This window comes from Pedobacter riviphilus (assembly GCF_014692875.1).
Classification (GTDB): domain Bacteria; phylum Bacteroidota; class Bacteroidia; order Sphingobacteriales; family Sphingobacteriaceae; genus Pedobacter; species Pedobacter riviphilus.
In genome coordinates, this window is record NZ_CP061171.1 from 57672 (window position 1) to 115342 (window position 57671).

Below are 57671 nucleotides of genomic sequence, written 5' to 3' on the forward strand. Positions count from 1 at the left end.
TATTCTTGTAAATGCTGCTGCACAAATAATGGGGTTGTACTGCTTACCACCACGTTAGGCTGAAATGTTTTCAGTGTAGTGATGAGCTGCTGAGCGTATTCAATTTCCTGTTTCCGTCTTTTTAAAAGAGAATATTTTTCGAATTTACCTTTAATGGTAATGGGCAGTATGCTTAGGCCAGATCCTGAATGGTGAAGGTCTTCAAAGTTTCCTTTGGGCGATTGGAAGGAAACCGAATAAGCATACAATACCTGATGCCCGCTTTGTGCGAACTGCTTACTAAGCTGAAGGGTGAAGGCGTGGCCTGAGTGATCGTTAACTACAATTTTCATATGTTTTTCCTTTTATATAAAAGATCCATTTGTAGGATTTGTAATTTCTCAGATTGAAGGAAGCCTACAGGGGCAATGAATTCAAAACCCAGTTCTTTTACAAAATCATGCATTTCATCAAACAGAGGTTCACCATCATACATCTGAACAAAAGAGGTTTCAAATAACAGGTAATCAATTTGTGGCAGGCTGTTTATTGCACCTTTTAATACTTCCTTCTCAAATCCCTGTACATCCATTTTAAGTAATACCGGCGAGGTAAAGAGTATTTTGTGGTGCAGGTCATCCAATCGTTGTACAGGTGTTTCTATCTGGTGGGAAATGGCTGTTTTAGGGAGCATGTTTTTTTGCAGTGCAGATACATGCAGAGCCGAACTGGCATGAGAGTAAGCATTACTATAAAATTCAAGTGTTCCGCTTGAGTTGCCCAAAGCCATGTTATAAGTGCTAATGCTATTTAACCTGCTTGTATTACGTTGTAAAATCGAAAATACTTCAGGTAGCGGCTCGAAAGAATGTATATGTGCGCCAGGGTAGAAGTGATTTGCAGCTATTGCAAACTGGCCCTGATTAGCGCCTGCATCTATAATAGTACCTAGTACCGGTATGTAATGCCTACAGTTGTGCAGTATCAGCGTAGAAGCAACCGAGGCACCTTTTTCTGATAGCGCCCCGAGGCTCCTGCCTGAGGCCAGGAATACTTTTACAGCATCTGTTATTTTAAAAAGCATATTCATGTCGAAAATTTGAGGTTCCAGCAGTCTTTATAAAAATTAATTGTTTCTTGTACACTTTTGTTCCATGTAAATTGCTGCACCTGTTGCAGTCCCTGGGCAATCAGCCGTTGTTTAAATGTTTCATTCTCTAGTGCGCTGATCTTTTCAGCAAACAATAAGGGGTCTGGCCTGTCGGCCATTAGTCCGGCCTTGCCTACTACTTCGGGCATCGATGTCATATTGGTAGTTACTACAGGACAACCAGCTTTCATGGCTTCTCCCAGAGGAAATCCGAAGCCTTCATAAGCGGAAGTATAAAGAAGGCAGAAAGCATGATTATATAATATATTGAGATCGGACTGGCTTATTGTTTGGAAAATACGATAGCGCCCTGGTATTTTTTTGTTCATCATACCTATTTCTTTTTTATCCCATAGCTCACCACCTACCACTACCAGGTTGAAGGATGGGGGCAGCAGCTCTATTGTTTTTATTGCCGTAAAAAAATTCTTATAATTCCTGCGAGCACCTACATATAGGACAAATTTTTCACGGAGATCGATGTCAAGCGAACAGTTAGCCGGTTGCTGTTTGTTAATCGGGTAGAAGTTACCGATGCCATGATGGATCACTTTTATTTTCGCTGGGTTAATGCCAGGAAAAAAGTGAAGTAGTTCTTGTCGGGTACTATTTGAGATACATATGATACCATCGGCGCGTCTGATGCCATATGCCTTTTGCATTGTATTTGCCAGTCCTCGTGGGAACTTTGAGGCCAACTTCCGCTCATGGGCAAAATCATGCACGGTAAGGATATTTAGTATGTCCTTTTGAGGGGATATCCGTAGATATCCTCCATGAAAAATGGCAGCAGTAGGAAGGGTATAACGTAGCGGCAGATACCGAAGGTACTTTAAGGGTATCCTGCTCTCCTGGATACAATGGAAGCGGTTATAGTCTATTTTCTTTTCAAAAATATTGTCTGATTTTGGCCGTGCATTTAAAAAGCCTATTGAAAGCTCGCTGTTGCACATGCCAGACAGCAGTTCATACCAATAGGCAGATACACCGCCGGCTTTCTGAATGGAAAATACACTGTTGTCGAAAAATACCTGCATCTAAAATTGTCTTTATATCCACATGTGTAACATTACTGGGTTGCCAGATAAATAATGAATCCCCTTTACGAGATAATTGTATTCCGGTACCACGCTTTTAATCAAAGCGATCAGTTTTTCATAATCCTGTCCTTTATGATAGGTGGTGATCGCTATTTTCGGTTTGCCTGTGCGGATGGTTTCAATCGCACCCCTGATCATATCTTCCTCAAATCCTTCAATGTCCGCTTTCAGATAATCTATCATAATCCCTTTATCAGCGAAAAGACTATCGATGGTCACTACATCTACTTCAATCGCTTCACTGTTTTCACTGTGCTGACCAATGGTACCATTTAGGACAGTGTCATCGGAGGTCATGTTGATATATGCCTTTTGGCAGGTATCACCTGCCGCTACAGGCAGGATCACCACGTTATCTTTTTGTCCGAAAAGTTGCTGCAGGGAATCTATAAACAAGGGCAAAGGTTCCAGTATATAAATGCGACCGGCAGTGTACTGATGTCTAAAGGCAAAAAAACCTTCTGCACTGCCACAATCAACAACCACGTCTCCTGGCGCAATTGCTGTTTGCGGAATTTCGTAGTAATGCCAGTGTTGCGGCCTTGCTTCGGTTATGATCATGGCAAAACTGTAAAACGGTGCGGTTGCAGGGTAAATGAATAAGTCCTCATAACCTGTTATCTGGTAATAGCAGTATTTTTCGTCTTTATTTACCAAGGTGGCTTTTTCATTGGCCACCTTATACATCCGTGGTGAAAACAGGTGGTACAGCATTTCATGCCATGTCGTTCTCCTTCTAACCTTTTTATTGAAAAGGTAGTGATACAATAAAGACAGCCGGAATCGAATCCCCCAGAGCATACTATGTACTTTGTTCATGTCCATTTTCATTTATTGATTCGTTATATGCACAGAGTAATGCCACTATGACTAAAAAAAGATCGATCTGACTAAAAAAGAAACAAACAGCCAGATATGCCAGATAACTACGTTGAAAAGGTGGAGTCTCCTGCGCCGTTCTGGTTAGTATCAGGAAGAAGAAAAACAGGGAAACAGCACCGAATTCTGCCAGAATAAAGAACCAGCGCATATTTAGGTTCTGGCCGCCAATGCCTTCCACGCGGTTTTGATAACTCATCTGCCCGAAAAAATAACGCGGAGGAATGAAGGTGCTGTTTCCAGCTCCGTAACCGGATATAAAGAGATAAGGTTCATCCTTCAAAAAATCTACTACCGGTAGTTCCATATCCCGCTGCAGCGGAATCCCTAGGAAAATGTTATTTTTGCGCCATATCTCATTATTATAGCGGTAAGTGGATCTCTCAAGTAGCAGCCGATATACGGGATGGTTGCGGTTAGCCAGGTATTGTTTCATGAAATATTCCTTGGAGGCCGCAATGGCGAGGAAAATGCCAACGATCATGCCCATGGTGCCAATTATTTTCCATCTCACCGACATCAATTTTGGCAGACAGAAAAAAAGAAGACCACCAGCCATGATATTAACCCAAAAGGTTTGCGAAGAGGTGAGTATACCTACAACAAACATTACCGCGGCCGCCCTGTAGTTCCGATCTCTCAAGAAAAAGGGAATGGCTAAAGAAAGAAAGGCGCTGAATATTTTAGGTTCGGAGAACAGGGCCTGTACGCGAACCCCGAGCGGGCCATTGATTTCCATGATTAGGTAACGGCTTTGAAGCCCTAAAAGCTCGCTAAGTTCTACATTCTGGAAAACGAGCTGTACTACAATCTGGATTGCGGCTATGATACAGGATATAACCGCAATTTTTTTTATGCTATTGGCAAATTTTTCAAATGAAAGCTGTCCTCTTTCCTGCACGATCTTGGCGCCAATGGCAAATAAAGGCAGATAGGTTTTGAGGTAAAAATAAATGGGCTTGGTATAAAAAGCGTACAACCTGCCACCAGGATAATTAAAAGGATCTTTGTAAAATTGTGTGATCAGGAATACCACAATACTAGATAGCAGGGGCAATATCAATAAAAAGAGATATTCTTTCCGGATGTATTGCTTGCCGGTAAATAACTGATGCGCCTGTTCTACAAAGATATAAATGCCAACAAAAAAAGTAGCTGTAAAAGTAGGCCCGATTACAAGCATGGTATAGGCTTCTGTTGCAAAGGCGTAGAGTAGCGTATCGATAATAGAGATCCGCTTGTTATAGTACAGGTATAGCAGTGTTACGGCAATAACCAGGGGCATGCTTTCTCTGAAACATTCCACGAATAAATTACTGCTCTGAAGACTGCTGTATCCGGTTTCCATATTAATTTATCAATCTGTAAATACGTTTGCACTGGTTGAATAGCCACATATTGTTTTGCACCATTTTTTTGATCCTTATATAAAATTTGCCTGGGTTATATAACGTTTTGAGGCTATGCCTGTCTGCTTCTTCATCGATGTTATAGCTGTTGGGGTGCTTTATTTCTGTTATTTCGCCATATTGTATCTTGCTAAACCACACGGGAACGGAGTGGGTGTGGGTAGCGTTTTTGCCATAACCGATATTTTTGACAAGACTGATATTGGGCGTGATTACCAATCCCTTATTGAACCACACGCTCATAAACCATTGGATATCCCAGGTATCTGTTTGGGCATTGTTTACGGATTGCAGTTCTGACTGCAGGAAGCTGTTGAGACCCTGTCTGGAAGCATTCTCGTAGCGCTGAAGGCTGAAGTCGTAATGCCGCCAGGCACGCCGCCAGCTTGCCCATCCCCACACGTGTGCATAGCGCGAAAAATAGTAGGAGCCATTTCCCCTCAGCATGCCCGCCTGGTAGTTGCTTCCGTTAACATGCATAATATTCTTGTTCAATCGGTATTTTTCTAACATCGCCTTACAGAAAGAGAAGAAGGTTGGATTCGGCAAACAATCATCTTCCAGGATAATGCCTTCTTCTACATTGTTAAAAAACCAGTCGATGGCGGTGCTTACCGCTTTCCCACAGCCCAGGTTATCGGGGCGGAATAGGGTTTCTACCTTACAAGGCCAGTCGATGCCATTTAAGATCGTTGTTCTGGTGGTTTCGCACAGCGCAGCTTCTCCAGGCTGATCGGCCCGGGGACCATCGGCAGCAATAAACAATCGTTCAGGCTGCTGCAGCCTGATCTGCCCGAATATCAGCAATGCTTGTTCGGGACGGTTAAATACCAGAAGTAAGATCGGCGTGTGTAACATTATTTTGTTGCCTCCAATGCAACGGCATTATTAAATCTAATTTCTTCTTCTACCAGTTTAAACATGGGATCTGGGCTGTCGTTAAACGCACAATTTCTGATGTTTTTAAACCCTGCGGCAGCAAGCTGATGCGTTAAGGAAAGGTGGTCCCACATGTACAGGTGTTCGCGGTTACCTAGGGCCAGCTGTATCAGCTGTTTCAGCCCCCTGATCCTTTTTTCTTTTCCCAACAGTGTTTCTCCCATAAAAGCGGTATTGGCTTTAGGGTCATTGTTTGAGAGTTGCTCGAGATATCTCTTTGCAGCACCAGCAAGATCTGGCAGTACGCACCTGAAGTAACCGCCGGGCTTCAGCATCCGAAAACTATTCCTGATCGCCAGAAGGCAGTCGTTATAGGCCAGATGCTCCAGTACATGCGAACAGTAAATGCCATCGCAAGCGTTATCCTCTATGCCTGGAAGGCCTTTCAGTATATCGCCCAGTAAAACGCCAGGGTGGAAAGATACATGCATGGCCGGCGCGAGCAATTTCCCAATCAGGGGAATCCGCTGGATCCTGAGTGTGGGCGATGCATCGTAGTTTTTCCAGCCATCTGGTGCTGAAAAAGGGCCACTGCCATATTGTACGTATAACTTGCTTCCAGACATATTATGTGTGTTATGTGTGCATATTTTTAAAAATGTATGTGTAATAGGTTTTGGCAAACAAGCTATAGCCTATCTGTTGCATAAATTGGTATAATTCGCTGCTCTCTGGCTGGAATACCTCGAAGGGAGGCGATTCGGCCAGTACATACTCCGGTTTGTATTTGTTCCAATTGTTAGATCGAAGTACTTCTAAATCGAGCCCTTCGGCATCGATGGTGAGAAAGTCGATGGTCGTATCTTTTGCCAGGTATTCATCCAGGATATCAGCCAGTGGCCAGGTTTCGATCTTCTTTTCTGCAATTACATGGTATCTCGCTGCCTGCGAGTATTCTTTTACTTTTTCAGGAGAAAAAGTGTTTAAAGCAGGTTCGTTAAATATGAAATAGGTGAGTTGCTGTTTTACTGCAGATACGCCCATTTCAAGGTTAATATCTTTAGGCCGATGCCTGTTAAATACGGCCATTGAACCTGGCATAGGATCGATGTTGATACCAGTCCAGTTCTGCTTGTAAAGCAGGTAGGTATTGGATACCCTAAAGGGATGATGTGCGCCCACATCTACATAAACACCATGTTGCTTTTTATCAAAGATCCTTTTTAAGATCATATCTTCTCCTTCTGAGCTGTAAGCACGCACACCGTAACTGAGCCGGGGAAATAGCGTGGTGACTATTTTTGATGCTATATTTTTAATGCTGCTCATTTGGCATAACGTTTTTGGTGAATAATTTGCTGGTAAAAATCCTGAGACTGTTATTTAACTGTTTGATATCTGAAAGCACCAGTATGGGGTTGAACATTTTTTTTGTGATCAGAAAACCCTGTCCACTTTTGTCTAGCAATAGCAATACACCAAATACAGTAAAGTAAGCCGCTACCGTGGCAATTGCCGCACCAATACCGCCATAGCCGGGTATTAAAAAGATGTTAATGGCTACATTAACAATCAAACCATACAGGTTGGCGTACAGATAGATCTTATATTCCCTTCTACGAAAAGATATTGCACTAAAACGATGCACAAGAAAACGGGAATACCTGCCCATACATGTATCATCAGCATCCAGGAAGCAGCCCTATAGCTGTCACCGTACAGGAACGGAATAATCAGGTGTGCAGTTAGTGTAACCAGTGTAGCAATAGCTGCGCTGAGCCAGAATGATAATCGGAGCCATTTTTCCAACGTCAACAGGTAAGCGTTTTGGCTGATCTTTTTCTTTTGTATGAGACCCGGCAGTATGGCTACAGATATCACCGTAGGAATGGCATACCATAATTCAGAGATCCGCGCAGCACCTACATACTTACCCAGTTCGGCAGGGTTAGAAAGCACGTCCAACAATACCAGGTCTATCTTCATAAACAATACTACCACCAGGTTTGATAGGATCAATGGCCAGCTTTGTAACAGCAGCGCTTTGGCCAGCGACCGATCGATCTTAAGGGTAAAATCTGGGGCATTATGGTAACTAAATACCATTATAATGATGAGATAGGTGAGGAATAATTCGATAACTGATGCCCACAGAAATGCCATCAGGGTACCGCCAAGAAATATAATGACGAGCTTTACTATACAGAAAGTAATGAATACGGCCACTTTTGGGATGATTACTCTTTTTACCTGGTTTTTTGCCTGGTAGAAATAATCAAGTACATCAAAGGATTGCAGGATGATAATCAGTGCAGAAAAAATGGTACAGTATAAATAAAGCTGCTGATGTTTTCGGGCAAATAGTACAATGCCTATGCTGATGACCATACAGATTGTACTGACACTGATCCTCATTAAAATAACAGTGGCCACAATAGTTCCCTGTCTTTGCTCATTATTAATAATTTCTTTTACAGCGAGCCTGTCCATTCCAAGAATGGCCACACTTCCTATAATTGTGGTAAGTGCGAGCGTATAGTTCCATATCCCGAATTCTTCAGGGCCCAGGTGCCGGCCAATAAGTGCCATAATGATAATGCCCGGAAAAGTTTACTGAGCTTATCAATCAGGAGCCAACCGCTATTTTCAAATAGTTTATACAATGCGCTGTTTTATTTTTTTAACCAATGATGACCATGTACCTTTATGTTGTTTATTTTCTGCGTATGAATACTGATCGTAATAGGAATGGAAAGTATCCTGTTCTATGCCGTTAAAGATGATCCCTATTTTTTTGAAGAAGCCTTTCACCAGGTTTTCCGATACTGCTGACAGTTTAGATTTCAGTGTGAAATTGTACCGCACCACAAACAGGGCACAATCTATGAGGTTTGAAATGCTTTTAGCATCGGATACAATGCCGATAGGTGACATATCAATAATTACATAGTCGAAGCGGCCCTTCAGCTGGTTCAGCAGGTCTGTCATACGCTCTCCTTCAATCAGCTCAATTGGATTGGGCGGAATAGCGCCCGAAGAAACGAGGTAAAGCTCTTCTGTACCTGGTATTTTTTTAATAATCTCTTCCAGGGTTTTATTGCCGATGATATAATTGGTTACACCAACATTATGATCCAGCCCGAAGAACTGTGAAAGCTTAGGGTTCCTGAGATCGAGTTCAACCAGTACCACTTTTTTATCACCCACCGTTAATGAATTTCCAAGATGGGCCGACAGGAATGTTTTCCCCTCACCCGAAACGCTTGAAGTGAGCAGGATAGTAGGCGTACCGATAACTCCTGTAAGCAGAAATTTTAGGTTTGTACGCATGTTAAATGCCTGTTCTACCAGTATTGACCTGTTATGGAGTGACATGTCGTGTGGCTTGTCATCTTGCTGATAAATTTCGGCGATCATAGGGAGATCGAACACCTGTTCAATTTCTTTTTTATTGAGTACCCTAGGGTTTAAGAAATATTTAAAATAAATATAGGCACTGGCAAGCACCAGCCCAGCGGCAATAAAGCCAATAAATACAATGGCTTTTTTTGGAGAAATGGGCTTTTCGGGCACAAAAGCTGGAGCAATCACTTTATTGTCTACCACATTGCTGGCATAGGCAACTGATGCTTCTTCTTTCTTTTTTAACAAGTAAAGATACAGGCTTTCCTTTACGCCCTGTTGCCTTTTGATGTTGATGTATTCTTTTGTGTAGGTCGGTATATTGGCTATTTTCCCCTGTATCTGGTTTACTTTACGCTGTGTTTCTTTTTGTACCACGCCCGCGTTCCGTCTGTACCCGGAGATATAATCGCTGATGGTTTTCCGGGTATCGGCAATCTGCGATTCCACGTTTTTCAGGATTTCGCTGGTAGGTTTGAGGGAGAGCGACAAGCGTTTCTTTTCTTTCAGCGCTTCCTCATAACGGTTGATCATAGAAGTTAATGTTTGATCAATATTGCCTAGCACGGGTGCAAAGGGGTAATTGCTAGAAGGATTGTTTACATATCTTTCCACTTGATCAAGAACTGAAAGTTGCATATTGGCTTCACTGAGCCGGATATCTGCTTCTTTTACCTGTTCAAGTGCCAGTTTAGAGCTCGCATCAATATCTGTGATGCCCCTCTGGATCTTGAAATTTTCTTCCTGTTTTTCAAGCAGTCCCAGTTCTTCTTTTAACGAATCGATCCGCACCCCCAGAAAATGAATGGTTTTAAAGGCAGTCCTGTTCTTGTCATCAAGGGTATATTCATTATAGGCATCGAGCAGAGCATTGAGGAAATTGGCGGCCCTTTCGGGCACAGGATCGCTGTAGCTAACCATTATTACGGTAGCATCACGGTTCACAAGCGCCGCGCCTATTTCTTCTATTTTGTCATAAGCACATTCTGCAACCGAGTCTATCTTGATCTGGAATGTATTTGCCAGATCAGCGGTAGCCTTTGGAGCGTAGTTGATCACGAATTTATCTTTCGCCACGGTGAATGCTTCGCCGGGTTTGACGGTTAACTGCCTGCTGGTATCGGCAGTAGTGTTTACCTGTTTTATTTTTAGCAGGTTGTTTTCACGCGTGACATCAAAAACATAAGAGCCTACTTTTGAACTGTCGCTCAGTACGCGGATAGTAAGTGGTGGACGGCCATATATTTCTTCATTTTTTACCGTTCCTTTTATATAATACCGGATGTTAAAGCCATTAGCTGCAATCACTTTTTCTACCAGGATAGGAGATTTCAGCACCTCCATTTCATTTTCAATATTTTTACCGCTGTTGAAAAGAGATAGTGATTTGAGCGCATCCATTTCTTCCCCACCGCCTTTTTTTTCATCCTTTAGGTATAGTTTAGCGCTCGACATGTACATTGGTTTCTTGTATTTCATGTAAAGCATGCCGCCTGCCACCATAGCCAACAGTACCAAAAGGTATAGGGGCCAGTGAAATAGCATCTTCTGAAAGAGATCGTTCAGATCTATTACCGAGTTTTTATTATTTGTTGTTTTTTGCTGATTCATAAGGCGATCACTTATTTAAAATGACAATCGTGGTAATCAATGATATCACGCCTATGATGGCAGGCAGGAGCTGAACTGTTTTAGATGTGGCAAACTTGCGATCGGGGCCCGGCTTAACATAAATCACATCATTATTTCGGAGATAATAATAATCAGAGGAGAGTGTTTTGCTATCGTTCAGGTTTACTGACGTATACTTTTTGATTCCATTGATTTCGCGGATGATCATAATGTCGTCCCGTTTGGCCGTGATGTTCAGGTCGCCTGCCATGCTCAGTACATCCAGTATAGAAGCTCTTTCTGCTCCTATGCGGAAGGAACCTGGATGGGCCACATCACCCAGAACAGATACCCTGAAATTTACCAGCCGTGTAGATACGTAAGTGCTGCGCACTGTTTTATCCAATTCTTGCGATACCAGGTCGTTAATGGCTGTTGTTGTTTTATTCTTTACGTTTATTTTCCCGATCACCGGTAAGGTTATAATGCCTACGCTGTCTACCAGGTATCCCTGCTCTAGGCCGCTACCAGAGGCTGGGCCAGAAGCAGCCACATTGGGGTTAAACATTTGTGATACTTCTTTATCAAGCGTGGTGATGGTGATTTGCAGGATATCACCAGGCTGTATTTTAAGTTGTTGCATGCGGTGAAGGGAATCTGTCCCGGTAACCGCCGCAATGTCATTAAAGTAAGTGAGTTTCCGGGTGTTTGCGCATCCCGTAACAATTAGCAAGGCCAGGATCAGTGGTAAGCTAAATTTTAATTTCATATCTAGTAATTAATTTATCAATGCAGTATTGTGTAAAAATGCTTGTGAATGTGGGAACTTTACTGCCAACTATTCACTACACGCCATCCGAGGTTGGAATCGGCTCCCAACCACAGAAGTTTATTATGTTTTTACTTCAACCCCAGCTATGCTTAGGTTTGAACTTTTAGTTTTATAGAATTTTTCCCTGATTTTTTCTTGGGCAGGCAACTCGAAATAATAGTAGATCATTAGGCTCAGTGGCAGAAGAATCAGGAAAAAGATCAGTAAAGTAACAGGCGATCGGAGTACCAGACGGTTGATATGAAAAGCATCAACTATGAGTACGAAAATGACCTGTAGCGAAAAATGGATTAAATACATGGCATAGCTGCAATTACCAAGCAATGCCCATTTCTTGTTAATCGTACCCTTGCTGGTTTCCCACAGTGTTAAGACGAGAATGGTGCAAGGCGACACTAGCGTTCTGAAAACAAAGTTTTTGCCCAGTCCAAAAGCTGTTTCTGCCGAGTCGAGGGTTTTGTTGGGAAATGTATGTAGATACTGCTTTATAAATATACCTCTAAGGAATCCAAAATAATACTCGGCAAAGAGTAGAACCCAAAGTAATCCGGTGAAGATGATCAGAGGCGACAGGTGTTTTTTTGTCCTGTTTTCTTTAAGCATCCAAACATAGAGGTAATAAACCAGTGCGCCTAAAAAGAAAGAGTACATACCTTTTCCGATAAGGGTAAAATAATATTGTAAAAATATTCCCAGGGGCATAAGGAAGAATAACAGCCATTTTTTATTTTGCAGTTTCAGGTAACAGATTACGAAGAATGCTAAATAAAGAAATACTTCTACAGAAACCGACCATGATGGTCCGTTAAAAGAGGCACCTTTCTCAATTCCCCAGCTTTGGATAAAAAGGAGGTTCAATATAAAATGATAACCATCGTTATAATGAATAATAAAGTAATGACCTACATTTTTGAACATCAGCCATTGGAGTGCCGCCATCGATAATAAGGTAATCAGGTGGATGGGATAGAGCCTGCTCATCCGGAAGACCATAAATTTACCGAAGTTCATTTTCATGGTGGCAATCCGCTCGGCATACAGCCAGAAAAAAATGAACCCCGAAAGGAGAAAGAACAAATCGACTGCGATTACACCGTCATTATAGATGGCCGATAGATAAGGATAGAACGGAAGTGCCGTTTTCTCAAAGCCACCCTTTACCCAGATATCGTTTGCATAATAAAAGAATTGCCAGTGATATAGAATAACTACTATGGCCGCAAGGCCTCTAATGGCATCGAGAGTGTAAAAATGCTTGGGAGGACTTTGATTTGTAGTCATGCAGGGATCTGAATGGTAAAAAAACAATCGGCAATGCTCAAACTTATTATACAAACCCAATTTAATTTATAAAGCTGATAGTTTTGATTTTGAGTGGGTTAATGAATAGAATGAACAAAATAAAAAGAGGTTGGTGTGAATTATATTTTACATCAAGGTGCTCTGTTGTTGTAAAATAAGTACAATGGTTTGCTAATTAAACAGATAATGTTAATGGTTCATCATAAATTGCCAGTTATTCAAAAGCAGGGGCACAGCGCTGATAATAACTTTGTATCTGATGGAGAAATCTTAGTCTTTGATTTTGGGATATTCTTCGAAGGTAGAATCGGCGAGGGCATATGCAGAGGTTTTCTGGAATATTGATTCAACAGATAATTGATTAGAACCGCGAGAAAAAGAACCAGTTCTATTACGTTTTTTGAGACAATAGGTAGCCACTATTAAGAATACTATCCCAGAAAATCCTTGGGGTAGGTTTGCTGATTGTATTTCAAGTCCATCTCTTTTAAAAATGCTTTCCGCTCTTCTGTTAGTTCAGGAATGGGCAGCGTTTGCCCAGGAAGAACAGGCGTACCTATTTCATGAAATAGATTTTCCAGTCCGGCGGGTACTACTGTGCAAAGCAATCGTGCAGGTTTTTCGGAAGTATTTTTAAAGCAATGAATGGCTCCACCAAGAGGAATATTTACAAAGCCATCTTTTGAAACGGTTTGTTTACCACTTTCTGTTTTAAACTCCACTTCTCCTTCCAATACATGGAACATTTCCTGTGTGTCGGGGTGGGCATGCGGTGGTGGGCCGCCTCCTGGGGGAACAGTCATTTCAATAACCGCATAGTTACCATTGCTTTGCTCACCAGAAATGATAATCCTGTAATTGCCTCCTGCTATGCCTAAATATTCGCCTTCATTTTTATTAATGATTTTGATGTTAGATCCCATTTTTCTTAGGTTTTTCGCTGCATATTTTTACTTTTCAATCTGTTGGCCAAGATCATTCACTGTTATCTGATTATCAGCCAGCATTTTTTATTTCAACCCTCTTTCTTTCAAAAGATTTTCTAATTCCTGATTGTTATATTTCGAGTTATTGATCAGCTTATAGGCAAAAAATAAAGGGATGAGGGTCAAAAATCCTAAACTGTTTTTCATCACGCTGAAAAATACAATACCGATCAGAAATCCAATTAATATTGCATTGATTATGGCTGCCGATTTCCTTTTTTTTGCTTCATGCAACAATTCTTCATCTGTTAGTTCCGTTAATTCTTTTTGTATCATTTTGCCTGGTTTTTGAGCGTAATTGACTTGATGGTAATGCTCAAATATACACGATAGAGGCAACTACTAAAAGCGGTAGATCAGGTTTAGTTAAAAAAGCCCATCTTCCGATGAGCTTTTAATCAAAAGGTTGTTTAACCAAGTCCTTCAACAAGCAACCCCTACAGAAAGGTCGTCATTCTCGCGCAAGCGGGAATCTTAAAGCGTATTGCATTACGATTATCTTTGATGAGTACTCATGGGGTTCCCAATCAAGTTGAGTATGACGAATGCTCACAACCTATCGTTGCAATGTCGCAATCCGCCACCGAAGTTGTCGTTTTTACATCGTGTTAAAGCCGCGAATGAACTGCATATTTGTATCGCTAATATCGTTCAAACTAAATTTAAATAGCGTTATGAAAAATTTATTCCAAATGGGTAATATGCTTAAATCAGTACTACTCCTCGCAATCATCCTGTTTGCAGCACCTCAGTCGAAAGGACAACAGCTTAAACCTGCCGAGAGTGGTTATGCACCGGTTAATGGTCTTAAAGTTTATTACGAAGTATACGGTGAGGGTAAACCGTTGGTATTACTACACGGTGCATTTATGACCATCGAAACAAACTGGGGGCAATTAATACCCGAATTATCGAAAACCAGGAAAGTGATCGCTGTTGAATTGCAGGGCCATGGGCACACACCATTTTCAGACCGGAAATTAGACCAGTCTACCCTGGCCAGTGATGTGGAAGGAGTAATGAATCACTTAAAAGTAGACAGTGCCGATGTTGTAGGCTATAGCATGGGTGGCTCTATAGCTTACAAGTTGACCATACAAAGCCCTAAACGCGTAAAAAAATTAGTAATCATTTCTTCAACTTATAAAAGTACTGGCTGGAGGCCCGAAATAGCAGGTGCATTTAAAAATATGAAACCTGAAATGTTTGCAAATACGCCTATGAAAACGGCCTATGATGCGGTAGCGCCTGACAAAACAAATTGGACAAAATTTGTAGAAAAGATGATTGTTTTTGCCGGGACACCATTCGATATGGGAGACGCCAATATTGCGAAAATTACTTCGCCCGTATTAATCATCGCAGGTGATAATGATGGCCTGGATAAAATAGAGCTGATCAAAACCTACCAGCTGCTGGGCGGCGACAAATTTGCCGATATGGGGGAGATGCCAAAATCGCACTTGGCTATTGTTCCTGCTCAGGGGCATGTAAGCTTAATGATGCAAACGAAAACTATATCAGCTTACCTAAATGATTTTTTAAAGTAAGGCCGGTTAATGGCTATCAATTAGTAAATAAACAGGTGGTTTTTTAACCATCAAAGCAGAAAAAGGGGGTAAATAAAACGGGCTTTATGAATTAAAAACTTTAATCATTACATTTGCCCTGGTGAAAAACTTTGTATTCCTTTTTTCTGTTTACCTGATCCTTCTGGGCTTTATGCCTTGCCAGGACAAGGAAGATATGGTTTCCAAGTCACACACAGAAAGCATTGTGCATAGCGATCAATCAAAAGCTGAGCATATGCACGGAGAATCCTGTCCACCATTCTGCAGCTGTGCCTGCTGCTCTGTTGGTCAGCACTTTCCAACCGAAAAGTTAACAGACCTGATTGTACCGGTATTCCGGAAACCATATCCGGTTTTCCAATGCTCTGCATTGAAAAAACAACCACTCGATATCTGGCAACCACCTAAACTCGTTTAATCAATTTTTTATTTTCATGGCTTTGTCCATGAAAAGCATGCTTTTTTACATGCTCAATTTTGCACCATGAGGTGTAATGATGCCTCGCTATTTATTGATTTTTGATTTAAACGAAAATGTTGAACAGAATAATACAATTCTCCATCAGGCAAAAACTGCTGGTGGGAATTATGATGCTGGCACTGATTGCCTGGGGTATATACTCCCTAAGGCAGCTGCCCATAGATGCCCTTCCCGATATTACCAATAACCAGGTCCAGATTATTACTTCCTCACCAAGCAACGGTGCAGAAGATATTGAACGTTTTGTAACTTACCCGGTAGAACAGACCATGGCCACTATTCCAGGAATAGAGGAAATCCGTTCCTTTAGCAGGTTCGGCCTTTCGGTGGTGACAGTGGTATTTAAGGAAGGTGTAGAGATTTACTGGGCCCGCCAGCAGGTAAGTGAAAGGCTTGCTGAAGTAGAAAGAGCTATTCCTAAAGGGATCGGCATACCCGAGGTTGCGCCGTTAACAACCGGACTGGGAGAGATTTACCAGTACGTCATCCATCCCAAAAAAGGATACGAAAAAAAATATGATGCCACCGAGCTTCGCACCATTCAAGACTGGATTGTTCGCCGCCAGCTATTGGGCGTAGAGGGTATAGCAGATGTAAGCAGCTTTGGGGGATACCTTAAGCAATATGAGATTGCCCTTAATCCCGACAAGCTCAGGAGCATGGATATATCCATCAGCGATATTTTTAAGGCACTTGAAAAAAACAACCAGAACACTGGCGGATCTTACATCGATAAGAAGCCAAATGCCTATTTTATCAGGAGTGAAGGACTTATCAACAGTATTGCAGACATTGAGAACATCGTTGTACGGACTAATGAGAACAGCATTCCCGTGTTGATCCGAAATGTAGCGGAGGTGAGGATCGGTGCGGCCACCAGGTACGGCGCCATGACCAGAAACGATCAGGGCGAGGTAGTAGGGGCGGTAGTGATGATGCTAAAGGGCGCCAACTCTTCCAAGGTTATTGCAAACGTAAAAACCCGGATGGATCAGATTGCAAAGAATCTTCCGGAGGGCGTGGTGATCGAGCCATTTCTGGACCGTACAAAACTGGTAGACAGTGCCATTGGTACGGTAACCAAAAACCTGGCAGAAGGTGCATTAATTGTGATCTTTGTACTAGTGTTGCTTTTGGGGAATTTCCGCGCCGGACTGATTGTGGCCTCGGTTATTCCACTGGCCATGCTTTTTGCCATATGCCTGATGAACCTTTTTGGTGTTAGCGGAAACCTGATGAGCCTTGGCGCTATAGACTTTGGTCTAATCGTAGACGGGGCAGTAATCATTGTAGAGGCATCTCTCCACCATCTGGGTACCCGGAAAAACAAAAACAGGTTAAGCCAGCAGGAGATGGATGCAGAGATTTTTGAATCTGCTTCCAGGATCCGTAACAGTGCCGCTTTCGGCGAAATCATTATCCTCATCGTTTACCTGCCGATTCTGGCACTGGTTGGTATAGAAGGCAAGATGTTCAGGCCAATGGCCCAAACAGTGGCTTTTGCTATCCTTGGCGCTTTTATCTTGTCGTTAACTTATGTACCGATGATGAGTGCGCTGTTTTTAAACAAAACCATCAGTACCAAAAGAAATATCTCAGACAGGATCATGTCCTTTTTTCAAAGGGTATATACCCCAATGCTCAATTTTGCACTTCGGGCAAGGGTGGCCGTTGTGGGCATTGCAATAGGGTTATTTGCCATTTGCCTTATTATTTTCAATTATCTGGGCGCAGAATTTATTCCTACGCTAGAGGAGGGCGATTTTGCCGTAGAAACCAGGGTGCTTACCGGAAGCAGCCTTTCTCAAACCATTGAGGCCGCTACACGGGCTTCAAAGGTATTAAAGGCCAATTTTCCTGAGGTAAAAGAGGTAATCGGAAAGGTTGGGTCTAGCGAGATTCCTACCGATCCCATGCCGGTAGAAGCCTGTGATCTGATTATTATTCTAAAGGATAAGGGTGACTGGACAAGTGCTTCGACCAGGGATGAGCTTGCGGGAAAGATGCAGGCCAAGCTGGAACAGTATATTCCTGGTGTTACTTTTGGGTTCCAGCAGCCCATCCAGATGCGCTTTAATGAATTAATGACCGGCGCAAGACAGGATGTGGTGATCAAGATCTATGGAGAGGATTTTTCGAAGCTGAGTACTTATGCAGCTAAGATCGGTGCTATCGCCAGAAAAATCGAAGGTGCCCAGGATGTTTATGTAGAACAGGCTTCTGGACTTCCACAGGTGATTATCAAATTTCATAGAGAAAAAATTGCGCAGTTCGGATTGAATATTGAGGATGTGAATACGGCTATCCGCTCGGGATTTGCCGGAGAGGTGGCTGGCCTTGTATTTGAAGGAGAAAAGCGATTCGATATGGTTGTCCGCCTGGAAAAGGAAAACAGACAATCGCTTGAAGATGTGAAGAACCTGTTCGTAACAACACCCAATGGCAATCAGGTTCCGCTGGAGCAACTGGCTGATATCCAGTACAGGGAAGGGCCAAACCAGATTCAGCGCGATGATGCAAAGCGGCGGATAACTGTTGGCTTTAATGTGAGGGGAAGGGACGTGGAAAGTATTGTGAAGGAAATCCAGCAGAAGATTGATATAGAGGTGAAGTTTTCACCGGGATATTATCCAACCTTTGGTGGCACTTTCGAGAACCTGCAGGCAGCCACCAAAAGACTGGGGATTGCCGTACCGCTGGCGTTATTACTCATTTTACTGTTGCTTTATCTTACTTTTTCATCCATTAAACATGCGCTTTTAATTTTTACCGCAATTCCATTATCGGCCATTGGTGGCGTATTTGCCCTCTGGGCACGGTGTATGCCCTTTAGTATCTCCGCAGGCATCGGCTTTATTGCGCTTTTTGGAGTAGCGGTGCTGAATGGTATCGTGCTGATCAGTGAATTTAATAGGTTAAAAAAAGAAGGAATGAACAATATTTTCGAAATAATTAAGATAGGTACTTCGGTCAGGCTTCGCCCGGTGATTATGACCGCCCTTGTAGCCTCTCTGGGTTTTCTTCCAATGGCCATCTCTGGCGGAAGCGGGGCTGAAGTGCAGCGCCCATTAGCAACGGTTGTTATCGGTGGTTTGATCTCTGCAACATTGCTGACGCTTTTGGTACTTCCGGTGCTTTATATCTGGGTAGAAAAAATGGGTCGCAAAAAAGTAAGCGTTGCTCCGGTAGCAGGCATAATCGTTATGTTTATTACCTTATTTGGATTGCAGCCTGCTAAGGCCCAAACGGCGTTAACCCTTAAACAGGCAGTATCTTCGGCATTGGAAAACAACAGGGCGATTAGTGGGGCTAACCTAGGTGTAGGGCTGCAGCAGGAGCTTAGGAAGGGGGCCTTCGAAATGCCCAAAACGGAAGTGTCTATGCTTTACGGGCAGTATAATAGTCTGGTTAAAAACGACAACAATTTTACCGTTTCGCAAAGCATTCCCTTCCCAACACTTTTCGCTGCAAATGCGGCATTAGGGGATGAACGTATCAAAGCAGGCCAGCTTCAGGTTGCCTCAAGTAAAAACGAACTCATTTTTCAGGTAAAAACGGTCTACACCAATCTTCAGTACCTCTATTCGAAAGAAAAACTGCTGCTCGGGCAAGACAGCATCTATAAGGGTTTTGTAAAATCTGCCTCGTTAAAATACAAAACAGGCGAGGGTAACCTGCTTGAAAAGGTAGCCGCCGAAACACAGCTCAGGGATGTAGAGAACCTGCTCGATCAGAATAGCGCTGATATCGAAATTTATAAAGCGCAGCTTGCTACACTTCTGGGTAGGAGTGGGCTACCCCTAATTGCCGACAAGTTTTTAAGGGAAACGCCTGAAATTTCGATAGGAGATACGGCGCTTCTAAATGAAAATCCGGCCATTGCCTATTTCAGGCAACAGATCGTGATTGCCGAAAAACAGCGGAAGGTGGAACTTGCCAAAGCACTACCCGATTTTACCCTTGGTTATTTCAACCAGTCGCTAACCGGTTTTCAAAACGTTAACGGCAATGATGTTTTCTTTGGCCGCGACAAACGTTTCCAGGGTTTTCAGGTAGGACTTTCCGTTCCGCTATTTTACCGGGCTTATTCGGCGAAGGCAAAAGCCGCATCGATTAACAGGGATATTGCCTCGAACGATCTGGAGCTCCAGCAGCGAAAACTAACCGGCCAGTACCAGCAGGCCCTGGGCGAATACCTGAAAAACAGGAAACGTTACGACTATTTTATTACTTCGGCCCTAAGCAATGCGGCACTGATATTAAAAAACAGCCGCATTGCCTATCAGAACGGGGAAATAGGCTATTCGGAATACCTGTTGAACCTTAAACAAGCAAATGGTATTTACGAGGGGCGCCTGATGGCCCTGCTCCAGTTAAGCCAGAGCATCAACCATATTGAATTTTTGACCGGTAATAACAAATCATTTTAAGCATAAATCTCATGAGATCCATATATAAATATTTTATCCTGATATCTTTCCCGTTTTATTTGGCTGGCTGTAGCAGTCCTAAGTCGGAAAAAGAACCCGAAAAAGAGGCTGTTCACGAAAAGAGCGATATCGTAACCCTTACCGCAGAGCAGCATAAGCTATCAGAAATTACCCTGGGAGATATTGAGCTGAAGGAATTAAGCGGAACAACAAAAGTAAACGGCGTGCTCGATCTTCCCCCGCAAAGCCTGGTATCCATTTCTACGCCGCTGGAAGGGATTGTAAAAAGTACCAACATGCTGCAGGGAAAACGGGTAGCCAAAGGGGCGCTCGTAGCTGTAATGCAGAATCCCGAATTTATTCAGATGCAACAAGATTATCTCGACTATAAAAGCCAGCTGCAGTTTTTAAAGCAGGAACTCGACCGCCAGGAAGAATTGGCAAAGGAAAACGTAAACTCTAAAAAAGCACTTCAGAAAGCAAGGAGCGAATACCAGAGTGTAAGTGCAAGATTGCTGGGGCAACGCTCAAAACTTTCTTTACTGAATATCAGTTTTTCGGCACTGGAAAAAGGGCAGATCCAGAAAACCTTTAACCTCTATGCGCCGATGTCGGGTTACGTAACACAGGTTAACACCAATATCGGTGCCTTTGCCAGCACCACTGATGTATTGTTCAAAATTGCCGATACCGAGCACCTTCATGCAGAGCTTACGGTATTTGAAAAAGATGTACCCAAGCTTAAGCTGGGGCAGAAAGTCCGCTTTGTACTGGCCAACGAGGAAAAGGAACGCATGGCTACGGTTTATCTCATCGGCCGGGAAATTAGTAAAGAGCGTACCGTGCAAATTCACTGCCACCTGGATAAGGAGGATACACAGCTGCTTCCGGGCATGTACCTTAGGGCTTATGTAGAAAGTGGTATGAACAAGGTAGAAGCTTTGCCTGATGCGGCAATTGTTGAATTTGAAGGCAAAAAGTTCGTCTTTATAGATCAGCCCGATAGTAAGGGCAGCAACACTTACCGATACAGGATGACGGAAGTAAAAACAGGCGTTGCAGAGAATGGTTATACGCAGGTTTCTTTTGCAGAGCAGATCGGTGATGTAAAGGTAGTGGTAAAGGGAGCTTACGATCTGTTAAGCAAGGTGAAAAATGCCGAAGAAGAGGGTGAGGGACATTAAAATCGAGCAAGATTGTAGTATAAGAATCAGGTTGAGTTTCCAAACTCAACAATATTTCATCTCTCCGTAGCGTCGCTGCTTAACTCTACGGAGAGATGGATTCACGAGATTTTTAAGGTAATTGCGTAATAATCTTATTGTTCTGACGAGGCCAAAAATCATATCTTGAAAACTAAACGTGAGAGATTGTTGTTGCATATCATAAAGAAAATCAATCCATTAACTGAAAAAAATGTGAGATCACGTATATTGCTTAATGATTTTGCTGGATAAGGTACATAACCATAAGACGAATATGAATACCAGAAGAGACTTTCTACAAAAAATGGGTGCATCAGTATTGATGCTGCAATTGGGTTCACTATCGGCATTTGCGAACGCTCCCGACGAGGTTGAACAACCTTACGAAGGCAGGGTACTTAATGTAGCCATAATGGGTTTGGGTGGATACGGCACCCGGGTAGCGGAGGCGATGAAGGCCTGTACCAAGGCGAAACTGGTAGGCGTAATCAGTGGTACGCCTTCAAAAATTAAAGAATGGCAAACAAAGTACAACATTCCGGAAAAGAATTGTTATCACTACGACAACTTCGATGAGGTGAAAAATAATCCGGATATAGATGCGATTTACGTGGTTACGCCAAATGCACTGCACCATAATCAGGTTATCCGTGTAGCAAAAGCCGGAAAGCACGCCATATGTGAGAAACCGATGGCATTGAATGCCAAAGAGGCCCAGGAGATGGTTGATGCTTGTAAAAAAGCGAATGTAAAGTTACTGGTTGGCTATAGGATGCATTTTGAACCCCGTACGCTCGAGGTGATCCGGATGAGAAATGCGGGCGAATTCGGTAAGATTATGTTTTTCCAGGGACAATGTGGTTTTAAAATAGGTGATCCTAAGCAGTGGCGATTAAACAAAGCGCTTGCAGGCGGCGGATCAATGATGGATATTGGAATCTATGCGATTAATGGGGCAAGATATATGGTAGGCGAAGAGCCGGTTTGGGTGACAGCTCAGGAAACCAAGACTGATCCTGTAAAGTTTAAAGAAGGTGTCGATGAAACCATACAATTTCAATTGGGTTTCCCGAGCGGTGCAGTTGCTTCCTGCTTATCAAGTTATAACATCAATTACCTGGATAGATTTTTTATGAGTGGCGACAAGGGCTTTGCAGAAATGCAACCTTCTACCGGTTATGGCCCGATCAAAGGGAGAACACATAAAGGTGAACTCACGCAGCCCATAACTACGCATCAAACTGTACAAATGGATGAATTCGCAGCTATTATTTTTGAAGATAAGAAACCAATTGTTCCTGTAAACGGCGAGGAAGGTTTGAAAGATCTTAAAATTATAGATGCCATTTATGAGGCTGTAAAAACAGGGAAAAAGATCAAATTAATGGCTTAGCCAAATGGTTTTAAAGCGGGTTTAACTAAGTCCGGGCGAAATAGCTTCAAAACCTGTTTTAGTGCAGCCACATTGCAAGGGCCTTAGCAGAAAAGCAAGCTTGTAAAAAAGAAAGGCCATTTGAAGAGTCGCCATATACAAACTTCAGGCAAATAATTATTAGCGTTCATGAAACAATCAACAGGTATTCTGGTTGCTAACAATTAACTTTGTAAGCATGACTATATTGTTCCTACCATGAAGTGGATTACCAGGGAAAGACCAAAAATTGACCGGATAGCCTGTCCGTGGCTGATCAAGAGATTTATAGATCCTGGAGCAGAGATCATCTACGTGCCCTTTGAACGGGTTTTAATTTTGGCTGATGAACTTGATGCTATTCCTTTCGACCTTCCCGGGGTAGAATACAGCCATTATGAAGATCGCTGTACATTTGATTATTTTTTAAAAAAGCACCAGATCAGGGATGAAGCGCTCGACCGTATGGCAGCAATTATTCGTGGTGCCGATACGGATAGGCTTGACTTTGCGCCTCAGGCAGCCGGACTTTCTGCTATCTTTCTGGGGCTTTCCAGAAATATAACCAATGACCAGGAACTACTCGAACTTGGTATGAAGGTTTATGATGGATTATATACCTGGGCCAGGCACCTGCATGATCAGCGGCATACGCAATCACCTGTTGAGCAGCTATTGCTCGAAGTGTACAATAAGTATTTAAAATCCAGTGAAAAAAAGGCTCCAGAATGGACCAGGGAATTGCGGGAGATGATTCAGGATCAGCTGGACACTAATATGAGCATGAGCCTGCAGCAAGCCTCTGATTCGCTTGAGATCAGCCCTGCATACCTTTCACGTGAGTTCTCAAGATATTTTGATAACCTTTCTTTTGGCGATTACATCCGTAAGATGCGCATCGATAAGGCAATTAGCCTGATGGAAACGGTATCTTATTCATTAACGGAGATTGCATACCTCACAGGTTTTTCAGATCAGAGCCATTTCAACCGGATTTTCAAGAAACAGACCGGTGAAAATCCCTCTGCATTCAGAAAAAAATTGCTCAAAGGTAAAAAGGATACAAAATAGTTAATTCCGTTCAATTTTTGCGTATTTCCATTGGCTAATATTGTGGTTTAAAAAATCACTTAAAAGCAATGACGCATCAAAAGAAGGCTGATCAAAACATCGCCTACTCGCTTAAACAAATAGTATTCTACTTTCTAAAACTCGGTACCTGGGGCTTTGGCGGGCCGGTGGCTTTGGTAGGCTACATGCAACGCGACCTTGTTGAGGATAAAAAGTGGATCAGCGAAGAGGAATACAAAGAGGGACTGGCACTGGCTCAACTTGCGCCAGGCCCACTGGCCGCGCAACTGGGTATTTATATCGGTTTTGTACACTATGGTTTTCTGGGCGCAACGCTAAGCGGACTTGCCTTTGTGCTCCCTTCTTTTATTATGGTGGTTATCCTCGGAATGGTATACCAACTCTATGGTGGACTGGCCTGGATGCAGGCCGTTTTCTATGGGGTTGGAGCCGCAGTAATTGGAATTATCGCAGTAAGCGCCTATAAACTTACCATTAAATCCATTAGTAAACTGGAGCTTTCAGCAATCCGTTCGAACTGGCTCCTATGGATATTTTATGTGTTGGGAATAGGGATTACCGTAATTACCGAAAGAGAAGAGATATTACTCTTTTTAGCTTGCGGACTGTTTTATATGGTGATAAAGGCACCTCCTAGATGGTTAAAGAAATCTTCATCACTTCCTGCTGGTATTTTTATAAGTACAGGATTTTGGAATTATGACAGTAAGACATTACAAGAGATCGGTTGGTTTTTTGCCAAGGCGGGTGCGTTTGTTTTTGGGAGTGGCCTTGCTATTGTACCATTTCTACACGGTGGGGTGGTAAAGGAGTTTGGCTGGCTCACAGAACATCAGTTTGTAGATTCGGTAGCAGTAGCCATGATTACTCCGGGGCCGGTTGTAATTACTGTTGGCTTTATTGGCTATCTGGTTGCAGGCTTTCCTGGTGCATGTGTAGCCGCACTGGCCACATTTCTGCCCTGCTACCTTTTTACTGTAGCCCTTGCGCCATCATTTAAAAAGATTGCCAGGAATGTGAGTATAAAAGCTTTTGTACAGGGTATAACAGCAGCAGTGATTGGGGCACTGGTAGGGTCGGTAATCGTTATCGGCTTGCGGTCCATTACTGATATCGCAACAGCCGCTATTGCCATTGGGGCTGTACTCGCACTAATTTATATTAAAAAAATCCAGGAACCCTATATTGTAGCTGCGGCTGCGATAATCGGTTTGCTTATTAAATTTATCTAAACAAGTTATCATGTTAAAAACGAATACCAATTTAATCATCCGCATGCTTCTGTTAACAGTTTGTGTTACTGCATCATCAATGTTTTCTGCAAATGCGCAACAATCTTCTCCATACCCAAAGGTAACAGGCTACGTGGCTATACTCAACCCGATAGGCAGCTGGAGCAAACAAGGTTTTGCCGATAATTTTTCAAAAGTATATACCATAGGTTTTCCCTTTGGCATAAACATCTTAAAAAGCGAACATTTTGGCGTTAGCTTTGAATTGGTACCTTCCATCCGAATAGAGAATGGCATTTCAAAAGTAAATTCAGTGCTTTTTCACCCCGGTGCAATGTTTCGCTTTAGTCACGGTTTCACATTTATTGCTAGGGCAGCTTTCGAGACCAGCGGCAGGTTTGGTTTTACACCAGTTGTTAATCAGATTTTATTGAAGGGAAAGAATATTAACTTATATGCAGCCGTTCCGGTTCCGTTCCGGTTCGGCAACGGCCAACCGGCATCGTTAGGCGCAGGGCTGCAAGTAGGCGTTGGATTTTAATATCTAAGATTCACTGGTACTGGGTTAAACCAGTGCCAGTGTCTGGCCATTGCTTTAGGCTGTTAACAACACACCCGATCATTTTGAACAGGATTACCAAATAATTGAACGAATAAACAAAATCCCTTAACTTTACTATAGCCACTTTTGTAAACAACAATTAGATACTCAACAAAAAAGACTATGGGACTATCAGGTTTAGGAATTTTTCATACCATCATTGGTATAGTGGCCATTGTAGCGGCAATCATTTCATTTGTACGCTTTGGCAAAATTGATTTAACGCATCTTAGTGGTAAAATATACTTTTATACCACTACCGTTACGGCTTTAACAGCATTAGGGATCTCCAAACACGGTGGTTTTAATGCGGGGCATATTTTCTCGGTATTCATTTTTATTTTGGTGGTGGTCGCTTTTTGGCTCTCGGTAAAGCGAAGCACCAGTAATAAAGCCCGCTATGTGGAGAATTTTTTACTCTCTCTCAGTTTCTTTCTCTCACTCATCCCTACCGTAAACGAAACCTTTACCCGCGTACCGCTGGGGCATCCGTTGGCCAAAGGCCCTGACGATCCACTAATTGCCAAAACCCTGCTGGTGCTTTTAATTGCATTTATTGCAGGTGCTGTTTACCAGTATATTAAACAACGCAGGATAACTAAATTGAATTAAAAGGCATAATGCTTTTTGCATCATTTAAGTTTTTATAATTAATAGACTAATGCGCGGTGTTTAAAAGCCAAACCCTGCATTAGTTTTTCTATTTTTATAGCCGAAGGTTTTTTAATATGATTATCGACCATAAAAAATACGATTTGTTTGGTAAATCCATTATCCAAAATATCAGGATAAAGGCGCCTTTTACCTTCGATTTCCCTATTACCGATAATGCCTGCTTTTTGTACATGTTACAGGGCGAAATGCAATATCACCGCGACGGAGACCGGGTAAATATACCACATAAACATGCTTTGTTTTTAAATTGTATACAAGCCAGCAAAACCATCAGTAGCTTAAGTAGAGGGGATATTAACGAAATTATGATCGTTAATTTTCATCCCGATATTTTAAAGCGGATTTACGATCGAGAGATGCCGGTCATACTTCAAGCACCCGGTCGGATGGTTTCGAACAAAAGTGTCGAAATTTTAAACAACAATTTTTTAATCGAAAAATATATCGAAGGCTTGCTGTTTTATTTTCAGCATCCGGCACTGGTTAACGAAGATATACTGGTTTTAAAGCTAAAGGAAATTATCCTGCTTCTGGCCCAGACTGCTAATGCCCGGGCCATACAAACCATATTTGCACAGCTTTTTTCGCCTACTATCTATACCTTTAAGCAAATTATTGAGGCCAATCTGTTCGCCCAGCTCAGTATCGATGCCCTGGCACAGCTTAATAATTTGAGTTTATCGTCTTTTAAACGCGAATTTGCCAGACATTATAACGATACGCCAGCCAATTACATCAAAACCAAAAGACTCGAAAAAGCTGCCGAAATGCTGTTAATTTCAAAGGAGAGGATTAAAGATATTGCTTTTAATTGTGGCTATAATGATTTGGCCAATTTTACCAAAAGCTTTCGCCATAGGTATAAGTGTACACCTAGCGATTTTCGGGAACGCCAGCAGCGCTAAGGCTGCGGCACTTAGACAGCGATGCCAATATTTTTCTTGAAAAGCACACAAAAGGCCTGATCTGCTTGCCCATATCGTTTTTCATAGCCTACCAGGCCATTAATGTAATGGTTTAATTCCTTGTTGGTTAAAGTTGTTGTTTTTTACAGCATTGAGAAGCCCGTTGGAGAAACCAGAAACAAATAGACTATAAAGTTTTGCTTTTCATTGTATTAGCGATTTGATGAACGGGAGAAGGTATACTGGTTTATCCAAATGTTTCGCATTCTTTTTTATTCTAAAATTTTTATATTTTTATTAAATATTAAGATAATTTTAACAAATTAATTTAATAAAACCCCAAGTTTAGCCTGATAAATATTTGTGATTTAATCACGATTTCTGGCGATAGGTGTGCATCAGGATGTCAAAGTTAACACGTGAAAAAGAGCTGGAATTACTTCGTCGCCTATTATTGGATGATGAGGAGGCTTTTGCTTCTCTTTTTTACGGCTATAAAGATAAACTCTACGGCTTTATTTTTAGGATAACAGAATCCAGCGAGATTGCAAAAGATATCGTTCAGGATGTTTTTCTAAAAATTTGGAACACACGTCATAATACCCATCATGTAGAAAATTTCAATGCTTTTGTCTACCGTATGGCCAAAAATGCTGCTCTTGATCACTTGAAGCGAAAATCGCGTGAGTTAATAGCTGTTTCCGATCTTCGCCTGATTTCTGATGAGCACATGGCCAGCAATCCATTCGAGGATATGAAAGCCACAGAAATCCAATCGAAATTCGAACAAGCTTTAAAAAATCTGCCAAAGCAGCAGCGCGTAGTCTATGAGCTAAGGCATTTGGAAGGGGAAGAGTATTCTGAAATTGCAAAAAAACTAAATCTTTCTGTTGCAACGATTCGGAGCCATTTCAGAAATGCGCTCATTGCGCTAAAAGCAGGCCTTTTTTTGCTGCTTTTCATGATGTTTTTTCGCTTCTAATTTTAGAAGTGCAAAAAATAAAATAAAAAAATAATTTTCTCTTGCACATTTTGACTATTCTGTCGTCTTACCTTTAAAAACACGCTAAAATTGCGTTGATTTTTAAATTAGGTTTATGTCAAATGATACAATAACAGCTTTATTAGCAAAATATCTAAAGGGTGAATGTGATAAAGAGGAACGGGATCAGTTATTTAGTCAGCTGGATACATTAGAACCCAAACAGCTCGATGATCTTTTGAACAGCGCGTGGAAGGATTATGAATCTGACATTGAACTTTCAGAAGGAGATTCACGGGAAATCCTCAATGCGATCTTAACAAAGCGCAGTAAATACTCTTTAAAATATATCTCTATCGCTGCGTCTATTTTAATTGGTATCGTTACAGTTACCTACTTATTCCTTACTTCTAAAAAAATCACCAGTACCCAAAATATGGTCTACACAGATATTAGGCCTGGCGGTAACAAAGCTGAACTTCTCATGGCAAATGGGAAAAAAATATTACTGGGTAGCGGCTTTCAAAAAATTGAGATGCCAAATACCGATTTGATAGTGCAACAGCATTCCAACGGATCATTAACTTACACCAATGGTATAAATACATTACCTGCAAAAATTGCCTATGATACCCTTCGGACTCCAAGGGGTGGGGTTTATCAGGTTAACCTGAGCGACGGCACGAAAATTTGGCTCAATGCTTTTAGTGCGATCAGATTTCCTGAAAAATTTGCCAGTAACAGACGTGATGTCGAACTTCTATATGGTGAAGCATATTTTGAGGTAAAGCATATGACAAATGCACCGTTTGCCGTTAAAACAGCTGCAGGGATTGTTCGGGATTTGGGAACCAGTTTTAATGTAAACAGCATTTCTAATAAGGGCCATGTTGCCGCCACTTTATTGGAGGGAGCTATTGAAGTCGAATCGAACGGTCAATTTAAAAAGATAAAGCCCGGTCAGCAGGCGTTATTTAGTAAAAATAAAATATCGGTTAACGATGTAGACGTTGAGGAGATGACTGCCTGGAAAGATGGGTATTTTATGTTCGACGAATCGATGGAAAGTGCCATGAATAAAATTGCCTTGTGGTACGATGTAAAGGTTGAATACCAAAACGAAGCCCTAAAACACATTCCGGTCTTGGCTACCATAACCCGCTACGGCGAGATCAAAAATGTGCTGCGGATTTTGGAAATGACCAAAAAGGTGCGCTTTAATGTGAATGGAAGAACAATCAAAGTTGTGCGTTTTGCACCATAACCTAATATTAATGAACTGATTTATGATCAACTACCAAACCAAACTTAACTAAACCAAACCACATGAAAAGTAACTAATTGCCATCACTTAAAAGAGGAAAAGGAGTGCTGGAACACCCCTTTCCAAACTCTTAAATCTTTCCGATCAGATCGGAAATGAACGTTTCTTACTAGGTAATTCACGATTTAAAAGAATGTAAATGTATAAAATTTCTACGACAGATTTTATGCAGCTTCCACGCTGCGTCCACAAAGTTTTTAGGCTTACCAAGCCAACTTTTTTCCTGCTACTGATCTCGCTGTTACATGTAAGCGCATCAGGTTTAGCACAAAATATCACAATTAATCAAAAGAAAATCTCTTTAGTAAAGGTGTTTAGGGAGATCCGATCACAAACAGGGTATAGTTCAGTTTGGACTGATACGGAGGAGAAGAACAAAACTGTTAATGTGAGTCTTACCAATGCGCCTTTAGAAGCGGCACTTAAACAAATACTTGCTCAAACAAATCTTTCCTATAGCATTGATAAAGAAAATAGGGCGATTTTGATCTTCACTAAACCAAACACAGCAACAGTAAGCCCCCCGGGCTTGATAGATGTAAAAGGTGTTGTTGTAAATGTGCTAAAACAGCCACTGCTGGGCGCCACCGTTAAAGTTAAAAACAGCGCAATCTCCACACAAACAGGTGCCGATGGCTCATTTCGTTTAGCAGGTATTGCCAGTGATGCTGTTTTAATGATCTCCTATGTTGGATATGCAGTTAAGGAGATAAATGCATCGCCGGATATGGGAACCATTCCGCTTGAATTTGCTGCCAATGATCTTGAATCGGTAAATGTTACCTTCTCAACAGGATATCAAACGCTCTCGAGGGAAAGAAGCGCAGGCTCATTTTCAAAGCCCAGCCTGTCGGTTATGAACGATAGATCAAGCAGCACAAATGTATTGCAAAGGTTGGATGGATTGGTACCTGGTTTAGCCGTGAACAATGCTCCCGATGCAGGTAACAATCCCTTTTTGATACGTGGTTTATCATCAATCAATTCCAACAGAGGTCCGCTTGTGGTTTTAGATGGGGTACAGGTTCCCGATAATTTTATTCAAAACATCAACATGCAGGATGTTGCAGATATCACCGTACTTAAAGATGCAACCTCCTCCTCTATATGGGGTGCTAAAGCGGCTAATGGCGTAATTGTGATTACCACAAAAAAAGGCACTGCCGACGAAAAGTTGAAAATTGATTATGACGGGTATCATAATTTTCAGGGCATGCCTGATCTGAGCTATATCCAGAAGATGAACAGCGGCCAGTTTATTGCTACAGCAAAGGAGCTATTTCCACAATATGTGGGCAGTAATTCCTATAATTCTGTTCAATTAATTGCCCCTGTTACACCTCATTTGCAGGCACAGTATGATGCAAGCAGAGGCTTAATAACCCAGGCCCAGGCTAATGCAAAACTCGATAGTTTAGCGGGAATAGATAACAGCGATCAGCTTAAAAAGTATTTCTACAGACAGGCAGCAACTACTAACCATACCTTATCTGTATCCGGTGGTGGTAAAACACATTCATTTTATGGTTCTGCTAATTATATTGGAACGGTTAATAATACTCCGGGCCAGACAGACGACCAGTACAAAATCAACCTGCGCCAAGACTTTAAGTTCAACAAACGCCTCCAGGTTTACCTCATCACCGATCTCACCAACAGGGTTACCAGGAGTAATAATATAACCGTTCCAAGTTTGGATCTGGTGCCTTACCAGTTATTTGCTGATCCCGCAGGAAATCCATTAATAGTCAATCATATGGGTAATTATAGCGATGATCTACGTAAAGATTATCAGGCAAGAAGCCGTATTAATCTGGATTATTCCCCTTTACAGGAGATAGAGAATGGATACACCAAAGGTAATGCATTATCTACAAGAGTTGTGGCGGGTGTGACACTGGAGCTTATAAAAGGCCTCCGTTATGAAGGAACATTCGGTTATAACATTAATTCTTTTAAAAATCGCGTGCAGCTGGATCAGAACAGTTATGCGGTAAGAGACGAAGTAATGACATTTACCCAGGCGCCTACGCTTAACAGTACCCCTATCTATAATGTCCCGGCTTTTGGGGGCCGGTTAACTGCTACTGATGAACTGCTCAAAAGCTGGACAATCAGAAACCAGTTTTTGTATGATCATACCTGGCTTGATAAACATCAGTTGACCATTATGGCAGGACAGGAAGCAACCAGTAACTCTCCGCTTTCAACAACGACCATCTATAGGGGATGGGATGATCAGCTTCAGGTAGCAAGACCTATAAATTATCAATTATTAGGTGAAGGTATCACCGGAACGGTAGCAGGCGGAACAAGGACATTAGCTAATAATGTAACCGGTGGCGAAGGTGTAATCAGCAGGACATCCTCTTATTTTGCCAATTTAGGTTATACATTCGACCGGAAATACACGCTAAACAGCAGTATCCGTATTGATAGAAGCAATTTGTTTGGCTTTGACCAATCGGCTCAGAACAGACCGGTGTGGAGCGTTGGGGGTAAATGGGCACTTGGAAGAGAGGAATTTATGAAGCCCGTAAATTGGTTAAGCCGTTTAGATCTTAGGTTTACCTACGGTATCACAGGTAATGCACCCACTCCAGGTACTGCAGCATCATGGGATATTTTACGTGCCGAAACAAATGTCAATTATCCAAACGGCGTTGGCCTGATCATCAATGCACCCGCAAACAAAAAACTTACCTGGGAACTCACCAAAAACTATAACCTGGGTCTGGATTTTGAAATCCTGAATGGCATATTGTTCGGTTCGATAGACGGTTATATCCGGAAAACAAATGATTTGATCGGTAACCTGACAACCGCACCGCTTACGGGCTTTGCCTCTGTGATCGGGAACTTTGGCGATTTGCAAAACAAGGGTTTAGATATCTCGCTTGGTTCGCTAAACATCAGCAATAACAATTTCACCTGGACCACTTCATTTACCTTAGGTTATAATAAAAATAAGATATCGCGGCTTGCAAATGCTACGCCCATCACTACCGGGCCAGGCATGATCAGTACCAGGTTCTTGGATGGTTATCCTTCTTTTGTGGTATTTGCCTATGATTATGCGGGTTTAAATGCTTCCGGAGATCCCCAGGTCAAACTGGCTGATGGAACGGTTACTTCAAATCCGACAGCAACTACTGCTCAAGATGTAGTATACATGGGAAGTTCACAACCTGTTTACAGCGGTGGTTTTTCTAACAATTTCCGCTATAAAAATGTCACATTGGGCATCAATATTATTTATAACGGTGGAAACGTAATGTTTCGCGATGTAAATACATTTTGGTCAGGCGTACCTTATTTAAATTACATGACCAGCGAATTTGCCAACCGTTGGAAAGTAGCCGGAGACGAGAACAAGACCGATATCCCTCGATATGCTGCCACAAGTGCGGTTAGTGGGAATAGAAATACGAACTATTATACTTATGCAAATAGCAACGTGTTTAATGCTTCCTTCGCGAAGATCCGCGACATCACATTAGCCTATGATGTTAGGGGTGGGCTAATCAAAAAACTGCATGCACAATCTATAACATTCAGGGCACAGGTTTCCAACTTAATGTTATGGAAAGCCAATGATTTAGGGATCGATCCAGAGTTCCAGTCTTTAGGAAATGTTGGTGCAACTCAAACCGCCGGCAACACCGGAGCGATAAGAAACCTGCGTACAGGGCAAGGAACAATAACATTAGGGGCCCATATCACACTTTAAATAGAATTAACAGTTATGAAACTCACAACGAAATACTTTTTAATAACACTGGTTGCCTGCACCATGCTTTTGGCTGGCTCCTGCAAAAAAGATTTTTTGGAAATACAGCCCAAAGGATCACTGATTGCAAAAACAACAAACGATTACGAACAGATTTTAAATGGTTTGTTTTTGCAAAACACCGTTTCTGCTTCTATATACCTTGGAGATGACGTGGCCCTGCAAAATAATTATCTTGAAAGCGTGCCTTTACGCGTTCAACGTTTGTTCCGGTATGAAGATATGGTTTACGAGCAGAACGAACTTCCGCAGGAAATAACGGCTCCCACGGGTTATATTCAAAAGCTTTACCTTTTTAATAAGATCATCAACGAGGTAATGGGATCAACACAGGGAAGTGATCAGCAGAAAAAGCAGTTATTGGCTGAAGCAAAAGTTGGTAGGGCTATTTGCAATCTGGCCTTTTTAAATGACTTTTCTTTGCCTTATAATCCTGCTTCAGCTTCAACTGATTTGGGCATACCGCTCATCACTGCCGCCGATGTTACCCAAACATCGTTTACCCGTGCAACTGTAAAGGAATGTTATACTGCAATCATAAAAGATTTAACAGAAGCCTTTCCAGACCTCGGGCCGGTTACGCACCGCAGAAGGTTATCAAAAATGGCTGCTGAATTTTTTCTTACGAGAGTATATATGAATATGCTTGATTTTACTTCGTCTAAAACACATATTGACGGTGCTTTTGCAGAGTTATCTAAATCAACCATACCACTCTCCCTTTATGATTACAACGTTGTTTTAGATGAAAATGCGGCTGGTTCCTGGTTTCCACTCAACTTCCTGGGGGCGTTAAGTAACCTTCCCCTTGCAGCAAACAACAGCCAGGTCATTTATAATATTTCTACCACTGTCTGGAATTTCAACTTTGCTGATTGCCCTGTTTTTAGCCCTCAGGTAGCAAGTCTTTATAGTGATGATGATAAACGATTGCTGCTTTATTCAGACACCGAGTTATTTGGCGACCTGATTTATCCTAAAAAAGTTCGTCGTTATCCCAATTTCTTTCTAGACATAGGACCATCTCTACCCGAAATGTATTTAATGCGTGCAGAAATAAAGGCGCGGGGAAATGATCTGAACGGAGCAAAGGCAGATGTTGAAGCTTTACGGTCAAAAAGAATGCCCGCCTCAGCTGTGGCCCTGCCTTCAAACGTAGTTTCGGATCAACAGGCCATGGTTAGATTTATTTTAGATGAACGCATTAGGGAGTTTGCGCTTTCAGGCTTGCGGTGGTTGGATATGCGTCGTCTTTCAGTAGATCCGATCTATAAAGATCATATCAATCCTAACCACTACCTCCTGGATTCTGACGGCAATGTTTTAAAAACTTATACGTTAACGCCGAAGCGCTATGCGATGAAATTTGGAAGCCTCATGATCAACCAGAATCGAGGATTAGTAGACAATCAATAACCTTTCTTTCGGCTAGCATCCCTGCTAGCCGCTATTATATCATATATCAAATGTCAGTTATGAAAATCAACAATTTAAAAAAATGTATTGCGACTGTAGTTCTGGGGCTGATGATCGGTTTCGGAGCTCAGGCACAACAGCCTAATCCTTTGGCTGAAAAGTATGACGAGTTTACCCTTATTGATAAAGCACAGGATCAGGAGAAATTTTATAAGGACTTAATTAAAAAGATACCTGAAACGGAGAAAAATAGAAAACTTTACGACCGTATCAGGGGAGCAATAGCCATCAACTGGCTTCATGAGGAAAATTTTGATAAGTTCAAACAATATGATCAGTCTGTTAAAGATGGTCTATCATTGTTTGAGCTAACCAACATTCTTGAAAAGTGGTTAGATGACAAAAAAAACCTAGCATGGATGGATGTAACTTCCAAACAATATCTTAAAGATATTGAAAACGGTTTACGTAAAGATGATTTCGAACACGCACACGAAGTCTTATTGGAAATTTCAGCAACAATAGATTGTATAAATGGTGATAAAAGTGCCGCATTAGCAAAGATTAATGAAGCGCTTAAAGATGCTAAAATGAGGAACATGAATTATTTTAAAGATTCAAAGCCAAATTTTATCAGTCGTTATGCGTTCATTTTAGATGCAAACGGCCAAACCCAAAAGGCGATTGATACACTTACCGTTTCCGTTAAAGATGCAGAATCCAATCCCAAACTTTTAGCTATCCTTAAAACCATCTATGCAAAAGTAAATGGAGAAGATAATGCTACAAAATATGTTGCTTCATTGCAAGATGAGGCCTATCAGCGCTATTATAAAGAACTCGAAAGTAAGTGGGATCCAATTGGCAAACCCGCACCAACAGTTGCCATCACTAAATTAAATGGGCAGGAATTTAAAGTGTCTGATTACAAGGGAAAAATCCTGGTAGTTGATTTTTGGAGTACAACCTGTACGCCCTGCAAAGCCTGCTTCCCTGCTTTCGAAAGAATTGTTGCAGACTATAAAAATGAACCATTTCAGTTATTCGTAGCAGGAATAGCAGAAGATAAGGAAACCCAGCAGCAATATGTTGATAAATCTAAGCTGACTTTAGATGTATTAAGAGATCCTGAAATGGCATTCTATAAAGCAATTGGTGCGAAAGGTACACCACATAAGTTTATCATCGATCCTAAAGGAATAATAAGAATGGACGGAATTGGTTACGCTGGCTCAACAGATCGCGAATACTATGAAGTTAAAGCAATGATAGAGATTACTAAAAAGCATGCCGCCAACAATAATTAATAACAATATGAAAAAAAATCTCATTCTTTTGTTCATCTGCTCATTTTTTACACTGAAAGGATTCGGGCAAATTTATCATCCCATAAAGTGGAGTTATGCTGCAAAGAAAACGGGTAAAAATGAAGCAGTTGTATTCGTAAAAGCCACCTTGGAAAAAGGCTGGCACTTATATTCACAATATGTCGAAAAGGGTGGTCCACAACCAACTAAATTTACTTTTGAAAAATCCAATACCTATAGCCTGATAGGAGCTACAAAAGAACCTCATGCGATTATGCGTTTGGAACCCACGTTTATGATGGAAGTCGGCTTTTTCGAAAATGCAGTCATTTTTCAGCAAAAAGTCAAGTTAACCGGTAAAAAAGCCGCGGTAAAAGGGAAAGTAGAGTTTATGGTATGTAACGATAAAATGTGCCTTCCTACAGATGAAGTCGAATTTACCGTTAACGTAATTTAATATCCAGAACTATAAAATAACAACATGAAAAAATTAGTGATCGTCGCTTTATCAATAATTCAATTGAGTGCTTTTGCACAGGACGCGAAAAATAAATTTACGATATCAGGTAAATACGGAACATTTAATGCCCCTGTAAAAGCTTACTTACAGTATAATATAAACGGTAAAGACATAACAGATTCTGTTACATTGAAAAATGGGATTTTTAAGTTTACCGGAACAGCCACACCTTCACCCGTTTATGCTGATCTGATTTTTGATTCTAAAGCTGTTGGAAAGGAAAAAAGTCTTGAACGGGGTATCGTAATTATAGAGCCTGGTAATATCACGGTTGCTACAAAAGGCAATATTACCAATGGCCTAAAAGTTACCGGCACACCTTCAAATAACGATTATACCGAATTTAATGCTATTGTAGATACTGAATTCTCCAAAATGTCTCCTGATGACAGGAGTATCATGGACGGGAAAACCAACGCTAATAACACTTCCAATTTTGAGGAAAAACTGGAAGCATTCAAAAAGAGGTATAGTAAATTAACAAATGACGCTTATATAAAATTTGTAAAAAGCCATCCCAACTCTGATCTTGCATTGGATCTAATGTCAAAAATAGCATATGATTCAGAATACGCTGAAGTTAAACCTTTATTTGACGGCTTTTCTGATAAGATAAAGAATAGCGCCGATGGCAAAAGTTTTGCTAAAGCCTTAGAACAGATGAAAGCTACTGAAATTGGTCAAAACGCACCTGATTTTGAAATGGCTGATACTGAAGGTAAGCTGTTTAAACTTTCATCTTTAAAAGGAAAGTATGTTTTATTAGATTTTTGGGCGTCGTGGTGCGGACCCTGTAGAGCGGAAAATCCAAACCTTATAAAAATTTATAATAAGTTTAAAGATCAGAACTTTACGATTGTAGGTGTTTCACTGGATAAGGCTAACGCTAAAGACCTTTGGCTGGCTGCTATAAAAAATGATGGCCTGCCATGGCTGCAACTTTCAGATCTGCAGAGCTTTGATAATACAGCAGCTAAACTGTATGGTGTACGCGCAATACCACAAAATTTCCTGATTGATCCCAGCGGTAAAATTGTTGGTAAAACTTTAGTCGGAAAGGGGCTTGAGCTTAAACTTACGGAAATGCTTGGTAATCCCGTTAAATAGGATTGATATGTATTAAATTATTGATAATGAGTTTGTTGTGTTGTTTTTTTGTTGGTTTGGTCCGTTTTCAATAAAAGACACATTTACGGCTTTCCTATTGATGTTTAAACACAATCTTACCGTTATACTCGTATTATTTCCCCATGAATAGTATTAATATTTATGGGGAAATCTATTAAACAAAGAGAACGCTTTCTTCGATATTAAAAATGTGCGTTTATTTTTGCAATGCTGGTTGGTTGCTAACTTTCTGATCCCGAAACTAAATACCTAACTTTTCCATCAACTGCTTTTTATAAGCTTGCCCGATAGGAATAAACTGCTGGTCGTTGAGAACTAGACTGTCCCTCACTATGCGAGCAATTACTAGCTTATTGACCAAGTAAGAACGGTGTGATTGGATGAAATATTTCTGGTTTAACTTGTCTAAAATTCCCTTCAGTGTATGGTAGAGTAAATACGTTTCGGTAGTAGTGATGATTTTTATATAGTCTTTATTTCCTTCAATTAACCTGATGTCTCGTTGTTTGATTGTGAGATAGCTATCCTTTACCCTGATGACCAGCTGATCTTCAAAGGCGCTGTTTGGTTCACTTCTTGGCGAAAGCTTGTCAATAGCCTTTATAAATCTTTCGTATGAAAAAGGTTTTAGAAGATAGTCGGCCACACCCAGCTCGAAACCTTCGAATGCATAATCTTTAAAGGCAGTTGTAAAAATGGTACTGGGCCTATGTTTTAGTGCTTTCAGAAAACTGATGCCGTTGATAAGCGGCATTTCGATGTCTAAAAAAAGCAAATCAATTTGATGGCTTTCCAAATATTCAAATGCTTCAACTGCATTTCTGAACTGTGCTACCAGCGTCATTCCGGGAGTTTGCGCGATATAATGTTTCAGCACATCATGTGCAAATGGCTCATCATCTAAAATTACGCACTTCATTTCAAGGTTATGCTTAGGTTCGCCGTATAAATACCGTTCAATTCTTGTATCTGGAGATGGTGTTTGCCTTGGTAATAGAGCTCCAGTCTTTTTCTAATATTCACTAATCCTATACCGCCCCTGTTGCTTTTTAAGGGTTGGCTCGGCAGCATCTCATTTTCTATTTTGAAGAACAAAACCTGTTCATCTACCATTAACTCGGCTGTAACACCAGCATTATTTTTCAGTTTGTGCTTGCCATGTTTGAACGCATTTTCTACCAAAGGCAAAAATAGCAGTGGTGGCATTTTTACATCGGGTATGGTTTCCGAGACGTTAAACCGAATTGAAGCGTCTGGAAACTTTTTCTGCTCAATCTCAAAATATCCTTTTAGGAAATTAACTTCTTCGCTTAGCGGAACCTCCTCCCGGCTACAATCATACAAAATATACTGCATCATTTGCGACAGCAATAAAATAAACCTAGAGGTATCTTTAGATTGTATTAGGCTCATGCCATATAGACTGTTTAACGTATTGAATAGAAAATGAGGCTGGAGCTGCGCCTTTAACAAGCCTAACTGGAGCTTCAAATGGTCGGTTTCTACCTTGTGGCGGATCATCTCATTTTCGTAGGAGAACCTCGAGAAGGCGATGCTTAAAAAGGCAATCGAATCGGTCATGATCAGATTCCAATCTGAAAAGAAACCATTGTACTGGCGATTAAAATAGGCATGCACCGGACTACCATAGGTGAATTGTTTGAAAATCCATGACAGGAACATGTTGATGTAGGGTGTCATAAATATGAAGTATACTACAGTGATGAGTATAAGGGCCATATATTTTCTTAGATGCAACAGTTTTGGAATCGCCCACCGGTAATAGGGAATAATGGGTAATGTGCTGCAAATTCCAAACAGGCAGATCATTGGATAGGGGAAATCGTTACCTGGAATTCGTTGTAATCCCGAATTTTCGATCAGGTACGAATATTTATATATTGTAACATAGAATACCCAAATCAGGATTTCGAATATGGTTGAGAAGTTGAAGGCTGTTCTTTTGTTCACCTTTCAAAAATCGCTAAAATAGTTGAAATAGTTTTTCCCCTGCGATAAACCTCAGGTTTTGCACGACGAATAGACGCATATGTTAATTTATCGTGCAAGGAAGGCCTGTGGTCGAATTTTTTTTCATGCCACGGGCGAATGCTCATTCTTTTGCTTCATAAAACAATACATGATGAAACACATGACCTTAATAATTTGTCTGGCCGTCATCCTTCCGTTTAACAGCCAGATCGTTTTCGCTCAGCAAAAAGACACGGTTTCGAAATTGACTGTTGTCCAAAAAAAATCGCTGAAAAGCGTCTCTCTTGAGAGCTATGAAAAGTTTAAAGCCTCCGTTAAACCATTAATTGCCGAAATGGGGGCGAAGCAGATTGTAGGTCTTGGAGAAGGAACACACGGAACGGCAGAATTTTATAAACTCAGGTATTACATCAGCAGGATATTGATTGAAGAAAAAGGATTTAATCATGTTGCTTTCGAGAATGATGTTGCCGAGATGTGGTTAATGAACCAGCAGTTAAACCAGGCAACTGATGTTATGGCATTGATGAAAAAATACATGATCGGAATCTGGCAGAACAAAGAAACAAAGGAGCTGCTGGATTGGATCAGGATATATAATAAAAGTCACAAAAAAAAGGTTTCGGTAAACGGTATAGACTTCCCTGTTCAAAAGCCCGATATTGATATGATTACGCTTTTGCTTAAAAAAGCGGGTATTAACAGTTTTTACGAAGAAGTTGAGCGCCTGAATGTTGCTGCTCATTTTCAGGATGAGGCTTGGTTTGGCATGAACCGAAAAGATTTTAAGGTAGATTGGAAATTGCTGAACCAATATTGTAGCCAAGGTTACTTCACCGCCGATTCCCTGGAACAGCAAGTTAGTAAAATAGAGATGGAAACAAGCCTCAGATCTGATCTTCTATTGGCGATTAGCAATCTTAAACAGGGGTTTGAACCGTTTAAGCCAAAATCCAAATATGTACAGAGAGATAGCATCATGGCCCACAATACCGCTTTAATGATAAAAGGAAAGGAAGATAAAGTGATTATCTGGGCACACGATGCTCACCTTGGGAAAAAAGAGATTTACGATAATTCTGTTGGCGGAACGGGAAAATACCTGCTAAAACTATTTCCCAACAATTATTTCGTTCTGGGTACAGGAACGGCAATGGGTGAATTTGGGGCAACGACCGATGCCCGCGCTGTAAATACCACCGTGATGTTGCCCTATAAACTTGAGGAGCCGATCAAAGGTTCATGGGAAGAATTATTGGGTACATTGACCAAAACGAATGTATATTTCTTTACCAAGGCCTTTAACCCAAATAACCTGGTCAAGCCACAGCGATTTATAGGCTATGGTACAAAAAGCGGCGTGAGTTTGTACGATAAGGTAAATTTAGCCGAGTTATATGACGCTTTTCTTTTCGTTAAACAAAGCCATGCGGCAACAATGTTTTGATTTTTTGGGTAGGTAATGTTTTACTCCCAAAATACACTAAGTAGGCGCTTTTAAGTGGTTTATTTTAACAAATCTTTATACGTTCTTCCAATGGGTAACTGCTTGCCGCTTTTTACCTGAACACTTTGGGCGCTTATTGAGACAATATCTTTTTTTCTTACAATATACGATTTGTGAATGCGAACAAATCCCAGTTCGCCGTTTTTATTCATGAAATCTGAAAGCCGTTGTAATACAAGATACTGCTTAAACCTGGTTACAATTTTAATGTATTCACGAAATCCTTCAATCCATTGTATATCATCTAATAAAACTCTATTCAACTTGTAGTCAGATTTAAATGTCAGGTACGATTGCTCCACCTCAGATGCCGAAAATTTCAAATAATCAATAGCCTTTTGAACTGCTTTTTTGAACCGGTCAGGAAAAACAGGTTTAACCAGGTAGTCGATAACGTCCATGTCGAAGGCTCTGGCCGCATAGGTCGGATCAGCAGTGATGAAAATACAGAGTTTACCTTTTGGAACCAATGCCAGGAAGTCTGTTCCGGATAAGCCAGGCATCTCAATATCGAGGATTAGTAGTTCTACAGATTCCAGTAATAGATAATTCAGGGCTTCCGTAGGATCTAAAAAGGTATCCATGAGTTCAATTTCGGGCATGTCCAAACAATATTTTTTGATGAGTTCTAAAGCAGGAGCCTCATCATCAACATAAATGGCCTTTATCGGTTTCATAAATATATGTTTAAAATTGCTTTATATACACTACCGTCGTTACTGCTCTCAAAGTTATAATTACTTTGATAATGGTTTTCAAGAATATTTTCAAGCACTTTCATGCCAACGCCACGATAGGTGGTATCATCATTGTCGATTATTTTATTTGAGATTGAATTTTCAATGCAAAATTCCAGTTTAACTTCTGAAATGCTTACTGATGCTTTAATTCTAGCCGTCTTGTCAGATCCCATAGCAGCATATTTGATGGCATTTTCAAACAGCGTGAGATAAATTGTTGGTGGGATCTCAACAATTTCAAATAGATTATCATCAGGAAAACATAGATCGATATCTAACCCCGAGCCATGTTTCAGTTGATAGAGGCCGCTCAGGGCGATAATCATTTGTAGTTCCCTATCAACCGGTATGGTGTTTTTTGAAATCTCATATGTGGTATACTGCATCAAAAGGCTTAACTGTTTAATTAAATTGGCCGAGCTTCCATCTGTAGCATAACTGTGCGAATAGATATTATTTAAGGTGTTAAACAAAAAGTGAGGATTTATTTTTGATTTTAGCAGTTCAAGATCTGCTTCTTTTTTTCTCAGGCTGAGTTCTGCAAGTTCACGCTCAGCAATTAGTTTGTATTTTGAAATGCCTTGAATAGAGGGAACTAAAATGATGATGATCTGCATCAGGTAAATCATAAAAAGATAACCGCCATCAATCTCCGCCCCGAAAAGTTGAGGCTCAATTAGTATCCTGACCAAACTTGAAATTACAAAAATGGCGGCAATGTAGCGTACATATTCTCCATAGCGCTTCGTCTGGTAATACGCTGGCACCAAAACGCTAAAGCATAATAAATAAACAGGGATGTTAATACAAAGCATAAATAACAACCGCAGTGCTGCCTCTTTTAAGTCCCAAAAGTTCAGATAAACGTAACCGCTCACAGATAAGAATACCAGCCAGAAAACAATGTGCTGAATGATAATTAATCCAGGCCAACGACCATTTACTAAGAAATGCATCACTTTTTTATCAAAAGAGAGCCTGAGCACTAAAATCAGGAGTATAAGGTTGATCAGCAGATTCATTTATCAGGGGCTTCAATTGTTGTTTGTTAATAATTCATGTAGTTTATTGATATAAATCTTTTTAAGCTTAAGATAGGTGCATATTTATTAACCCGTTACAAATTATGTATCGGAATTAACCAAATATATACAACGGATTAAAATCCGCCTAGTTGAGATTAAATGAAGGCTAATATCCCTATTTTTTTTATAAACGACGGCATGAGCATATCAATTACCAGATTCTCATTAGTCATCTTCCTTTTTGTGGGGTGCCTGTTAACAGTAAGTGCTCAGGAAAAAAAGGCTAATAAGCCACTAAAGTATTACTTGAACGATGATAAAACACATTTTATAGCATTTTCAGGTTATGCGCAGATTTGGGCAAGATATACCGAGCTCAATCCCGGCAGTAAGATAAATGAAAGTAACGTAAATTCAACCGCTGACATTTCTTTAAGAAGGCTTCGCATGAAAATGGTGGTTGCGCCAACGGATCGGCTTACCATGGTTTTTCAGGGAGGGACAACTAACCTGACCTACCTTTCTGATAATGAAAGTGCTTTTGAATTACTTGATGCCTACGGAGAATATAAACTAAGCAACAAATTTACTTTAGGGGCAGGCCGATCTAACTGGAAGGGGTTTACCCGTTTTGCTTCTGGCCCAACTGCTACTTTATTGTATGATGTACCTTTTATAACACTGGGTAACGTAAACAGAACCGATCTTACCCTACGGAATCTGAATGTTTTTTTCAAAGGTCAGCTAGGAAAGTTAGATTACCGGTTTATCATAGCCAAAACTTATGTGCCCTTTACCGGAAAACCTTTACAAGACATCTCTACCTTTAATAACCTGGAGGTTAAACCCAACTTTTCATCCTATTTCAAATGGCAGTTTTTTGAAAAGGAAAACAGTACACCTACTTCTCCAGGAAGTTATTTAGGGAAAAAAAAGGTATTGGCCCTCGGCGTAGGGATGGAATACCAGAAAGATTTGCTCTGGAGCCTGAAATCTGCAGATACTTTGCTAAACGATATGAAACTCTTTTGCGCAGACATCTTCTTCGATACTCCGATTAATTTGAGCCGAGGAACATCATTTAATTTTTATTCAGCAGCTTTTCTTCATGATTATGGCCCTGGCTACATCAGAAATCTGGGGATAAACAACATTTCGAATGGACTGGATAATAAAAAAGCATCCTTCAATGGGGCGGGCAATAGTTATCCGGTTGTAGGAACCGGACACAGCTTTTATCTGCAATCTGGTTTCACCCTCCCTTATTTCAATCAGCAAAAGAAAAGCTTGAGATTGATGCCTGCATTGGGTTTTCAGTATTCCCGGTTTGAGCGTCTCTCCGAGCCCATGATCAGTTATGATCTGGGACTTACCTTACTGTTAAAAGACCATGCATCGAAACTTGTTTTTAATGCCCAAAGCAGGCCCATATATACCGATCAAGGCGATGGGCTAAAAGTAGCTGACCGGAAAATGATGTTCGTTTTAATGTACCATATCAATATAGACTAATAAAAAAGAGCCAATGTTAATCGAAAAATTACCTCAAACATTAGATGAGCAAACCAAGGCGACTCGCCGCATTTGGAAGCGAATTGTAACCAACCTTACTTTCTGGGTGCTCATTGCCATTATTGCAGGCGTTCTACTGGGCACTGTTGCCCCTGCAATTGCCGTTAAAATGGAAATTATTGGCAAAACTTTCATCGATATTATTAAACTCTTTATCGCCCCAATTATATTTCTGACCATTGTTTTGGGTATAAGTGGCATGGGCGATCTGAAAAAGGTTGGTAGAATTGGTATCAAATCCCTCATTTATTTTGAAGTAGTTTCCACTTTTTCCCTCGCCATAGGTATTGGCATGGCTGTTCTTATCAAACCAGGAAACATTGACAAAGCAAATTTGCAGATTCAAAATGCCTCGAAGTACACCTCATCGCCAGAAAAAGGTTTTGACTGGGTACATTTCTTTATGAATAACCTCACCATTCAGGTATTATTGGTTGCTATAATTGTTGGAATCGCTCTTAACTATTCTAAACATCGGGAAAAAGCAGTTTTTGGCTTAGAATATTTATCTAAAAAAGTGTTTCTGGGCTTAAAATATGTCATGTATCTCGCACCGCTTGGTGCCTTCGGCGGCATGGCTTATACCATTGGCAAATTCGGACTTCATACCCTCATACCCCTGGCCAAGCTCATGGGAACAGTATATCTCACCATGGGGCTGTTTATATTTCTGGTTTTGGGCGGCATTATGAGATATTACAAAATGAGTATCTGGAAATTTATCAAATACATTAAGGAAGAATTATTGCTGGTTTTGGGCACATCTTCTTCCGAATCGGCATTGCCTTCGATCATGCAAAAACTCGAAAAGATGGGCTGCAGCAAGTCTGTTGTTGGGCTGGTTATTCCAACAGGCTATTCTTTTAATCTGGACGGTACCTCAATCTATCTTTCTATGTCCATTATATTTCTTGCCCAGCTTTACGGCGTTCATCTCTCGATATGGGAGATGTTAAGTATCATCGGGATCCTGATGGTGACTTCAAAAGGTGCAGCTGGTGTAACAGGAAGTGGTTTTATTGTTTTAGCCTCAACACTTGCCGCTATCCATAAGATTCCGATAGAAGGACTGGCGTTTCTTTTAGGGGTAGATAAATTTATGAGTGAAGCACGCGCATTAACAAATATTATCGGTAACGGGGTGGCTACAATCGTTGTTGCGCAAAGCGAGAAAGAGTTTCACCCACAAAAGGATGATGATGTGCGATCAAATGCAAATCAAAAAAATAAGGTAATAAAAAAAGAATTGGTATACTAAAATTAGATCAAATGAATACAGCAGAAACATTTCATGAATTAGGATTCAAGCTTTATGGTAAGTATGTTCATTATCAATTAGAAGCAGCGCAACTTGTTAGACAGACACTGGAAAGAGGCCAGGGAATTTTGAACAATACAGGAGCATTGTGTGTAGATACCGGAAGTTTTACTGGCCGGTCGCCAAAAGATAAGTTTACCGTAATCGATGAAACAACCAGCGATACTGTTGATTGGGGAGAAGTAAACCGACCTATCTCGAAGGCTCATTTTGATGTTTTGTATAAAAAAATGAGAAGCTACCTTGCTGAACGTGAAGTTTGGGTGAGAGATGTTCATGCCTGTGCTGATGCAAGGTTTGGATTAACCATTCGTATTGTTAATGAAACGCCATGGGCAAATCTATTTTGCCACAACCTTTTTCTGAGGTCGGATGCGCATAATGTGCTTAGTCCGGACACGGAATGGCTTATTTTGCAGGCCCCAGGTTTCTTTGCCGACCCAGAGACTGATGGGACACGTCAAAAGAATTTTACTGTAGTCAATTTTAGCCGCAAGATCATTTTAATTGGTGGAACGGCATATACCGGAGAAATGAAGAAAGGGATTTTTAGTGTATTAAATTATGTTTTGCCCTTACAACGTAATGTTTTAAGTATGCACTGTTCGGCCAACGAAGGTGAGGATGGTAAAGTCGCGCTATTTTTTGGCCTTTCAGGTACAGGCAAAACAACACTGAGTGCAGATCCCAACCGTTCATTAATAGGTGATGATGAACACGGCTGGTCGGAAAACGGCGTGTTTAATTTTGAAGGAGGGTGTTACGCTAAAGCGGTAAATCTTGACCCTAAGAAAGAGCCTGAAATTTTCGGGGCCATCAAACCCGGTGCATTACTGGAGAACGTAGTTATAGATACTGATGGGCGCATAGATTTTTCGGATATTTCCAAAACAGAAAACACCAGAGTAGCCTATCCAATTCAGTTTATAAAAAATGCTAAAGAACCATCAACAGGGGGGATACCCAAAAATATATTCTTTCTTACCTGTGATGCCTTTGGAATACTCCCACCAATAAGCAAGCTAGATAAGGGGCAAGCCATGTATCACTTTATTTCTGGTTACACAGCAAAGGTAGCAGGTACAGAAATGGGGGTGTCCGAGCCACAGTCAACCTTTTCTGCGTGTTTTGGAAGCGTGTTTTTGCCTCTTCATCCTTTAAAATACGCGGAGCTGTTAGGTGAGAAATTGGATGCTAACCCGGAAATTAATGTGTGGCTTGTTAATACCGGATGGATTGGTGGCTCTTATGGAATAGGAAACCGTATAAGTCTAAAATATACACGGGCACTTATTACTGCAGCCATGAATGGTAAATTAGACGACGCCATATTTGTTAACCACCCGGTATTTAAGATTTCGGTACCGCAGCGCTGTGAAGGGGTGCCAGCAGAAATCCTAAATCCCCGGGATTTATGGGAGGATGTTCAGCAATATGATAAAAAAGCAGCTGAACTGGCTATGCTTTTTGAACAACATTTCTCAAAATACATCGCCCATGCAAGTGAGATTATTAAGAAGGCTGCCCCGGTATTGTTAGATTAACAGGTAGATTTACTATATTCAAAGATACGAAAATTAACACCTTCATCTTGAAGTTGATCGCTAAAATAGACCTGATTATAGATAAACTCAATAAATATTTGAGCTTACAGATTATTCTTGCAATAGTCGCTGGGACTCTCTGCGGCATTTTTTATCCAACTAGCGCTACTAAAATGCAATGGATAGGTAGCCTTTTCGTCTCGGCTATTGAGCCCTTCGTAGCTCCGGTAATCTTTCTCACAGTTGTAACACTATTCGGCGGTCTTGAAAATCTGAAATCAATAGGGCAAATTATCATAAAAGCCTTAATTTATTTTGTTTTGATCAGCACAAGCGCTATCCTTTTCGGTATTGGTATTGCCTCATTAATCCAGCCGGGAAAGATAAATAAAGCGCTACTTTCTGAAATTTTACCGGGCCAGTTAATTACCAGTCAATATCCCCATTGGGTAAACGTAGTATTTCAGAACAGTATGCTGATATTACTGCTTACAGCTGTTGTGCTAGGCTTAATCATCAATCAGTCCAGACTTAAAAAAAAAGCAACTTGTTTTTTTGATCTACTCAGGAAGTTTGTGATGAAATTGCTGCGGTATATTTTTGTATTTGCGCCATTTGTTGCCTTTAGTGGCATAGCCTATACGGTAGGCAGATATGGAACGGATAGCTTACTACCCATCGGGAAGATGCTCGCAGGTACATACATCGCCATGTTTCTCTTTGTTTTTTTAGTTCTTGGATCAATCTTGCTTATGCTTAAGGTGAACATCGTTAAGTTTATTGCCGCCATCAAAAACGAGCTGTTATATGCATTGGGAACCTCCTCATCAAGTTCAGTAATTCCCTTGTTAATGGACCGTCTGGAACTTATAGGTTTGAAGCGTGATGTTGTAAGAGTGGTAACGGTTATGGGAAACTCATTAAATCTTAATGGTACTTGCGTTTACCTGGGTATGTCTGTGATTTTTTTAGCCCAATTATACAATATCAGCTTCTCATGGGCAGAACTTTTAAATATAGTAATGATTATTCTGCTTACCTCGAAAGGTGCAACCGGTATTCCTGGCACCGGCTTTCTGGTATTGATAACTACAGTAAACAGCATTCAACGTATTCCAGTTGAAGGACTTGCTGTATTGCTTAGCATCGACCGGTTTATGAGTGAAGCAAGAGCAATTACCAACACCATCGGGCATGGTGTGGCGGCGCTCGTTGTTTCAAACACAAAAGATAAAAACATTTAACGTATTAAGATTAAATTTAGAATGAAAAATATACTACTCATATTGCTTATTTCTGTAGCTATAGTGGGTTGCAGAAATAAAGAAGCGCAGGAGCAAACAGACGTTGTGCTGGTGGGGGCTGGAATAATGAGTGCAACACTAGGTTCAATGATCAAAACACTGGATCCAAAATTAAAGATAAACATTTATGAAAGATTAGACCTTGTTGCCGCTGAAAGTTCTGATGCATGGAATAATGCTGGAACCGGGCATTCTGCATTCTGCGAACTCAATTATACTCCCGAATTGCCAAATGGGCAAATTGAATTTAAAAAAGCAATTTCTATAAATGAGCATTTTGAGGTTTCAAAACAGTTTTGGGCCTATATGGTTAGCGCGGGCAAGCTGCCAGCACCAACCTCGTTTATAAATAATGTGCCACATATCAGTTTTGTTTGGGGCGATAAAAACGTACTTTACCTGAAAAAACGCTACGATGTTTTAAGTAAACAACTGCTTTTTAAAGGAATGAAGTATTCAGAAAACTACGATACGCTAGCCAAATGGATGCCTCTGGTAATGAAAGGTAGAAGCCGTAAGCAGAAAGTTGCTGCTACCTATATGTCAATTGGTACAGACGTTAATTTTGGTAGTTTAACCCGGGGGCTGATCTCATCCTTAAGAAAGGAAAAAGGGGTTAAGGTAGAGTTGAATCATGAGGTGAAGAACCTTAAAAGAAATCCAGATGGCAGCTGGTTGGTAACGGTTACAGATCTCAAGACTGAAAAAGATAAGTACATAAGCGCAAAATTCGTTTTTATTGGCGCAGGGGGCGGGGCCTTAAGGCTACTTCAGAAATCCAAAATACCCGAGGGAAAAGGTTTTGGCGGATTTCCGGTGAGCGGGGAATGGTTGGTTTGTAACAATCAGAAAATAGTAGAAAAGCATATCTCAAAAGTATATGGAAAAGCAGGAGTAGGCGCACCACCAATGTCGGTTCCGCATTTGGATACCAGGATCATTAATGGGAAAAAAGCACTTCTTTTCGGTCCATACGCTGGGTTTTCTTCAAAATTTTTAAAACAGGGTTCTTACCTTGACCTTACCCGGTCTATAACCCTGAAAAACATGTGGCCTATGCTGTCAACCGGAATGGATAATATCCCCTTAACAAAATACCTGATCAGGCAGGTTACACAGTCTGATGAAGACCGTTTGAAGGCGCTAAAAGAATATTTCCCTGAAGCTGAAGCCAAAGACTGGAAACTCGAAACCGCAGGGCAAAGGGTACAGATTATCAAGAAAGATAAAACTCATGGCGGAGTTCTTCAGTTCGGAACAGAGGTAGTGAACGCACAAGATGGCAGCCTTGCAGCCCTTTTAGGTGCCTCGCCAGGAGCATCAACATCTGTTGACATTATGCTCACCTTGCTCAAACAATGCTTTCCGAAAGAGGTGGCCTCCAACGCCTGGCAACAGGGATTGCGCAAAATGATCCCGTCCTATGGTAAAATGCTTTCACAGGATGTGGCGTTGGCTAATCAGGTAAGGTCTTCTAACAGCAAAACTTTGGGATTGAATTTTTTTGTGCTTGATAGCACTTGGAAAGCAGGTAAATAGAGGTAGATTGATTTATCTCGCCACTATCCGTAGAGTTCCGTAGGAGTTCTACGGATTAGCCAATAGAAAAGAGTCTCCGACTCGATAAAATGAAGTAAAATAACTCAGAAAAACATTTTTGGAGGGCCTTCGTCAGTGGTATGAATAAGCGTTCGTTTGAACATTTGAAAGTTATTTCAGAATTTCCATTGATTGAAAATTAATAATTAAATTCATAGGAAAAAGAATGAGACTGTATCACAAGGTATAATTTCGCTCCTAATTTGTTGAGTTGAGCTTAGCCTGTATTGAGTTTGCTGAAGTATTGAAACACCTTTAAGGCATTTAAAAGAGATCCTTCGACAAGCTCCTCGTAGGAGCCCTTTGGACAGGATGACCATATAATACAGTCTCAATCCACTTATCCTGTAATGCTCAATGACTGTATCAAATCATTAGCTATTTCTAAATGATAACTCAATACAATAGGGCTTCCGTCAAATTTTCCTGAAGCTTCTGCTTTTAAAATGCTTTCCGTTTCTTTTTCTTCAAAGCTTAGGGGCTGCATGGTAGCCTCGTACCGCTCATTGGCATCCGCAATCCAATGTTCTATCTCTTTTCGTCCTTTGTGCGTTTTGCCTTCATCATAAACGATGGCTGTTTCGGAAAAACAATTTGCGTAAGCCACGCTATCAAAGTTGTTTTGCGTTTTTACTAAATCTGATACTACTTTCGGTAAGTTCATTATTTTTTATTTTTGAGGTTATTAAATAGTAGGTACAGTTCCACCGTCAATTACAAAATTTGTTCCTGTTAAATAATTGGCTCTTGGTGAAACTAAAAAACCAACTAATTCGGCTACTTCTTCCGGTTCGGCAGGCCTGCCATAAGGTATCCCGCCCAATGCATCCATTACACCTTGCTGCGCCTCTTCTACCGTACTATTTGCATTTCTTGCGATCTCGCCCAACCACGCAATCGATGCTGTTGTGTTTATCCATCCTGGCGAAACCGTTAGCACACGGACACCTTTTGGCGTAACTTCATTAGATAAACTTTTACTGTAATTGATTAATCCTGCTTTTGCAGCGGCATACGGCAAAGTAGAATCGTACAGCGGCAATATGCCCTGAATGGATGCGATGTGAATAATGATACCACTTTTTCGATCTATCATTTGTGGTAAAAAACCCCTGTCCAGCCTGACAGGTGCGAGCAGATTAGCTTGCAGGGTTGATTCCCAATCTTCATCACTCAATGCAGCAAAACCGCCGGCCGGTGTTGATGAACCACCAAGGTTGTTCACCAGGATATCCAGTCTGCCATACGTTGATAGTACTTCGCTGATTACTTTTTGTGTTCCCGCGGCCTTACTCAAATCGGAAGGAATGAAATGCAGATTGCTGTTATCTTTTTCAGGAGCGTTTCTTGCGGTAATAATAACTGTTGCCCCGGCTTGCAAAAGCCTTTCTGCAATTGCACTTCCGGCTCCCTTTGTCCCTCCGGTTACCAGGGCAATTTTACCTGATAACTCATTGTTGAAATTAAACTGTTCCATTTTAATGTTCTACTTTTAAGAATTAATTACAGGACAAAATTGGCGCATAAAAGAAGTTTAGACAAGTACGGAATTACGATTCAGATAGGGATAAATTAGTCCCCTATTGCGTAGATTGATTCATACGTTTAATTTTACAAGATGTATAAGAGAAAAATAATACCGAACTTGAATTGCGGTCTTGACCTGATAGGTGAGGTACTTTACGGCAAATGGAAGATCCGTTTGCTTTGGTTTATCAATGAAGGACATAAAAGACCAAGTGAGCTGCAACGTAAAATACCCGATGCCTCGCGCAGGGTTTTAAATATTCAGTTGAAAGAATTGGAAGAACACGAACTGGTTACAAGAATAATCTATCCCGTTGTACCGCCAAAAGTAGAATATAACCTTACCGAATTTGGTAAAACGTTAATTCCTGTGATTGCTACATTAGGGCAATGGAGCGATGAACACGAAGACCGTTTGCGGGATGTAATTTTGAAACAAGTTGTGGGTTCTGATTTAGACGATACCCTAATCAGTTAATCTGTTTATCAATGGTATCTTTCTATTTTTATCTTCTTACATTAAAAAGGTGTTACCTGTAAATGCTCCAACAAGTAAAAACAAAAAAACAGCAGTTGCCTAAGCTACTGCCGTTCTCATTACATCCGTTCCGCTTACAATAACTCACCCATCCCGAACACCTTCAATCCTTTTGTAAATTGCTCTGCTACCGCCTGGTTGGCAGCTTCAATGTATTGGCCGGTTATAGGGTCTACTACCGTACGTAATGGCCTGGTGCCTTTTGGGGTACCGATCAATTTTACAATGGCATCCGCAACATCCTGTGGGTTGGGTTTTTTAGCCTGCATCTCTCCACCCAATGCGGCTACCATTTTGTTGGGTATACCGGCAATGGCGCCGTAGCCCTCAAATACACCCTGATCAGATGCAGGATTGTTCTTTTGCTGCATTTCTGTCGGGAAAGCACCCGGCTCCACGAGCGCCACATCTATTCCTAAACGTTTCACCTCGTAATGCAGGCCTTCGCTTATTCCTTCCAGCGCAAACTTGGAGGCCGCATAAATGGTCGCGAACGGGAACGATACCCGCCCAAAGCCGCTGGTTACATTAATAATTAGTCCCTCGGCCTGTTTACGCATGGCAGGCAGCACTTGTTTAATCAGTCGCCAGGGGGCATAAACGTTGATATCAAAAGTAGTGTGCACATCGGCCGTGGTAAAGCTCTCGGCTACCCCGGTCATGGCGTAACCGGCGTTGTTCACCAACACATCAATAGTGCCTTCTTTGGCCAAAATGGCATCAACAGCCTGCTTCACGCTTTCATCATCAGTCAGGGTAACGTCCAAAACGGTTATATTCTCAACTGCGGCTAAAGCCTGGGCCTTTTCAACATTACGTCCCTGGGTATCGCGCATTGTGGCATATACCTGATGCCCTAAGGCGGCCACGCTGTGGGCGGTAAGCCAGCCAAAGCCACTATTTGTTCCGGTTATTAATACGATCTTTTTGCTCATCTTTTTGTATTTTTAAATGAATAAGCAAAGGTTGAGAATGGCACTCAAAAAACATTTACCATTTGGTAAAAAGCATCGCTAGCGGATATTACGACGTATACGGCTCAGCGATTGCTGGGTAATGCCCAGGTACGAGGCTACATACGAAAGCGGAATGCGGTTGATGAGGTTGGGGAAGCCCTCGATGAACGACAAATATCGCGTGGTGGCATCTTCTGAAACCAGCGGACTGCGTCGTTCCATAGCCAGCGTAAGGCATTTTTTGACCATGTTGGCTTTCATCATTTCCCAACCGACAATGGTGTTAGATATCTCGTCCCAGTCCTTTTTGTTAAAAACTAGCACTCGGCAGGCGGTAACGGCCTGTACATATTCCGTGGCGGCGATTTGCGATTCAAATTTTTCGTTATCCACCACAAAATTGCCTTCGTCAACAAAATAATTGGTCACTTCTTCGCCCTTGTTGTTATAATAACAGAAACGGAACACGCCTTCCAGCACAAAGGCCACATAGCGGGGTACCTTCCCGGCTTCAGACAGGTAATCATCTTTTTTGAATTCTAGCATTTCAACCTTGTTCAGCAAAAAGTCGATTTGTTGTTTGTTCAGGTCACCAAATTGCAAGATAAGATTTATTAATGCTTCCATTAGGTAAAGATAGCAGACATCGCAAAGCTGCCATTTACCATATGGTAAAAAATGAGCTGAGCCAGACATAAGCACCCAAAGCCCCTGAACGATCCAGGAGCTTTGGGTTAGAGCGACTTAAAGAAGACGCCTGCCTCTTTGCTGTAATTCCGGCGCCGACCAAAAAAATTATATAGCTGTCAGAGCAGGTTTTCTTGCGCCGCCTGGTAGACTGTTCTCACCGAAGCCCGGAAGCCCAAACCACGGGCCAGCGATGCATCGACATGCAGGTGCCAGGGGTTAACCAGTGGGGCTGCAGATGAGGCCATCGGTTTGCCAACAAGTTGCAATAATTCGTAAAGTGTTATTGGTGCCTCATCTGCGATATTAACTACCTGGCCATCCATGATCCCTTGTAAAGCCATCATGATGGCGGTATATATATCGCGATGGTGGATCGTACTCATGCGCATTGCCGGATGAAATTTAGCGGCAACTACGTGTTTAGGCAATTCTTCCAGGTGGCCGTCGCCATCACCGTAAACAAACGGGAAACGGAGAACCGACCCATTCAATCCGCTTTCGCGTAATTCCTTTTCTGCAGCCGCTTTACTGGCCGGATAGGCATGCTGCGGGCTAAGCGCATCGTCCTCACGGCCGGGGTGCGGGTTGTCTGCGTCATAAACATTACTGGTACTTGCCAATATGAAGCGGGCATCTGCAGCATTACGCTTTACGGCGTTAATGAGGTTGCGTGTACCCTCCAGGTTACTTTTCCAGATCAGGTCTGTATCCGGTGATCGGAATACGGCGGCCAGGTGAATGATGGCTACTGCATCTTTTACGGCCTCTTGCAGTGTCGGCTGATCGAACAAGTCGCCCTCTATAGGAGTTACTCCAACTGGAACCTCTTTGCTACGTACCAGTGCAGAACAATTATATCCTGCTTCAACAAGGCGGGGCAGAAGCCTTGAGCCTACTAAGCCGGTTGCACCAGTTACCAATATTTTACCAAATTGTCTGTTCATCATGAATTATTTTTAGACAAAGGTGGTGCTAATGCGGTAGTTAGGTTCGGACAAAAACCGCTTTTACAGGGACAAATCCTGATAAAAGGCAGCTATCGTCTTACCGGTTACTTTTTTGAACAAACGCGAAAAATAACCCGGGTCATTAAAGCCGAGTTCAAATGCCAGTTCCTTTACAGAGGTATTGGGTTCATTATACATCCGGTGCCGTGCCTCTATGATTAAACGGTCGATGATGAATTCCTTAGGTGAAACACCGGAATGTTGTTTTACGATCCTATACAAACCATCGGTGCTTAAGGCCAGCTTTTCTGCGATTTCCGTTATAGCAGGTTGCTCGGTAAGGTTATCTTCTACAAACAGCCTGAACCCTAAAAATTTATCAAGGCCCGCTGGCGCAGGTTTTTTATGCAGTACAAAATAAGCAGCATTTATTTCTGTAAGCAGACTGTTCAGGTAAGCCAGGATCAGCTCCGGATTACTGTCGACAGTGTGTAACAGTTCTTTTAAAATCTTAAACGTATTCCAAAGCCTGAGTGCAGCATCAGGTAGAAAGCTGATTTTTTGCCGGTTCAGGGGATTGAGCAAAAAGGGGAATTTTCTCGGCAATCGTAAAAGACACTCATCGTCAAATCCCAGTTTATAATAATCTCCGCTATGGCCAGTTGAAGGGAGTTGCCTGACCTGGTGAGGCAACGCAAAAAAAAGTTCATGTTTGCCTATTTCGATAAGCTCCCCGTCAATAATCTCCTGGCTGTTCCCCTGCAGCACGAAAAGAAAGAAATAATAAGGCAACCGTTGGGCGGAACCGTATTGACCCGCTGACTCCGGCGACAGATGCCCAAATTCAGGGGAAACAATACGTATGGAAAGCCCTTTGTTCTGACTCAGGTTTTCAGGAAAAGTTTTAATGGCCATAATTTCTAACGATCATCATTAAACAAAGTTACCCATTAATCGCTATCATTTATTTTAAGCGAGGTTAGGCTATCTCAAACGATTGGCAGAATAATTTGCCGGGCTACAAACCCGTTACGTCTGTTGCTAAAACAAATATTTCAGTTAAAGGATTGCCGGAAATCCAACGGACTTTGCTTTGTCTTGCTTTTAAATAATTTATTGAAAGACTGCGGATGCTCGAAACCAAGCTGATAAGCGATCTCACTTACCGACATCCTGGTTGTAGATAATTTTTCTTTAGCCTTCTCAATTAGCTTCTCATGGATGATTTGCTGCATTGTCTGGCCGGTTAGTTGTTTCAACAGGCTACTTAAATATTTAGAAGATAGGTTTAAAGCATCGGCAAAGTATTGCACCGTTGGCAGCCCTTTAGAAAGCAGGGCTTCGTTGTTTAAATAGCTGGTTAAAATTTGTTCCACCTGGTTTAATATCTGGTGGTTCGTAATCTTCCGGGTGATGAACTGGCGTTGGTAAAAACGTTCGGCATAATTCAGCAAAGTTTCCAGGTGCGAGATAATAATATCCTGGCTAAACTTATCCATATTGGAATAATATTCAGCTTTAATATTCCTGACCAGGTCATTGATCACCAGTTCTTCCTTTTCTGAGAGAAACAGTGCTTCGCTGGTTGCATAGCTAAAGTATTCGTAGCGCTTGATCTTAACAGCAAGTGATGTGTTCCAGAGAAAGTCAGGATGTACGAAAAGCATCCAGCCATCCAGGTCAGGAGGTACACCGTTCTCTTCGCCACGCAGAATCTGGCCGGGAGACATAAAGGCCATGAGCCCTTCGTCAAAGTCGTATTTCTGTTGCCCGTAATGTAAGCCATCACATCCTCTTTTCATAGATATCACATATAAGTCGAATACAACCGCATCTATACCTGTGTCATTTCTCAGGCCTTTCAGGTCAACGATGCTGATCAAGGGGTGGTGGGGCTTAGAAAGCCCCATCAAACGGTGTATCTCCGTTATGGAACCGATCCGGTAGGGTTTGCTGTTTGCCATAATGCAAGTTACTTGAATTTAAACGGATATTTTAGCCATATCATCACTAATGGCATGATTAAAAATGGAATCTCAATTAACACCATACGGTAATTTCCCGCCCGCACCGCCAGTCCCATAATCATCGCGATCAGCATTGCATTCAGCATATTACCTAGGAAAAAGGTTTTGGGGATGAGCAAAAGCACGCCGACTACTATGGCTACAGAAGCCAGATATGGAATGAATGTTTCGCTGATCCCTAAATTTTCCATCGCTTTAACAGATTCCGGATTGTTCTTATAATGCAGCGTATCCCAAGCGTGCTTAAAACTGAGCGTTACCGAAATGAACAGCAGCAGTGCGGAAGCTATGTTTCTTATCATGGCTTAATCAAGGATAAAAGTGTTCATGATATAACCTCCGAGCATGGCTAGCGGCACGCCGATCATTGCACTTGTTAAAGCGCTTTTGGCCTTATTTGGATAGGCCTTCCTGTGTCTGAAATAAAGGAAGAACCCAATAGGAGGGATGGCATTGGAAACGATGAACCAAAACCTCGACAGGTGGTCTTTATGATCTTTCATGAGCATTGTTTTTAAAAATTTACTGAACCCTTTTCCATTTAAATGATTTTCCTACCAATGGGATGCCTTTGTAACCCCGGGTTTCAAGATCATTAGGACCTTTCAGTTTACCTTTTAAACTATAGGTATTTCCATCATCTACGCTATACAATTTGCCATCAACGTATTCGCCATCCTTGTAAACAAGATCGGTGATATGCGTAAGGCCTTGTACTGACCTCTTGCGGAGTTTTTCATCAGGATTTTTAACATCCTTCTTTGCTGTTTTACCATCTGCTTCGAA

The 57671-nt window shown here is 41.4% G+C and carries 53 protein-coding genes (2 of these 53 cut by a window edge); 24 read left to right on the forward strand and 29 right to left on the reverse strand.

The window, feature by feature from the left end:
- From H9N25_RS00285 to H9N25_RS00355, 15 genes are all read right to left on the reverse strand, one after another.
- Positions 1-332 carry the beginning of a glycosyltransferase family 4 protein gene (locus H9N25_RS00285; protein WP_190327546.1) on the reverse strand. 865 nt of this gene lie to the left of the window's left edge, so the window shows 332 of its 1197 coding nt (coding positions 1-332); it begins with the start codon at positions 330-332; its stop codon lies beyond the left edge, outside the window.
- The gene (locus H9N25_RS00290; protein WP_190327547.1) at positions 329-1069 is read right to left on the reverse strand and encodes an FkbM family methyltransferase; all 741 of its coding nucleotides are present in this window, start codon (positions 1067-1069) and stop codon (positions 329-331) included. Before H9N25_RS00290 ends, H9N25_RS00285 begins: the two co-directional genes overlap by 4 nt.
- Positions 1066-2166 (reverse strand): glycosyltransferase family 4 protein, encoded by a 1101-nt coding sequence (locus H9N25_RS00295; protein WP_190327548.1) that lies wholly within the window; start codon positions 2164-2166, stop codon positions 1066-1068. The genes H9N25_RS00290 and H9N25_RS00295 overlap by 4 nt, the downstream gene beginning before the upstream one ends.
- Before the next feature lie 12 nt (positions 2167-2178).
- A complete protein-coding gene (locus tag H9N25_RS00300; RefSeq protein ID WP_190327549.1) occupies positions 2179-3048 on the reverse strand; it encodes an FkbM family methyltransferase in 870 nt (289 codons plus the stop codon).
- On the reverse strand, positions 3032-4456 hold the full coding sequence (locus H9N25_RS00305) for a hypothetical protein (RefSeq protein WP_190327550.1): 1425 nt from the start codon (positions 4454-4456) through the stop codon (positions 3032-3034). Before H9N25_RS00305 ends, H9N25_RS00300 begins: the two co-directional genes overlap by 17 nt.
- A gap of 1 nt (position 4457) precedes the next feature.
- Positions 4458-5375, reverse strand: a complete 918-nt coding sequence (locus H9N25_RS00310; RefSeq protein ID WP_167292799.1) for a nucleotide-diphospho-sugar transferase — start codon at positions 5373-5375, stop codon at positions 4458-4460.
- Positions 5375-6022, reverse strand: a complete 648-nt coding sequence (locus tag H9N25_RS00315; RefSeq protein ID WP_190327551.1) for a class I SAM-dependent methyltransferase — start codon at positions 6020-6022, stop codon at positions 5375-5377. Before H9N25_RS00315 ends, H9N25_RS00310 begins: the two co-directional genes overlap by 1 nt.
- Before the next feature lie 10 nt (positions 6023-6032).
- A complete protein-coding gene (locus tag H9N25_RS00320; RefSeq protein ID WP_167292801.1) occupies positions 6033-6725 on the reverse strand; it encodes an FkbM family methyltransferase in 693 nt (230 codons plus the stop codon).
- Positions 6712-6972, reverse strand: coding sequence for a polysaccharide biosynthesis C-terminal domain-containing protein (locus H9N25_RS00325; protein WP_190327552.1), 261 nt, complete (start codon positions 6970-6972; stop codon positions 6712-6714). The genes H9N25_RS00320 and H9N25_RS00325 overlap by 14 nt, the downstream gene beginning before the upstream one ends.
- A complete protein-coding gene (locus H9N25_RS00330) occupies positions 6969-7985 on the reverse strand; it encodes a flippase (protein WP_190327553.1) in 1017 nt (338 codons plus the stop codon). Before H9N25_RS00330 ends, H9N25_RS00325 begins: the two co-directional genes overlap by 4 nt.
- Positions 7986-8051: 66 nt before the next feature.
- Positions 8052-10409 carry a GumC family protein gene (locus H9N25_RS00335; RefSeq protein WP_190327554.1) on the reverse strand — a complete coding sequence of 786 codons (2358 nt, stop codon included), beginning with the start codon at positions 10407-10409 and terminating at the stop codon, positions 8052-8054.
- A 7-nt stretch (positions 10410-10416) separates the two neighbouring features.
- On the reverse strand, positions 10417-11178 hold the full coding sequence (locus tag H9N25_RS00340) for a polysaccharide biosynthesis/export family protein (protein WP_167292804.1): 762 nt from the start codon (positions 11176-11178) through the stop codon (positions 10417-10419).
- 123 nt (positions 11179-11301) lie between these two features.
- Complete coding sequence (locus H9N25_RS00345) at positions 11302-12522, reverse strand: acyltransferase family protein (RefSeq protein ID WP_167292805.1); 1221 nt, start codon at positions 12520-12522, stop codon at positions 11302-11304.
- Positions 12523-12974: 452 nt separating this feature from the next.
- Positions 12975-13466, reverse strand: coding sequence for a cupin domain-containing protein (locus H9N25_RS00350; protein ID WP_169501876.1), 492 nt, complete (start codon positions 13464-13466; stop codon positions 12975-12977).
- An 87-nt stretch (positions 13467-13553) separates the two neighbouring features.
- Complete coding sequence (locus H9N25_RS00355; protein WP_169501877.1) at positions 13554-13805, reverse strand: FUSC family protein; 252 nt, start codon at positions 13803-13805, stop codon at positions 13554-13556.
- A gap of 398 nt (positions 13806-14203) precedes the next feature.
- Between H9N25_RS00355 and H9N25_RS00360 the strand changes: the two genes are divergently transcribed.
- From H9N25_RS00360 to H9N25_RS00435, 17 genes are all read left to right on the forward strand, one after another.
- A complete protein-coding gene (locus tag H9N25_RS00360) occupies positions 14204-15079 on the forward strand; it encodes an alpha/beta fold hydrolase (protein WP_190327555.1) in 876 nt (291 codons plus the stop codon).
- A 121-nt stretch (positions 15080-15200) separates the two neighbouring features.
- Entirely contained in the window at positions 15201-15518 is a 318-nt protein-coding gene (locus H9N25_RS25370; protein ID WP_169501879.1) for a DUF6660 family protein, read from the forward strand.
- 116 nt (positions 15519-15634) lie between these two features.
- Entirely contained in the window at positions 15635-20011 is a 4377-nt protein-coding gene (locus tag H9N25_RS00365; RefSeq protein ID WP_190327556.1) for a CusA/CzcA family heavy metal efflux RND transporter, read from the forward strand.
- 11 nt (positions 20012-20022) lie between these two features.
- Entirely contained in the window at positions 20023-21195 is a 1173-nt protein-coding gene (locus tag H9N25_RS00370) for an efflux RND transporter periplasmic adaptor subunit (protein WP_167292810.1), read from the forward strand.
- Between the two features lie 295 nt (positions 21196-21490).
- Positions 21491-22609: a Gfo/Idh/MocA family protein gene (locus H9N25_RS00375; protein WP_190327557.1), complete on the forward strand. Its 1119-nt coding sequence runs from the start codon at positions 21491-21493 to the stop codon at positions 22607-22609.
- A 237-nt stretch (positions 22610-22846) separates the two neighbouring features.
- Positions 22847-23698, forward strand: coding sequence for a chromate resistance protein ChrB domain-containing protein (locus H9N25_RS00380; protein ID WP_167292814.1), 852 nt, complete (start codon positions 22847-22849; stop codon positions 23696-23698).
- 68 nt (positions 23699-23766) lie between these two features.
- Positions 23767-24951: a chromate transporter gene (locus H9N25_RS00385; protein WP_190327558.1), complete on the forward strand. Its 1185-nt coding sequence runs from the start codon at positions 23767-23769 to the stop codon at positions 24949-24951.
- 10 nt (positions 24952-24961) lie between these two features.
- On the forward strand, positions 24962-25492 hold the full coding sequence (locus H9N25_RS00390) for a hypothetical protein (protein ID WP_223833519.1): 531 nt from the start codon (positions 24962-24964) through the stop codon (positions 25490-25492).
- Positions 25493-25675: 183 nt separating this feature from the next.
- Positions 25676-26164, forward strand: coding sequence for a hypothetical protein (locus tag H9N25_RS00395; protein WP_190327559.1), 489 nt, complete (start codon positions 25676-25678; stop codon positions 26162-26164).
- Between the two features lie 116 nt (positions 26165-26280).
- Positions 26281-27132, forward strand: a complete 852-nt coding sequence (locus tag H9N25_RS00400) for a helix-turn-helix domain-containing protein (protein WP_167292818.1) — start codon at positions 26281-26283, stop codon at positions 27130-27132.
- A gap of 403 nt (positions 27133-27535) precedes the next feature.
- Positions 27536-28114 (forward strand): RNA polymerase sigma factor, encoded by a 579-nt coding sequence (locus tag H9N25_RS00405; protein WP_167292819.1) that lies wholly within the window; start codon positions 27536-27538, stop codon positions 28112-28114.
- Between the two features lie 115 nt (positions 28115-28229).
- Positions 28230-29378 carry a FecR family protein gene (locus tag H9N25_RS00410; protein ID WP_167292820.1) on the forward strand — a complete coding sequence of 383 codons (1149 nt, stop codon included), beginning with the start codon at positions 28230-28232 and terminating at the stop codon, positions 29376-29378.
- A 199-nt stretch (positions 29379-29577) separates the two neighbouring features.
- The gene (locus tag H9N25_RS00415) at positions 29578-33168 is read left to right on the forward strand and encodes a SusC/RagA family TonB-linked outer membrane protein (RefSeq protein ID WP_190327560.1); all 3591 of its coding nucleotides are present in this window, start codon (positions 29578-29580) and stop codon (positions 33166-33168) included.
- Between the two features lie 15 nt (positions 33169-33183).
- A complete protein-coding gene (locus tag H9N25_RS00420) occupies positions 33184-34644 on the forward strand; it encodes a RagB/SusD family nutrient uptake outer membrane protein (RefSeq protein ID WP_190327561.1) in 1461 nt (486 codons plus the stop codon).
- Between the two features lie 59 nt (positions 34645-34703).
- Positions 34704-35951: a TlpA family protein disulfide reductase gene (locus H9N25_RS00425; protein WP_167292823.1), complete on the forward strand. Its 1248-nt coding sequence runs from the start codon at positions 34704-34706 to the stop codon at positions 35949-35951.
- Positions 35952-35958: 7 nt separating this feature from the next.
- A complete protein-coding gene (locus H9N25_RS00430) occupies positions 35959-36408 on the forward strand; it encodes a protein-disulfide reductase DsbD domain-containing protein (protein WP_167292824.1) in 450 nt (149 codons plus the stop codon).
- Between the two features lie 24 nt (positions 36409-36432).
- A complete protein-coding gene (locus H9N25_RS00435; protein ID WP_167292825.1) occupies positions 36433-37578 on the forward strand; it encodes an AhpC/TSA family protein in 1146 nt (381 codons plus the stop codon).
- A gap of 262 nt (positions 37579-37840) precedes the next feature.
- Here the strand turns inward: H9N25_RS00435 and H9N25_RS00440 are convergent, their stop codons facing one another.
- On the reverse strand, positions 37841-38518 hold the full coding sequence (locus H9N25_RS00440; protein WP_169501889.1) for a LytR/AlgR family response regulator transcription factor: 678 nt from the start codon (positions 38516-38518) through the stop codon (positions 37841-37843).
- On the reverse strand, positions 38515-39570 hold the full coding sequence (locus H9N25_RS00445) for a sensor histidine kinase (RefSeq protein WP_169501890.1): 1056 nt from the start codon (positions 39568-39570) through the stop codon (positions 38515-38517). The genes H9N25_RS00440 and H9N25_RS00445 overlap by 4 nt, the downstream gene beginning before the upstream one ends.
- A gap of 181 nt (positions 39571-39751) precedes the next feature.
- Here H9N25_RS00445 and H9N25_RS00450 point away from each other — a divergent pair, with 181 nt between their 5' ends.
- A complete protein-coding gene (locus tag H9N25_RS00450; protein WP_190327562.1) occupies positions 39752-41038 on the forward strand; it encodes an erythromycin esterase family protein in 1287 nt (428 codons plus the stop codon).
- Between the two features lie 59 nt (positions 41039-41097).
- On the opposite strand, the gene H9N25_RS00455 is transcribed toward H9N25_RS00450, so the two are convergent.
- Together H9N25_RS00455 and H9N25_RS00460 are read right to left on the reverse strand one after the other, a co-directional pair.
- Positions 41098-41775 carry a LytR/AlgR family response regulator transcription factor gene (locus tag H9N25_RS00455; RefSeq protein ID WP_190327563.1) on the reverse strand — a complete coding sequence of 226 codons (678 nt, stop codon included), beginning with the start codon at positions 41773-41775 and terminating at the stop codon, positions 41098-41100.
- Positions 41772-42860 (reverse strand): sensor histidine kinase, encoded by a 1089-nt coding sequence (locus H9N25_RS00460; protein ID WP_167292830.1) that lies wholly within the window; start codon positions 42858-42860, stop codon positions 41772-41774. Before H9N25_RS00460 ends, H9N25_RS00455 begins: the two co-directional genes overlap by 4 nt.
- A gap of 201 nt (positions 42861-43061) precedes the next feature.
- On the opposite strand from H9N25_RS00460, the gene H9N25_RS00465 reads away from it, so the two are divergent.
- Genes H9N25_RS00465 through mqo form a run of 5 tightly spaced genes read left to right on the forward strand, consistent with a single transcriptional unit; the run spans position 43062 to position 50140 of the window.
- Complete coding sequence (locus tag H9N25_RS00465; protein ID WP_190327564.1) at positions 43062-44375, forward strand: hypothetical protein; 1314 nt, start codon at positions 43062-43064, stop codon at positions 44373-44375.
- A 13-nt stretch (positions 44376-44388) separates the two neighbouring features.
- Positions 44389-45693: a cation:dicarboxylate symporter family transporter gene (locus H9N25_RS00470; protein WP_190327565.1), complete on the forward strand. Its 1305-nt coding sequence runs from the start codon at positions 44389-44391 to the stop codon at positions 45691-45693.
- 11 nt (positions 45694-45704) lie between these two features.
- A complete protein-coding gene (pckA, locus tag H9N25_RS00475) occupies positions 45705-47297 on the forward strand; it encodes a phosphoenolpyruvate carboxykinase (ATP) (protein WP_190327566.1) in 1593 nt (530 codons plus the stop codon).
- Positions 47298-47344: 47 nt separating this feature from the next.
- Positions 47345-48541 (forward strand): cation:dicarboxylate symporter family transporter, encoded by a 1197-nt coding sequence (locus H9N25_RS00480; protein ID WP_190327567.1) that lies wholly within the window; start codon positions 47345-47347, stop codon positions 48539-48541.
- A 21-nt stretch (positions 48542-48562) separates the two neighbouring features.
- A complete protein-coding gene (mqo, locus tag H9N25_RS00485; RefSeq protein ID WP_190327568.1) occupies positions 48563-50140 on the forward strand; it encodes a malate dehydrogenase (quinone) in 1578 nt (525 codons plus the stop codon).
- Between the two features lie 400 nt (positions 50141-50540).
- Here the strand turns inward: mqo and H9N25_RS00490 are convergent, their stop codons facing one another.
- Together H9N25_RS00490 and H9N25_RS00495 are read right to left on the reverse strand one after the other, a co-directional pair.
- Positions 50541-50864, reverse strand: coding sequence for a nuclear transport factor 2 family protein (locus H9N25_RS00490; protein WP_167292836.1), 324 nt, complete (start codon positions 50862-50864; stop codon positions 50541-50543).
- A 21-nt stretch (positions 50865-50885) separates the two neighbouring features.
- Positions 50886-51677: an SDR family oxidoreductase gene (locus tag H9N25_RS00495; protein ID WP_190327569.1), complete on the reverse strand. Its 792-nt coding sequence runs from the start codon at positions 51675-51677 to the stop codon at positions 50886-50888.
- A 141-nt stretch (positions 51678-51818) separates the two neighbouring features.
- Here H9N25_RS00495 and H9N25_RS00500 point away from each other — a divergent pair, with 141 nt between their 5' ends.
- On the forward strand, positions 51819-52205 hold the full coding sequence (locus H9N25_RS00500; protein WP_167292838.1) for a winged helix-turn-helix transcriptional regulator: 387 nt from the start codon (positions 51819-51821) through the stop codon (positions 52203-52205).
- Between the two features lie 134 nt (positions 52206-52339).
- Here H9N25_RS00500 and H9N25_RS00505 read toward each other — a convergent pair whose 3' ends face one another.
- The 8 genes from H9N25_RS00505 to H9N25_RS00540 all read right to left on the reverse strand — a co-directional run.
- Complete coding sequence (locus tag H9N25_RS00505) at positions 52340-53200, reverse strand: SDR family oxidoreductase (RefSeq protein ID WP_190327570.1); 861 nt, start codon at positions 53198-53200, stop codon at positions 52340-52342.
- Between the two features lie 78 nt (positions 53201-53278).
- Complete coding sequence (locus tag H9N25_RS00510) at positions 53279-53848, reverse strand: Crp/Fnr family transcriptional regulator (RefSeq protein WP_190327571.1); 570 nt, start codon at positions 53846-53848, stop codon at positions 53279-53281.
- Between the two features lie 179 nt (positions 53849-54027).
- The gene (locus H9N25_RS00515; protein ID WP_223833520.1) at positions 54028-54858 is read right to left on the reverse strand and encodes an NAD-dependent epimerase/dehydratase family protein; all 831 of its coding nucleotides are present in this window, start codon (positions 54856-54858) and stop codon (positions 54028-54030) included.
- 60 nt (positions 54859-54918) lie between these two features.
- On the reverse strand, positions 54919-55773 hold the full coding sequence (locus H9N25_RS00520; RefSeq protein WP_190327572.1) for an AraC family transcriptional regulator: 855 nt from the start codon (positions 55771-55773) through the stop codon (positions 54919-54921).
- A 140-nt stretch (positions 55774-55913) separates the two neighbouring features.
- A complete protein-coding gene (locus H9N25_RS00525) occupies positions 55914-56822 on the reverse strand; it encodes a helix-turn-helix domain-containing protein (protein ID WP_190327573.1) in 909 nt (302 codons plus the stop codon).
- 8 nt (positions 56823-56830) lie between these two features.
- Complete coding sequence (locus H9N25_RS00530; RefSeq protein WP_190327574.1) at positions 56831-57187, reverse strand: hypothetical protein; 357 nt, start codon at positions 57185-57187, stop codon at positions 56831-56833.
- A 3-nt stretch (positions 57188-57190) separates the two neighbouring features.
- Positions 57191-57394, reverse strand: coding sequence for a hypothetical protein (locus H9N25_RS00535; RefSeq protein ID WP_223833521.1), 204 nt, complete (start codon positions 57392-57394; stop codon positions 57191-57193).
- Between the two features lie 13 nt (positions 57395-57407).
- Positions 57408-57671, reverse strand: the 3' portion of a protein-coding gene (locus tag H9N25_RS00540; protein WP_190327576.1) for a DUF2147 domain-containing protein. Its footprint extends 171 nt past the window's final position; 264 of the gene's 435 nt are visible here — the last part of the coding sequence; the start codon falls outside the window, past its right edge — the gene reads right to left on this strand; the stop codon is at positions 57408-57410.

Coding starts and splice junctions, on each gene's coding strand:
- H9N25_RS00290 (WP_190327547.1), bottom strand. CDS start 1,069: ATGAATATGCTTTTTAAAATAACAGATGCTGTAAAAGTATTCCTGGCC.
- H9N25_RS00295 (WP_190327548.1), bottom strand. CDS start 2,166: ATGCAGGTATTTTTCGACAACAGTGTATTTTCCATTCAGAAAGCCGGC.
- H9N25_RS00300 (WP_190327549.1), bottom strand. CDS start 3,048: ATGAACAAAGTACATAGTATGCTCTGGGGGATTCGATTCCGGCTGTCT.
- H9N25_RS00305 (WP_190327550.1), bottom strand. CDS start 4,456: ATGGAAACCGGATACAGCAGTCTTCAGAGCAGTAATTTATTCGTGGAA.
- H9N25_RS00310 (WP_167292799.1), bottom strand. CDS start 5,375: ATGTTACACACGCCGATCTTACTTCTGGTATTTAACCGTCCCGAACAA.
- H9N25_RS00315 (WP_190327551.1), bottom strand. CDS start 6,022: ATGTCTGGAAGCAAGTTATACGTACAATATGGCAGTGGCCCTTTTTCA.
- H9N25_RS00320 (WP_167292801.1), bottom strand. CDS start 6,725: ATGAGCAGCATTAAAAATATAGCATCAAAAATAGTCACCACGCTATTT.
- H9N25_RS00330 (WP_190327553.1), bottom strand. CDS start 7,985: ATGGCACTTATTGGCCGGCACCTGGGCCCTGAAGAATTCGGGATATGG.
- H9N25_RS00335 (WP_190327554.1), bottom strand. CDS start 10,409: ATGAATCAGCAAAAAACAACAAATAATAAAAACTCGGTAATAGATCTG.
- H9N25_RS00340 (WP_167292804.1), bottom strand. CDS start 11,178: ATGAAATTAAAATTTAGCTTACCACTGATCCTGGCCTTGCTAATTGTT.
- H9N25_RS00345 (WP_167292805.1), bottom strand. CDS start 12,522: ATGACTACAAATCAAAGTCCTCCCAAGCATTTTTACACTCTCGATGCC.
- H9N25_RS00350 (WP_169501876.1), bottom strand. CDS start 13,466: ATGGGATCTAACATCAAAATCATTAATAAAAATGAAGGCGAATATTTA.
- H9N25_RS00355 (WP_169501877.1), bottom strand. CDS start 13,805: ATGATACAAAAAGAATTAACGGAACTAACAGATGAAGAATTGTTGCAT.
- H9N25_RS00360 (WP_190327555.1), top strand. CDS start 14,204: ATGAAAAATTTATTCCAAATGGGTAATATGCTTAAATCAGTACTACTC.
- H9N25_RS00365 (WP_190327556.1), top strand. CDS start 15,635: ATGTTGAACAGAATAATACAATTCTCCATCAGGCAAAAACTGCTGGTG.
- H9N25_RS00370 (WP_167292810.1), top strand. CDS start 20,023: ATGAGATCCATATATAAATATTTTATCCTGATATCTTTCCCGTTTTAT.
- H9N25_RS00375 (WP_190327557.1), top strand. CDS start 21,491: ATGAATACCAGAAGAGACTTTCTACAAAAAATGGGTGCATCAGTATTG.
- H9N25_RS00380 (WP_167292814.1), top strand. CDS start 22,847: ATGAAGTGGATTACCAGGGAAAGACCAAAAATTGACCGGATAGCCTGT.
- H9N25_RS00385 (WP_190327558.1), top strand. CDS start 23,767: ATGACGCATCAAAAGAAGGCTGATCAAAACATCGCCTACTCGCTTAAA.
- H9N25_RS00390 (WP_223833519.1), top strand. CDS start 24,962: ATGTTAAAAACGAATACCAATTTAATCATCCGCATGCTTCTGTTAACA.
- H9N25_RS00395 (WP_190327559.1), top strand. CDS start 25,676: ATGGGACTATCAGGTTTAGGAATTTTTCATACCATCATTGGTATAGTG.
- H9N25_RS00400 (WP_167292818.1), top strand. CDS start 26,281: ATGATTATCGACCATAAAAAATACGATTTGTTTGGTAAATCCATTATC.
- H9N25_RS00405 (WP_167292819.1), top strand. CDS start 27,536: ATGTCAAAGTTAACACGTGAAAAAGAGCTGGAATTACTTCGTCGCCTA.
- H9N25_RS00410 (WP_167292820.1), top strand. CDS start 28,230: ATGTCAAATGATACAATAACAGCTTTATTAGCAAAATATCTAAAGGGT.
- H9N25_RS00415 (WP_190327560.1), top strand. CDS start 29,578: ATGTATAAAATTTCTACGACAGATTTTATGCAGCTTCCACGCTGCGTC.
- H9N25_RS00420 (WP_190327561.1), top strand. CDS start 33,184: ATGAAACTCACAACGAAATACTTTTTAATAACACTGGTTGCCTGCACC.
- H9N25_RS00425 (WP_167292823.1), top strand. CDS start 34,704: ATGAAAATCAACAATTTAAAAAAATGTATTGCGACTGTAGTTCTGGGG.
- H9N25_RS00430 (WP_167292824.1), top strand. CDS start 35,959: ATGAAAAAAAATCTCATTCTTTTGTTCATCTGCTCATTTTTTACACTG.
- H9N25_RS00435 (WP_167292825.1), top strand. CDS start 36,433: ATGAAAAAATTAGTGATCGTCGCTTTATCAATAATTCAATTGAGTGCT.
- H9N25_RS00440 (WP_169501889.1), bottom strand. CDS start 38,518: ATGAAGTGCGTAATTTTAGATGATGAGCCATTTGCACATGATGTGCTG.
- H9N25_RS00450 (WP_190327562.1), top strand. CDS start 39,752: ATGACCTTAATAATTTGTCTGGCCGTCATCCTTCCGTTTAACAGCCAG.
- H9N25_RS00455 (WP_190327563.1), bottom strand. CDS start 41,775: ATGAAACCGATAAAGGCCATTTATGTTGATGATGAGGCTCCTGCTTTA.
- H9N25_RS00460 (WP_167292830.1), bottom strand. CDS start 42,860: ATGAATCTGCTGATCAACCTTATACTCCTGATTTTAGTGCTCAGGCTC.
- H9N25_RS00465 (WP_190327564.1), top strand. CDS start 43,062: ATGAGCATATCAATTACCAGATTCTCATTAGTCATCTTCCTTTTTGTG.
- H9N25_RS00470 (WP_190327565.1), top strand. CDS start 44,389: ATGTTAATCGAAAAATTACCTCAAACATTAGATGAGCAAACCAAGGCG.
- pckA (WP_190327566.1), top strand. CDS start 45,705: ATGAATACAGCAGAAACATTTCATGAATTAGGATTCAAGCTTTATGGT.
- mqo (WP_190327568.1), top strand. CDS start 48,563: ATGAAAAATATACTACTCATATTGCTTATTTCTGTAGCTATAGTGGGT.
- H9N25_RS00490 (WP_167292836.1), bottom strand. CDS start 50,864: ATGAACTTACCGAAAGTAGTATCAGATTTAGTAAAAACGCAAAACAAC.
- H9N25_RS00495 (WP_190327569.1), bottom strand. CDS start 51,677: ATGGAACAGTTTAATTTCAACAATGAGTTATCAGGTAAAATTGCCCTG.
- H9N25_RS00500 (WP_167292838.1), top strand. CDS start 51,819: ATGTATAAGAGAAAAATAATACCGAACTTGAATTGCGGTCTTGACCTG.
- H9N25_RS00505 (WP_190327570.1), bottom strand. CDS start 53,200: ATGAGCAAAAAGATCGTATTAATAACCGGAACAAATAGTGGCTTTGGC.
- H9N25_RS00510 (WP_190327571.1), bottom strand. CDS start 53,848: ATGGAAGCATTAATAAATCTTATCTTGCAATTTGGTGACCTGAACAAA.
- H9N25_RS00515 (WP_223833520.1), bottom strand. CDS start 54,858: ATGATGAACAGACAATTTGGTAAAATATTGGTAACTGGTGCAACCGGC.
- H9N25_RS00520 (WP_190327572.1), bottom strand. CDS start 55,773: ATGGCCATTAAAACTTTTCCTGAAAACCTGAGTCAGAACAAAGGGCTT.
- H9N25_RS00525 (WP_190327573.1), bottom strand. CDS start 56,822: ATGGCAAACAGCAAACCCTACCGGATCGGTTCCATAACGGAGATACAC.
- H9N25_RS00530 (WP_190327574.1), bottom strand. CDS start 57,187: ATGATAAGAAACATAGCTTCCGCACTGCTGCTGTTCATTTCGGTAACG.
- H9N25_RS00535 (WP_223833521.1), bottom strand. CDS start 57,394: ATGCTCATGAAAGATCATAAAGACCACCTGTCGAGGTTTTGGTTCATC.